Origin of the sequence: Streptococcus cristatus, assembly GCF_003943535.1 — a bacterium.
Lineage (GTDB): Bacteria > Bacillota > Bacilli > Lactobacillales > Streptococcaceae > Streptococcus > Streptococcus cristatus_L.
In genome coordinates this window covers 517,091-574,761 of sequence record NZ_RJPU01000001.1, presented here as the reverse complement: position 1 = coordinate 574,761, position 57,671 = coordinate 517,091, and the positions used below count along the sequence as shown (strand labels likewise).

Genomic DNA, 57,671 nt, shown 5'->3' with positions numbered 1-57,671 from the left:
GATATGAGCGTAAGTTCCAGCTTCCCATTTCGATTTCACCTGATCGTCAATCTGGTCATTAAACAATTTCACATCGTTCAACTGACTGCCAGATGCTTCTACCTTCCGACGCGTATAGTAAAACCATTCTTGAGGAATATCCTGATTGAAAACATAAATATCTAGATTTTTATGATGACAGCAAAGAGATTTTATGGTCGTTTCAATCTGTCTAATATACCCGTAATCTCCCGAAACCACAATGGCTTTTTTCTTTTCCAAAACACTACTCCCACTAAGCTTATTCAATTCTCTAAAAAAATCGCTATTAGGCTTTATTATACCATAAATTCCGCCTTTATTCAAACACCTTCTTGAAAGCTAGACCTAACTTTTCTAGCCTTAAAATAGAGGTGAAAGCTAAGCAGGCAAAAAGAAGAAAGCTTGCTATAAACGCCTCTAATATCTACATCCTTTTAAAATCAGACAGCCACTACCGGCAACGTCTTGAAATACGTGCTGATCTTGCTATCAAATCTTATAAAATTAGGCTATCCCGAAGAATTAGCTGGTATTTTATTGAGAAAAATGAGAGTGGGACAGAAATCGGTAATTCATTATAATTCGATTTCGTTGTCCCACCTCCGCACAGTTGAGTAGGGCTGTAAAAGATGATGAAATCAGCGTAGTAGAGCCCACTCAACCACTGCGTCTTGCTCGACAAGCCAAAGACAATTGAGAGGCTAGGACTTTTGTCCCAGCCTCATCTTACCCTACTTACATCACCTAGTTATTATGCACTCGATTCATGTATTCGGTATAGGATTCCGTTTGCATCAGCTCCTTGGCATTCTTGACCCGGTCAGCAGTCGGTGGCTTCACACCTTCCAGTGAATAAGGAATGCCCAACTCCCGCCACTTGAATTCTCCCATAGTATGGTAAGGAAGGATTTCAAACTTATCAACGTTCTTGAGTGTTTTGACAAATTTACCTAGCTCAATCAAGTCCTCATCACGGTCCGTTAAGCCTGGCACCAGAACGTGACGAATCCACACTGGCTTTCCAATATCTGAGAGATATTTTGCACAGGCCAGGATATTTTTATTGGTCTGAGTAGTCACGATTCTATGCTGCGCTTCATTAATTTCCTTGATATCCAGCAAGACCAAATCCGTCACCGCCATCAGTTTATTAAACTTTTCTAGATAACGAGGCGTATTTCTAAAAGGCAGGGCGCAAGTATCCAGCGTACAATGTATCCCCAGCTCTTTGGCCTTGGTAAAGAAGGCAATCAAAAAGTCAATTTGTAGAAGTGCCTCTCCCCCGCTGACGGTAATGCCACCTTTATTGCCCCAGAAACCTTTGTAACGAAGGGCTTCTTGTAAGATATCATCCACAGTCCGCAGTTGAGACTTGTTAGTCTCCATCTCCCAAGTATCTGGATTGTGGCAATATTGACAACGCATATGACAGCCCTGCAGAAAGACGATGAAGCGGATACCTGGTCCATCCACTGCCCCAAAACTCTCTGTAGAGTGCACCATTCCTGTTACTTTCCCATAATCAATCGCTTCTTCAACCATAATAATCCTCTTGTACCTGAAAACGTTTTACTATAACTACATTATACCACGATTATAGTGAAAATAGATAGATTCTGCCTATTTTTTAGAAAATAAACTGTTTTTCAGTTTCATTTTCATTGTGTTACAACAGATAGAGTTTTTCAGTTTTTCTTGAAATTGCTTTTCTCCGTTTCCAGCTTTCTCCATAAAAAAGCCGCCCTAGAGGGCGACCTTTTCGGAGATTGTTATGAAAAAAAGGTGCGGAACTATAGCTATAACAGCTGCTCATCTGTTAAACTAAAGGATTCCTTCTATCAAATAAAGTTAAGAGGTCTTCATTTGATGCTTCTAGTATACTGCACCATACTTAAAAGAAGCTTAAGCTGGTTTTAATCATTATTTCACTAGAATAGATAACGTTTCATAGGGTTTCAAGGTCATGGTCGCGGCTACTGCTGGCTCCTCGTAATTTGAAATCAGCACCTGGCCATTTTGATAATCTGGCAGGATGTCCACAGTAATCGGATCAGCATAGAAGTTGTTGAGGACTAAAAGTTTTTGTCCTTGCCACTCCCGCTCAAAGGCATAGACCTGAGGACTATCCTCATAGGCTGGCTGATAGCTGCCCTCTGCGATGATAGGTAGTTCCTTACGCAGGGCAATCAATTTCTGATAAAAGGTAAATATCGGGCCCTTGATTTCATTTTCCACATTGATGAGAGGATAGGATTTGCCCGCCTTCAGCCATGGAGTTACTGTTGTAAAACCTGCATTGACTGAATCATCCCACTGCATAGGCGTCCGAGAATTATCACGAGATTTAGCCTTGATAATCCTGAAGCCTGCCTCTGGCGATTGACCTTCAGCAAGCAGACTCTGGTAAGCATTGAGAGACTCGACATCCACATAATCTTCCATGGAGTCGTAGTCAGGGTCCACCATGCCAATCTCCTCACCCATGTAGATATAAGGCGTCCCACGCGACAGATGAATACTGGCTGCCAACATGGTCGCTCCTTCGTTGCGGAAATTCTGTACATCAACAAAGCGGTTGAGAGCTCGCGGCTGATCATGGTTGTTCCAGAAAAGTGCTGACCAGCCATCATGATCGCTCATTTCCTTGCCCCAAGTATGGAAAAGGTGTTTTAACTCTTCAAAATCAAAAGCCTTAAGCGTCCACTTCTGTCCATCTTCATAGTCCACCTTGAGATGATGGAAATTAAAGGCCATAGATAGCTCCTGCCGATCTGGTGCGGTGTAAAGGATGCAATTTTCAATCGTCGTAGCACTCATTTCACCAACCGTCATAACAGAATCGTCCTGCCCAAAGGTCGCTTCGTTCATCATGCGCAGATAGTCATGAACAATTGGCTTATCAGTATAGGCTGGCTTGCCCTCCTGCTCTGGACAGTCCATCAGCACCTCATCTTTTCCGATGACATTGATGACATCAAAGCGGAAGCCCTTGACTCCTTTATCCCGCCAAAAATTCACCACCTTGAAGAGTTCTTGACGAACATTGGGATTGCGCCAGTTAAGATCTACTTGAGTAACATCATAAAGATGCAGATAATATTTGCCCGTATCGCCAAATGGCGCCCAGGCACTGCCACCAAACTTGGATAGCCAGTCCGTCGGCTCATCCCGCAGGATAAAGAAATCCTGATAGTAGGAATCCCCAGCCAGCGCCTTTTGGAACCACTCATGCTCAATAGAGCAATGATTGAGAACCATGTCCAGCATAAAGTCAATACCATGCTGCTGGCCGACCTTGACCATCTCTTCAAAATCTGCCATATCTCCAAAGATAGGATCTACCGCAGTGTAATCAGAAATATCGTAACCGTTGTCCCTCTGTGGACTCGGATAGAAAGGATTGAGCCAGATCATGTCCACTCCCAGCTCTTTCAGATAGGGAAGTTTTTCAATAATCCCGCGAAAATCTCCCAAACCGTTGCCAGTAGTGTCTTTAAAAGATTTTGGATAAATTTGGTAGACAACCTTTGTTTTATCAAGTGTCATATTTTCTCCTTTTTTGATAAAAGGGAGGGGCTCAGAGCCACCATCCCATGAGTTAACTATTCCTAGATGCGTTTTACTGTCATCAATTTATCACCGCGTTTGATATAACCAGGATACTCTCCACTTATATCTGCTACAAAAGCATCCTGGTTGGTGATAATGATAGGTGTTTCTGTCACGAGCCCTGCAGCCTTGATAACATCCATATCAAAACTAATCAGTTTTTGTCCAATAGTCACATGATCGCCTTGCGCAATATGGGCTTCAAAGCCCTTGCCGTCTAGACCGACCGTATCCATACCAATATGCATAAGCATTTCCACACCTTCGTCTGATACGATACCGATGGCATGTTTGGTTGGGAAGAGAACAGTCACCGTACCGTTCACAGGTGACACCAACTCACCTTCACTTGGCTCAATCACTAAACCTTGTCCCATCACACCTGATGAAAATACTGGATCGGTTGCCTGACTGAGTTCTTTTACTTGACCAGCAAGAGGGCTGACGATTTCTACTGGTGCGACAATCTTTGTTTCTTGATGAGCAAATTCCGCTTCTTCTTGGGCTGCAAATTCTGCTTGTAGTTCTGTATCATCTTCCGTTTTTGTGAAAAATCCTGCTTTGCGGAAGAAGAAAGTCAAAGCCATTGGCACAGCGATTGCGACAAGCATCACCCCCGCAAATGGAAGCATATATTTTGCCTGGATAGAAAGAATACCCGGTAAGCCACCAATCCCGATAGCATTGGCTGTGATATTAAAGGTTACAGAGAGCAGACCAGCAATAGATGAACCAATCATCCCTGCAACGAATGGATAGATGTACTTGACATTGACCCCGAAAAGGGCTGGTTCCGTAACACCAAGGTAAGCCGAAATAGTAGCTGGTAAGGAAATTTGTGCTTCCCGTTCATCGTGACGATTCATAAGGTAATAAGCAAAAACAGCTGAGCCTTGAGCGATATTTGACAGAGCAATCATTGGCCAAAGACCAGTACCACCAGCATCCGCTACCAACTGAGTATCAATCGCATTGGTCATATGGTGAAGACCAGTGATAACAAACGGAGCATAAAGGGCACCAAAGACAGCACCAAAGAGCCATTTAACAGGACCAGTCAAACCTGCAAGTACGACTGTTGAAAGCCCCTGACCAATTGCCCAACCGATAGGACCCAAGACTGTGTGAGCCAAGATCAAGGCTGGAATCAATGATAAGAAAGGCACAAAAATCATAGAAACCACTTCTGGAATATGTTTCCGCCAGAAGATTTCTAGATAAGACAAGGAAAGTCCTGCTAGCAAAGCTGGAATGACCTGCGCTTGGTAACCGATACGATTAACAGTGAAGAAACCGAAATCCCAAACCCAGTCCTTAGCAATTTCAGCTGCTGGTGTCGATGCCACTGCGTAAGCATTGAGCAACTGCGGTGACACCAAGCAGATACCTAATACAATACCCAGAATCTGGCTAGTTCCCATCTTACGAGAAACAGACCAAGTGATTCCTACTGGTAAGAATTGGAAAATCGCTTCACCTGGAAGCCACAAGAAATGGTTGATCCCAGCCCAGAATTGAGACACCTCTGTGATGGTTTTCCCATCCAACATAGACCAATGAACACCTTCAAGAACATTCCGAAAGCCGAGGATCAATCCACCGACAATCAAGGCCGGAATGATTGGAGTGAAGATTTCAGCTAGAGTCGTCATGACCCGCTGAATTGGATTTTGATTACTCTTAGCTGCTGACTTGGCTGCTTCTTTGGAAACACCCTCGATACCAGATACAGCTGTGAAATCATTATAAAAAATCGGCACATCATTTCCAATAATCACTTGGAATTGCCCAGCATTAGTAAAAGTTCCTTTTACGACTGGAATGGCTTCAATGGTCTTAACATTAGCTTTCTTTTCGTCACCAAGTACAAAACGCATCCGAGTCGCACAGTGAGTGACCGCTGTAACATTCTCTTTGCCGCCAATTGCCTTCAGCAAATCCTTAGCTTCCTTTTCAAATTTTCCCATTTGACTTGTGGCTGGAAATCATCCAGCACTCTCCTTATATTTTGATCTCGCTAGTTTCTTAACTAGCTTACAAACTCAATTGTAATCGATAACAATCTTGTATGCAACTTGTTTGTTGTGAAAAGGAGGAATTTCTGCTAAAATTTTGATAGTTGTATGGTAAAGATAATACAAGTGAGGGTTTTATGAAGAAATACAAACAATTATTCAAACAACTTGAAAGAGATATTTTAGGCGAAAAATACCAGCTCGGTGACTTTCTTCCTAGTGAACATCAGCTAATGGAAATCTACCAAGTCAGTCGGGATACGGTTCGCAAGGCTTTAGCGCTCTTGCAAGAAGAGGGACTGATTGAGAAAGTGCGGGGGCAGGGCTCCAAAGTCGTCAAACAGGAACAACTAGATTTCCCTGTTTCTAACTTAACCAGTTATCAAGAATTAGTGGCACAGCATCAGCTTCAATCCAAGACCAATGTCATCAGCCTTGATAAGATCACTGTAGATAAAAAGCTCTCAAAAACAACCGGCTTTCCAGAGTACCGCTTGGTTTGGCGCATTGTCCGACAGCGAGTGGTCGACAACATTGCTTCTGTCTTGGATATTGACTATCTAGATAAAAGCTTGGTGCCAGATCTGACCAGAGAAATCGGGGAACATTCTATCTATGCCTACTTGGAAAAAACCTTAAAGCTTAACATTGCCTATGCCAGAAAAGAAATTACAATCGATCATGTTAGTGACCAAGACCAGATCCTTCTGGACATCGGCCGAGACCAGCATGTCGTTTCCGTTAAATCTCAGGTTTATCTAGCTGATGGCCGCCAGTTTCAATACACGGAGAGTCGACACAAACTAGATAAATTTCGCTTTGTGGACTTTGCTACTCGGCAGAAAGAATGAAGTCTTGATTCAGCGAGCATAAAAAATCTCCTCTGTCAGCTAAAATCTAGCGAGCAGAGGAGTTTTCCTGTTCTTTGGTTTGTTTTTTAGTTTTATATTTAGGAGATGATATGAAAAATGTATGAAATTCTTATACGAGAATCTATTTCTTGCTTCTATTGCTAGTACTGGTTAGGCTGCTTCGTTTAACTTGGAGCGAATGAATGATTTCTGATAGGTTACTTTTACTTTATATGTCATTGGACTGCCCTCGTTTCTTATTTGTTGAGACTAGTATAGGACTTTCAGCTTAAGCATTCCTTATAAAAATCTTGCGGAAAACTTAAAACAAAAGAAGCTGAATTTATTTTTCAGCTTCTTCATCTTCTTCAATCATTTCAGATATTTCCACTTTTACCTTAGTGACACGGCCATTTTTAACCTTGTCATTGGTCAAAATCAGTTTTTTATTCTGGCTTTCAACTTCATAGCTGAGCCGTTCTGTTGGATTTGGAATAGTTCCAACACCAGTCAGATAATAACCAGCAATAGTGTCCACATCATCACTATCGATTTCAACTTCAAAATATTCATTAAAGTCATTGAGGGTCATCGTTCCTAAAACAATGTAGGTATTCTCACCGATTTCATGAACCTCGATAGCAACCTTGTCTGTTTCATCTTCGATTTCACCGACGATTTCTTCCAACAAGTCTTCGAGCGTCACGAGACCTGCCATACCACCATACTCATCCAACAGAATCGCCATTTGATTTTGGGTATTCCGGAGAGATTTGAGCAAATCATCTACAAAAATCGTTTCAGGCACAAAAAGTGGCTCTTGCAGAATCTTGCGGAGGTTTAGATTGTCGAATCCATTAGCGAAGGCTTCATTTAGCAAGCGCTTGGTATGAATCAAGCCGATCACATTGTCCTTATCGCCATCATAGACAGGAATTCGTGAGAAATTTTGCTTGAGGATACTTTCGATGATTTCCTTGGTATCATCCTGAATATCAACCATAAAGGCATCTGTCCGTGGCACCATGAGTTCACGCGCCACCATTTCATCCAGCGAGAAAATCCCCTGCAGCATTTCGATTTCATCTGCATCCAGCGTCTCCTCACTATTGGTCAGCATGTACTCAATCTCATCTCGGGTCATTTTTTCATCCGCATCATCAAACTTCATCGGCGTCATCTGACTGAGAAGATTGGTAGAAGCTGAAAGCAACCAGACAAACGGACTGACAATTTTCCCCAGAAAGATAATCACTGGTGCTGTCCGAATAGCCAAACTATCCTTAAGATTCATAGCGATTCTCTTAGGATAAAGCTCCCCTAAAACAATGGAAATATAAGTCAAGAGAGCAAGGGCCAAGAAACTAGCAACTGCATGCGCCGTCTTGGAATCACCCATCCAAGAAGCAAAGATTTTCCCTAGATTATCCGCAAAGCTTGCCCCCGATAGGATATTGATGACGGTGATACAGACCTGAATCGTTGACAGAAAGTTATTGGGACTTTCAAGAACTTTTAATAAACGAACATATTTGGCATCGCCTTCTTCGGCTTTCTGCTCAACGCGAGCTCGATTGAGCGACACCATCGCCATCTCAGAAGCTGAGAAAAAGGCATTTAGTAAGGTTAAAACAAATAGCAGTATTGCTTGCAATAAAATACTCTGACTGCCAGGGTCTTCCATGGATTCTTCTCCTAAAAATTATAATCAACTTTGATTATAACATATTTTTGGGATTCGTGCACAAGGATTTATGGGAAAGCGTTTTGCAGACTAATCCTCTAAGTCCTGCAAGACTTTTTCTAGCCGAGAAATAGCTCCAACAGGCAGGGCTGTCTTGGGATATTTCTGATTAAAGGCCAATAGAAAGTTTAAACGGACCTGCATTCTTTCACGAATGAGCTGTCTGTATTTGTCGTCAAAGTTTGGAACAGCATAACCCTTATAATCCAGATATTCAAAACCTTCCAGAGGACCAAAAGGCTTAAATTGAGCTCTTCCCTCTACAATCTGCTCGATAATGTCTAAAGATACTTCCTTTGAGATACCTTTACCCATATAAAAGCCAGTATTGATAATGTAGCAAGCAACTCCTGACTCAAATAAATGACGGAATTTCCGATAATCTTCCACCAATGGATAGACTCGGAAAGGATTGGCATAAGGCTCAATAACCAAGTCTTCGTGCAAGCCAGTGACATTCTCGGCATTGGAGCGCTTGGTCATCAGAGTGCAGCCCATTGTGGAAGCCATCAGCGGATCATTGATCTTAACCAGAGGCGGCAGAGAATCATCTTTCATAATCCAGAAGATAGCGTTGATGGGCTCATCAATTCTGTCTACTCGATTTGGAGTCGCAAAGCGCGATTTAACAGTCCGTCCATTCCCATTGCGGATGTCCTCCGTTACTAGCTTTTTCCGCCCGTTTTCATCCAGCGTCACTCCACAGTTCTGCACGGTGACAAAGAAATCCTGCTCACTATGGCCTGTAGGATAGTCGTTGGTCTTGTCAAAATAAGACGGTTCGAGGGCAATAGAGGAGCCATCCTTGACTGAGATAATGAAGGCATCATCATGGAGAACCTTGATATCATATTTATGATCATGTTTGGCATGCGTCAATGTGGATTTTCCTGAACCGGATAGACCAAAGAAAGATGCAACATAGTCTTCTTTTTCCGTCTTCTGCTTGAAGATTTTTAGACCTCCGTGGCAGGCAACATAGCCATTTCTGGCAGCTGTTCCCCACGCCAAAGTCAAGGTTGCCTTTTTCAGCTCCCCGAAATAATTTAAGCCCAGAATAACGGCACAATTATGATTGGTATCAAAGTAAACCAAACCTTCTGGATAGTCTGGATGCTTCCATTTAGGGTCAAAAAAGACAAAGATATCGTTTTCTTCGTACTTTTTAGAAGCTCGTAGGCGATTCTTAAATTCCTCGTCCAAAATCTGGAAATTCAAGAGCCAAGAATAGAGATTGTTGATTTCTTCCTGAGGCACCATCAGATGGGCGCAAACCATGAAGTCCTCATCCAGCCCCACGACTGCATCTGCCTTATAAAAGGTCCTCTGATGTGCCTGATAAACAGCACTACGAACCAGGAACAGCAAGTGCTCATCTTCCTGACGATCTCTGCCATAAATTCGTCTAGCCTTAGCAGTTCGGCCGACAACCGCCCCCGAGTTAGTTAATAAAACGCGGGCATAGGAAGGAAGTCCCAGCTCCTTAGTATGAATCACCGGCATGTCCAGCACAACCGTTCCAGCAGCTACCGAGGCCAGTTGATAGGCCTCTTCTACGGTCTTGATTGCCTGCACCTGATTCTCATAAAAGGCTGTCTCTACAATGGTCTTCAAGGGCGAAAAATAAGAAGAATCTTTTCTTATTTCTTGCGGAGAAAATTTACGACGTGTTACCATAACGATACCTCCTTTATGCTATTACTATTATTTTAGCATAAATATCCAATGATGAACCATAAAAAATGTAGTAAAAAAGAGAAAGGCGAGCTTTCTCCTATTTTTTTATAATACCAAATTCTTCATTCTTCTTTTGTTGCTGAGCTTCCTTGTGATTGTCATAAAGGTTGGCAAGGAATTTCACAATTTCCTTGAGGATAGAGTAGGTCGGAATCGCTACAATCATGCCCATAATACCATAAATATTACTAGACAGAAGCAAGAGAACCATAATCGTAATGGGATGCACTTTCATAACACTCCCAACAATACGAGGATAAAGGATATTTCCATCAATTTGCTGGATAATCAACATATAGATTAAGGCTGCCAACATTTTATGAGGATCGGTAAAAAAGTAGGTGATCAGCATGGGAATCAAGCCGATGCTAGGCCCCACATAAGGAATTAAGTTGGCCAAAGCTGAGAAAATTGCAAAGACCAAGGCATACTTGAGTCCAATGACACTGTAACCAATATAAGCTAAGGTCCCAATCAGCAAGGCATCTATCGAAATACCACTGATATAACGGGCAACCGTCGCATTGAGATTGGTCAAGAGACTAGATATATTGAGCTTATCGCGCTTGAGAACTGTCCGCTCCAACATTGGTAGGAGCTTGTGTCCATCCATCAGGAAGTAGACCAAAAAAATCGGGGTCATGATGAGAATCATGAGGGTATTGATGACAGCAGACACTACGCTACCCAGACTATTGGTAACACTATTTAAAATATTTTGCAGAATATCTACATAGGACAGGTTGAGTTGCTGGATAGTAGACTGAATATTTAAACTCTTAAATAAAGGATTTTTGGATAATTGATTGACAAAACTCTGAATTTCCCAATAGAGATTTTGCGTCGAATTAATCAAGCTGGACAGCTGGTTAATCAAAATTGGCAAGAGGTAGATTACTCCGACTGTCACTAGACCAAACAGTAGGAAAAGAGTGATTAAAATCCCAAAAATTCGATTAATTTTCAACTTTTTTTCGAGCAGTGTCACAAGAGGATTTGTAATATAGTAGAGAAATCCTCCCATAACAAAAGGAATTAAAATCGTATTGATAACGCTCACCACTGGCGTAATCATATCTCCCATCTGGCGCCAGATGAAAAAGATAATCGTCAGCAGCAAGACTTCACTGGTCCAAAACATTAACTTACTTTTATGAAACATCTTTACTCTCCTCCAAGTTATTTTACCATAATTTATCATAAAATAAAGGTGATTTCATAAAAGAAAGAATAAAAATGGAAACATTATTAAGTTCGAAGAATTTAGCCAGTCAGAAAAGATCACACAATTTAAAATCTAAATCAGACAAATAAAAAATCACCTGAAAGCAAGAGCTGAAAAGCAAAGTCTTTCAAGTGATTTTTGATATCACTTCCATCAGGAAGCAGATAATCAATTGATAATGCTATAAAAGTTTAAAATCTGAAGCAGATGATTAGCCCTTAATCGGGATTGAAATCTCAATCAAACTATTGGCATAGATCGTCCGAATAGCAGAGGCGTCAATATTCTTTTGGTCAATTTTTCGTTTCAAAAAGAATTCTCTAATTTTTTCAATTTCTTGCTCTCTGATTGCGCGATGCTTATTTGAAATGAGAATTTCGTAATGGCTAGGGGCCTCTGTGAAAATAACATCACTATTGCCCGCAGAATAAACCTCTACAAGGGTTGCATCTGTACTTTCCAACTGATTTTTTACTAATTCTGCATGGGTATTCGTCGTATTTATAAGCTTCATTCATTTGCCTCCTACCTTAAATCGTCGCTATTATTATAACACGTTTTTCAGGAATTGTGAACGATTACCTGTAATCTATATCATTTTACATATAGCAGGTTAGTTATTCTGATATTTGCGCTTCCACTGCTCAATTCCCCATTTATGGCTGCCACGTTTCAATTTTTCTATTGCAAGTTCGACAGGAAACCATGCTAGATTATTAAAGTCTTCCAGTGGCTTTTCTACTTCTTGATACGAAAGTGCTTCGTAAATATAAGCAGGGTTATAAAAATGCGTGTCCCGATGGCGAGAATAAAAATACTCGTCCGCCTGACCAAAGTAATCTCCTACTTGGATGCTAAAGCCAAGCTCTTCCAGCAATTCCCGCTCAAGAGTAGACAGCTGGTCCTCTCCTTCTTCCATTTGTCCTCCAGGAAGAAACCACGCACCGTTAGGTGCCTGTACCAAAATAATATTTTCTTTCTTCTCATCCGGAATTACTGCATAAACTCCATAGCGTGTCACATACTCGACATTTTCCTCATGAACTCCAAAAACTGGATGGGTCATTATCTTTCCTCATTCCTTCTAATCTTTACTACTATCATAAATAACTTATACTAGCCTGTCAAGAGTTTGAACTTATTTTTTCAGCTTTCACAAGGAAGCTTAGCCCCTTAGTTCTCAAGTAAAAAAGCCCGCCTCAGTTGAGACGGGACTTCTTCTACTAGCCATCAGTCAAACCTATTCATGTTAGACTGGATTATTTTTCTTCAAATCCTTCTGCAACTGCATCCGCAAAGTTTTCTTCTACGATGCTTGCACAGTGGTCACAAATAACTGCATGGTAGCTGCGTTCTGCTGTTGTTGGGTCAATACGACGGCAACGGTCACATACTTCACCTGCAGCGCGTTCAACTGTAAAGGCTACATCTTCGAAGCTAACAGCAGCTTCTGGAGCTGGTCCTTCTGCGATGGTCAATTCTGACACAATCAAAAGTTGAGCCACATTGCTATCCACCGCTCCAAGAAGAGTTTTCACAACTTCGTTTGGATAAACTGTCAAGTGTGCTTCAAGCGATTTACCGATTACTTTTGCATTACGAGCTTCTTCCAAGGCTTTTTGAGCTTGTCCGCGGAAGTCCATGAAGGCTGCCCAAGTATCCAAGATTTCTTCTTGATTAGCAAATGTTTCCGCTTCTGGTAATTCTGACAATTGCACAAAGTCTTCAGCTTCAAACTCAAGATATGACCAGATTTCTTCTGCAGTGTGAGGAAGGATCGGTGTCAAGAGTTTGGTGATTTTGACAAGAATGTCATAGAAGACAGTCTGCATTTGACGACGTTCAAGTGATTTGGCACCTTCGATGTAAACAACGTCTTTGGCGAAGTCAAGGTAGAAGGCTGACAAGTCAACGTTGATAAAGTTCACCAAGGCCTTGTAGATTGTTAAGAATTCAAAGTTGGCATAAGCATCACGAATGGTCTTAACAAGCTGGTTAAAGCGAATAGTCATATACTTGTCAACGGAACGAAGCTCATCGTAAGCGACTGCGTCCTGAGCTGGGTTAAAGTCAGATGTATTGGCAATCAAGAAACGGAGCGTGTTACGGATTTTACGGTAAGATTCCGATACTTGGCTAAGGATATCCATTGAGATACGAACGTCATTGCTAGTATCTACACTTGTTACCCAAAGACGAAGAATTTCAGCGCCAAATTGTTTCTCAACATCGCTAGGCAAAATAGTATTTCCAAGAGATTTGGACATCTTTTCACCCTTACCATCAAGCGTAAAACCTTGAGACAAGATTTGTTTGTAAGGTGCTACGCCATGGTTGGCAACAGATGTGATGAGGGAAGAGTTGAACCAACCACGATATTGGTCAGAACCTTCTAAGTAAAGGTCTGCTGGGTAAGTCAATTCTGGACGGTTTACAACAACCCCATTCCATGATGAACCTGAGTCAAACCATACGTCCATGATGTCTGTCTCTTTCTTGAACTCGCCATTTGGTGAACCCGGATGCTTAAATCCTTCTGGCAAGAGGTCTTTAGCATCACGTTCCCACCAGACAATAGAGCCGTGCTCTTCAAAGAGTTGAGCCACATGTTCGATGGTCTCAGCAGTCATGATTGGTGTTCCGTCTTCTGCGTAGAAGATAGGAAGGGGAACTCCCCAAGCACGTTGACGAGAGATCACCCAGTCGCCACGGTCACGAATCATGTTGTAGAGACGTACTTTCCCCCATTCTGAGTGGAACTTCACTTTTTCAATTTCGTCCAAGATTTCTTGGCGGAATTTAGATACAGAGGCAAACCACTGTGGCACAGCACGCCAGATAATTGGTTTTTTCGTACGCCAGTCAAATGGGTAGGAGTGAGAGATTTCTTCTTGAGCAAGAAGAAGATTGCCAAGTTTTTCGATAACAGTTGGAACTACCTTGTCATAGAATTGACCCGCAAAATCAGGACCAGCATTTTCCATCATGATCCCTCGTTCATCAACTGTTACAGCAACTTCAAGACCGTTGGCAACACCGACATTGTAGTCATCCTCACCAAAACCAGGGGCTGTATGGACAATACCTGTACCAGAGTCAGTCATAACGTGGTCACCAAGGATCACCAACTCATCTACAGCTGTATCCCATGGGTGGACTGTCACAATGTTGTTCAATTCTTGACCACGGTAGGTCGCCAAGACTTGCACATCAGCCCAACCAAATTTCTCAGACAAACTGTTCAACAATTCTGAAGCAACCACAAACTTACGAGATTCACCGGCTGGTTGAACGACTACGTAGTCAATATCCGCTCCAACAGTCAAGCCACGAGAAGCTGTGATGGTAAATGGAGTAGTTGTCCAAACAACGATGTAAGTATCTGTATCTAGCACACCTTTTCCGTCTTTGACGCGGTTAGCATAGTAAAGGGAAGTTGAAAGCAAGTCATGGTACTCAATTTCCGCTTCAGCCAGGGCTGACTCAGATGACCATGACCAGTAAACTGGCTTGGCACCACGGTAGATGTAGCCTTTCTTAGCCATTTCACCGAAGACGCGGATTTGAGCCGCTTCATAGTCTGGAGTCAAGGTCACATAAGGATTTTCCCAGTCACCAGAAACACCCAAACGTTTAAAGTCTTCACGTTGTTTATCAACTTGAGAAAGAGCATACTCACGGCAAAGTTTCAAGTACTCAACCAAATCCATTTCTTTGCGTTTAACACCTTGTTTTGCCAATACTTGCTCAATTGGCAAACCATGTGTATCCCAACCTGGGATGTAAGGCGCATAAAATCCTGACATGGATTTTGAACGAACAATAATATCTTTAGAAATCTTGTTCATAGCGTGTCCAACGTGGATATTTCCGTTTGCATATGGAGGTCCATCATGCAAGGTGAAATGCGGTTTTCCTTGGTTCAATTCTTGACGACGTTGGTAAAGTTTAGCTTCTTCCCATTCTTTTTGCCAGATTGGTTCTTTATTTGGCAAGCCAGCACGCATTGGAAATGCAGTTTTCCCAAGATTCAGGGTTTCTTTGAGTTTCATTTAGTCTCCTTATTCCATCATAATTTTCAAAATAAAAAACCACAAATTTCTCCGAAAGGACGAAAATTCGTGGTACCACCTTTGTTTAGACAGGAAAAAGCCTGTCCCTCTTAGCCTGTAACGTAGGCGGACGTCGTTTCTTACTCGTTTCAGAAACAATAAAGCAGAATGATAAGTCAAACAAAAGGGATTACAGGTCTTTCACCACCACCTGCTCGCTGAAAATATTTTATTTGTCTTGTGTTTCTGCACTTATAAAAGATCCACTTGAACTTTAGTATCTTCATCCAAATCTGAAAGTTCTCCAGATTCTAAAATTTCTTTCTGTTGTGCTTGGATCAGCTCTTCATCTATAGTCTGAAGAGTCTGTGTTTCTGCCAAATCTCGATTTGCTTGCTCAATTCGTTCTTGCAATTCAGCTAATTCTTCAGGTGAGAATTGGCGCGTAACATCTACTTCTTCCTCTAGCTCGACTTTTTCTCCAATCGCTTCTTCAACCACTTCTTTAAAGGCTTCATCACTGGTTTGGAGATAGGCAGCAGTTGGGCGAAGGATATCTTCCCAATCTGGAGAGTCAACAATACTTAGTTGACTTTCAATTGTCGATTTGAGACGCTGATGGAAGACACGCGTTTTATTTTTCAATTCTTCTGTCTCAACAGCTACTCTTTTGGCGTTATCTGTAGCCTGACGAAGAATATCATTTGCCTTATACTTGGCCCTATCTAATAAACGTTGCGCATCTTGCTCTGCTTGCTGCACAATATTTCCTGAACGTTCTTGTGCTGCCTGTTTGACCCGCTCTGCTGTATCTTGTGCAATCAAAACAGATTGGCTGAGCGAGTCTTTCATTTCATCAAAATAAATTAGACGTTCTTCAAGATTACGGATTTTTGCTTCTTTCTCACGATTCTCACGGATTAATTCCTCATAATCATTGACAATGATATCAAGAAATTCTTCAACTTCATCGATATCGTACCCTCTAAATCTGGTCGAAAAAGCTTTATCTCTAATATCTAATGATGTTAGTGCCATATTTCCTCCTTATTTGCTAGGTAATAATTCAACTGTTAGTTTATGCTTCCCATTTTTGGAAAAACCATTTTCTGTTAAAATCTTAAATCTTCCATATTTCCTAACGCTAATCAAATCCCCCAGAGAGAGCTGTTGGCTAGGATTATCAATGGTTCTGTAGTTCTGCTTTACCTGCTTCCCCATGATTAGTTCCACAGCTTGACTACGTGATAACTTAAAGACTGTGGCTACCAGCTTATCCAATCTGAGACTAGAGACCAAAACATCTGTTGTTTTAGTCGCCGGTGACTCTTGTAGCTGCTCTCTGAAATCAACTCTTCTTAGCCGAACTGGAACTTTAGCTATTTTAGAAACATTCGTAATGAAATATTCTTCTAATCTTCTATCCACAAATACTTGTGCACGGTCATCCACAACGATAATATCGCCAAACGTCCGCCTCTCAATCCCTAGCTGATGCAAAAGAGTTCCCATAATTTGTGAATGAGTTACCCTGTAGAACTTACTTGCATAGGTAATCTCTAGCAAGATCACATCAAAATCTTCGAGTTCTAATTGATAATAGCTTGGTGCAATCAACACTTTAGCAAACTCACTTGGAAAATAATCTGAACTAGCAAATACTTGCACATCATATTGCTTACTCAAATTTTTGAGAATATTGACCTGATGAGGATTCAAAAAAGCAGTCGTCTCATAGCTATATTGATTTTCTACTCTTTGAAGCAATTCCATGCTTTTATCCAGAAAATCTTGATCATCCTGAGAATAATGCTGATAGATCTTGTTTACCATAGCAATAACAAGGAAGCGAGGAAGTTTAGAAATAAAGTATCAAGCACTCTCAAGGAAAAAAGTGCCACCAGAACAGTAAAGTCTAATCTACCAAACTGCAAAGGCAACCTGCGGAACAAACGCAAAAATGGTTCAACCAGAGAACCGACAAGCCTTCCTAGGGCTGTTTGGTAAGCTCCAGGGAACCAAGACAAGAGTGCATAGATGAAGACGAGAAGGGAGTAAAGATCAATTAGATTAGAAACTAATTTTAAAATAAAGTAAATCATTAATTATCTGCTGCGTTTCATATCAAAATCGTATTCACTCAGATCCACATCGTTTGGAAGGCGAATATCTTCTACATTGACGACAACATTGATTGGAGTGAGTAAGTACATGGTACTAGCAACTTTTCTCAAGTTCCCAGCCAAAACATAGCGTGCCCCATCAAGATAATCCAAGCAACGTCTTGCTTGTACCTCTGTCATATATTGAAAATCAATTAAGATACTCTCATTCGCCACAAGTAAATCAACAACCTCTGTCGCTTCCTCATATTTTTTCGGATAGCGAACATCAATCGTAACCTTCTCACTAGATTTCACTCGATGCTGAGCCAGTTCTTGTTGGCGAGCATGCAATCTAGTAATATTTTCCGTTGCAGGCTTTTGTTGGACTTGTGAAGAAGCTGAACGAGTACGTGCGTTTCCCTTTGCTGATGCAGCCGGAACTGGCTCAACCTCTGCCTGCTTCAAAACAGAATCAGATTCATCTAAAGGCTGTACTGGTAAGTCAGACTTTTCTCCATCTTCTGTAAAGTATTCTATAAATTTATCAAATTTATCTTTAAATGACATAGTTCTTTCCTATTTAAAAAATGCTGTTCCGATTCTGACATAGGTTGAGCCGTTGGCAATCGCTTCTGGATAATCACGGCTCATTCCCATACTCAAATCAGAAAAGGGCATGTTTTTTAACTGTTTACTTTGTAAGTTTAATTGATGCTGATGTGCCTCTGAAAAAATCTGATTCAGCTCTTGATGATCGGCTTCGAATGGAGCCATGGTCATCAGGCCAACAATGCAAATATTTTCTAAGGCTGCAAGCTCTGGTAAAACACTATCTAGTTCTTCAACTAAAAAACCGTGCTTGCTTTCTTCTTTTGAAATATTGACTTGCAAGAAACAATTAATCACATGATCTGCTCGCTTGTTGATTTCTTGAGCCAATTTGACAGAGTCTAAAGCATGGAAATAATCAACATAGTTGATTACATCTTTCACTTTTCTTCTCTGCAAACTACCAATCAAATGCCAGGTAAGGTTTTCTTCCTTTAAAGCATGATATTTTTCAAGAAACTTATCTACTCGATTTTCTCCAATATGTTTGATTCCTGTATCCACGAGTTTTTTCGCTGTTTCACAGTCAACATACTTGGTAACCGCAATAATGTTTACGGAGTCCTTCAATCGATTTTCTTTTTCAACTATTTGAGCAACATTTTGAAAAATTAAATCTTTATTTGCTTGAAAATCCATTTAATTAGCGATTTCTAAAGAATGGCGGTGTTTCAAGTTCGTCATCCTCTTCCTTGATATCGGTAAAGCGCTCTACACGACTAGAAGGCACTGGTTCTGCTTGACGAACGATTGATTCACGACGTAAATCCCAGTCTCCAAAGGCTGAAGCTCTAGAAGTTTCTACAGTTGAGCGATGAGAAGGAGCTGGCATTTCTCTTGTTTCTGCCATATCGAAGTTTCGATCATAATGAGCAGATGTTTGTGCTGAGCGTACTTGCTCAGCTCGGCTTGCAGGTTTAACGCCTTGCAATCCACTTACTTTATCAACCTTATCCTCTTTAACACCTGTTGCAACAACAGTCACACGGATTTCATCCTTCATAGATTCATCAATAGAAGTACCGAGCCAGATGTTGACACCATGACCAGCTGCCTGATTAACGATTTCAGAAGCTTCTTCCGCTTCAATCAAAGTCATATCTAGGCCACCAGTAACGTTGACGATCACGTCTTCTGCACCGTCAATAGTTGTCTCAAGAAGTGGAGAGTAGATAGCTTTGCGAGCTGCTTCGATCACACGTTCTTCACCGCTTCCGATACCGATACCCATCAAAGCATTACCTTTATTTTCCATAACAGTCTTCACGTCTGCAAAGTCAAGGTTAATCAAGCCAGGGCTAGTAATCAAGTCAGTAATACCCTGAACCCCTTGGCGCAATACGTTATCAGCTTCACTCAAGGCTTCGAGAAGCGGAGTTTTCTTGTCAACAATTTCCAAAAGATTGTTGTTTGAAATGATCAAAAGAGTATCTACATGTTCACGCAGTTCGTTGATTCCTTCAACGGCAAAATTACCACGTTTGTTTCCTTCAAATCCAAATGGACGAGTTACAACTGCTACAGTTAGGGCGCCTACTGATTTAGCGATGCGGGCAATAACTGGTGCAGCACCTGTACCAGAGCCACCACCCATACCAGCAGTGATAAAGACCATGTCTGCTCCTTGAAGGGCTTCTGTCAAGACTTCTTCGCTTTCTTCAGCTGCTTTACGACCAACCTCAGGTTGACCTCCTGCACCCAGACCACGAGTCAACTTAGGACCAAGCTGGATAACTGTTTCTGCTTTTGCACTGCTAAGTGCTTGCACATCTGTATTTGCTGCGATAAATTCTACGCCAGCAAGACCTTCATCGATCATACGGTTAATAGCGTTTCCGCCGCCGCCGCCGACACCAATTACTTTAATGACTGCGCCTTGTGCAGCAGCCGCATCAAATGAAAATGTCATAATCTATTTATTCTCCTTACTCAAACATATTACCAATTAAATTGCGCATCTTATCTGTAAGACTAGCTTTTGGTTCCTCTTGTGGTACTTCATTTCTAAGAGGTGCAATTTCTGGTTCCACCTCTTGAACTGGTTGAGCCGGTTCAACCGGCTGATGATCAAAGCGAGGTACTCTATGACTTGGACGTTCAAAGCTGGTTGCTTGATGACGCAACTGCTCGTCTCCACGGACAGCAGCTTGTGCAATTCGATCCACTTCGGTCAGATTGCCAGCATACTCTGAAAGACTAATCACGTGGGCAAAAGCTGGATTACGGATACCGATTTGATTTGGTACATATAATTTAGCGTGAACGCCAAATACTTCCTGAGCTAATTCTACAACGCCAGGCAAGATCGCTCCACCACCAACGATGACGATACCACCAGGAAGATCTAACACGTGTCTTCTATCTAAATCTTGCTTGATTTGTTCAAAAACATGTTTGATACGAGCAGAGATGATTTCAGCTAGATAGGTTTCTGTTATTTCAACTGGATTAACTTCCCCGATGACTTCAACTGGGAAAGATTCTGTGCCTGCAAATGGTACATAAGCTACACCATAGTTAAATTTCAAGCTTTCTGCCAATTTCTGAGAAGTTTTCAAGACTTTTGAAATGTCTTTTGTGACATAGTCGCCGCCTTCTTGATAGATATTGGTAAATTGTAATTCTTGATTTTTTACAGAAGCAACTGTAGTTTGTCCGCCACCCATATCAATGACTGTCGCACCAAACTCCCGTTCTCCTTCGTTCAGGATAGATTTTGTCATCGCTAAAGGAGAAATGATAATATTTTCCAATTTCACTCCTGCACGCTCTACTGTTTTACGGAGGTTATGCAGGATTGTACGAGGACCAGTGTAGAGTAGGCCGCGCATTTCTAGGCGAATCCCCATCATACCACGAGGATCACGGATCCCTTGGAAGCCATCAACAACAAACTCTTCTGGGATGAAGGTAATTACTTCACGGTCAGGAGTCATGCTCTTGGTCAAGGCAGATCTTACAACGCTCTCGACATCTTCATCGGTAATTTCTTTGGAGTCACTAGTCACAGGAATCATTCCTTGAGTTGGCTCAATTTGCAGTAGATTTGCAGGCAAGCCAACATTCACTAGTCCAATTGAAATCCCCGCTTTTTCCTCTGCTTGAGAAATTGCTGACTTAATAGCCGCTGCTGCTGCTTCAATATCGACAATAATCCCATCTTTAACGCCAGCACTCTTTGCATTGCTGACTCCAATAACATTCATTTCACCATTGATGTGCTCTGCCACCAATACTTTAATTGTGCTACTTCCTATATCTAATCCAGTAAAAAAGCCATCTCTAGCCATTACATCAGTCCTCTCTGTCTTCCACGTTTCCATTCTAATACAAATAACTCTAGAAAATAGGGTTATCCAAACTTTATTATATCATAAAAATACGAAATTGGCGCAGTTTTTTATCTATAATAATTAGTTATTTTCAGAAATCTCTGGCTTTTCTGCCTGAGATTGAGCAGAATGCTCGGTAGATTGCTCTGCATGTTGAGCCGAAGATTCTGTATCTTGCGCATCGTTACTAGCTTCATGGATAACTTCATTTTCTGTGCCTTGCGCATAGCTAAAAATACCAGCCTCCATATCGACCACGCTTGGCACTTCCAACTGAGGATGAATTCCTTCATAATAGGGAAGTTTCTTAGCAATATGAGAAATTGGAACTAAAATTTGGTGTTCATCAGACATGGTAATGGTCACTAAATCCTCTGTCACCTTGCTAGGAGTTAAATCAACTTTTCTAATGCTCTTTTTGACTGAATCAGGAACATTCTTCAGTTGTTGAACAAACTCCTTGATCAAGCCTGCATCCGAGAAGGTCACATCCATCCGCTCTTCCGGCAAAGCATCAGCCGCAACCTCAGTTTTTACGTATTCTCCACTGGTCAAAATAGGATAATACTTAGAAGCTTTCTGTAAATAACCCAAAATATTGTATTCCTGAACATCGACTTTGAAAGTCAGTGGGAATTGATAGGTCATTTCTACATTTTCAATCCAGGGGCTAGAAGCTTTCAGATTTTGCTCATAATGATGGCGATTTTTGTAAACAGTGATAGTATAATCGCGCTGATCGATTTTGCTACTGCTTCTTAGTTCTTCCTGACTCACAACCTTGTTTCCAGTAAATTCAATGGTCTTCATAGTTGCAAGTGGCGTGAGGAAATAAAGAGAAGCTAAAAAGATTAGAGAACTTGTCACTAAAACTGGCAAAGCTCGATACCAGTGAATTTTCTCAATTGGAACTTTTGGTAGCTCAAGCTGCTCTACTTCTTCTTCATCTTTCTCTTGGTCCTGAGCTTCAGCTTCATCTTGCTCCTCAACTTCAGACTCACTTTCAGAATCTTGAACTTCATCTTCTTCCTCACTTGTAGGAGAATCTGTGTCAATTTCTTCGGAGACTGCATCTTCTTCGTTAGAAGGCTCCTGATTTTCCAGTCCCGCTTTCATTTCTTCTTTTTTCTGCTCTAGTTCAGCTCTCTTTTTCTCTAACTCAGCTTGCTTTTTTGCCTTTTCTTGAGCTTTTTTCTCAAGATACTCTTTGTTTCTGACTTGCCATTCAGAAAGAGAAAGTTGAGCCGTTTCTTGCTTGTCTTCCTTGCTTTTTTTCATTTTTTCCCTTTGTTAATATCTTGCTTCAAAATTTCATAAAAATCATCTACTGATGTTAATTCAGGCGCTTTTTCCATTCGTTGATAATAAGCATCCTTTTCTCTTAATAAATCATCCACTGCTACTTGGAGATTGACCCGATTCAAGTTTTCTTCATTGATTTTAAGCGCATAGCCTTTTTCCAAGAAGTAGTTGGCATTTTCAATCTGATCTCCTCGACTTGCCCCCAGCCCCAAAGGTACAATTACTTGCAACTTCTTCATCGCCAGTAATTCAAAAATAGTATTGGAACCACCTCGTGTCACGACGACATCTGCCATAGCCATCAACGGCTGATACAGATCTGTCACATAGGACACTCGGTAGATACGGTGGGAAAGCTCATCCAAGCTAGCATCGCCCGTCAGATTGATAATATTATATTTTTCAATCAAGCGATCCTTGTTTTTGGTAATAAAATCATTGAAAACTTTAGCGCCTCCTGAGCCACCAACAAAGAGCAAGGTAGGTTTTCCTTCTGTGAAATGAGCCTTGATTTTCTCAATCTCAGCTGGTTCTGTTTGAGAGGGGGCAGCAATCTTGGTCACCGCTCCAACATGTTCAGCCTTGCTCAGTCCTTCAGCTTGCTCAAAAGTCGTGAACATCTTTGTCGCGCATTTATAACCGATTTTATTGGCCAAACCAAGCGACAAATCAGACTCATGAATGAAAACTGGAACGCCGGTCACCTTCGCCGCAATCACTGGCGGAACAGACACAAAGCCTCCTTTTGAAAATAGGGCTTTGGGACGGACTTTTAACATGATGCCCAGCGACTGGAGAATGCCACCTGCCACTTTAAAAACATCCAAAAGATTCTGCCAAGAAAAATAGCGACGGAGCTTGCCAGTTGCAATCGAATGGAAAACAACAGGTAGACCTGATTTTTGAATTTCCTTGTACTCAATCCCATGACGGTCACCGATATAATGGACTTCCCAGCTCTCTTCGATAAATTTAGGCATCAGCAAAAGATTGAGGGTCACATGGCCAACTGTCCCTCCACCTGTAAATACTATTTTTTTCATTTTATCCCTTTAATTCTTTAAATACTGCAAGGAATTCATCGCCCCGCACTTCAAAATTCTTATACATATCCCAGCTGGCATTGGCTGGACTGAGAAGGACAACATCCCCAGGCTCCGCCACAGAAAAGGCTTTGCGAGTAGCATCTCTGACATCTGAAGCGTCCAGATAGCTTACTTCTGCCTGATCCGCAGCCCGCTTAACACGCGCAGCCGATTCTCCCAAAATTACCATCTTTTTCAGACCCTTGATATCTGGCACCAATTCATCAAATTCATTGCCACGATCCAAACCACCAGCAATCAGAATGACCTTGCTATTGTCAAAACCTGATAAAGCTTTTTGTGTCGCTAAAATATTAGTTGATTTACTGTCATTGTAAAATTTGACTTGATTGATTTCGCCCACATACTGGAGACGATGCTTGACACCACCAAAATGAGCCAGGGTTTCTCTAATAACTTGATTGTCAATCCCACGAAGTTTGGCTACTGCAATGGTTGCTAGAGCATTTTCTACATTATGGCTACCAGGCACGCCTAGTTCAGAAGCTTTCATAATGGCTTCCCCACGGAAAGTCAGCACATCGCCGTCCAAGTAAGCTCCATCGACCTTTTCTTTAGTTGAAAAAGGAAGCACTTTGGCAGCCGTCTTCTTAGCCAATTCTTTCGCCAAGTCTTGATTAAAATTCAACACGACATAGTCAGAAGCTGTCATATTTTTTTGGATATTCCACTTGGCCGCCACATATTCCTCAAAAGAGCCGTGATAGTCCAGATGCGTCGGCATCAGATTTGTAATGACCGCTATTTCTGGATGGAAGGCTTCGATTCCCATTAGTTGGAAAGAAGAAAGTTCCATGACCAATGTGTCTGTTTCACCCGCATATTGGGCAACTTGACTAGCTGGAAATCCGATATTTCCTGACAAGAGGCCATTTTGTCCGCCTGCTGTTAGCACCTCCGCAATCATGGTCGTGGTGGTCGTTTTTCCATTGGAGCCAGTAATCCCGATAATCGGTGCATCCGAAATCAGATAAGCCAGCTCTACTTCAGTAATAACAGGGATCTTCTTTTCCAAAGCCCTCATGACCATAGGATTATTGTAAGGAATGCCTGGATTTTTCACCATCCATTCAAAATCTTCATCCAACAATTCTAATGGATGACCACCAGTTATGACCTTAATTCCTTCTTCCAGCAAAGATTGGGCAGCTGGATTTTCCTCGAAAGGCTTGCCGTCATTGACCGTCACAATCGCTCCCAGTTTATCCAAAAGACGGGCAGCTGACTCCCCTGATTTTGCTAAGCCCAACACCAAGACTTTCTTATTGGCAAATTTTGAAATAGTCTTCATCATGTACCTCTTCATTCATACTACCTTCTATTTTACCTTTTTTTGCGAAAATAAAAAAGTCATATCAGGCTTTTATTTTAACTGTTATCAGCTTTTAATAAATAAGAAGAAATATTATTCTATTTGAAACCTTTGAAAAACCTATTTATACAAGCAGTGACTATCCAAAACATTTAATTGCCAGTGACTTATCAAACCTGACCTACTCACTGATGGTCAACAGCATTCAAAAGAATCGGGCCTTCTTTAAATGAAAAACATCGGTAACTGTATTATATTTCTACTCAGCCAAAACCACCATCGAGGAATATCGCTTTAGATAAACAAAAGGAATTAGGATTTTAAAAGTCTACACGACCTTTGAAATCCTAATCCCTTCCTTATAGTTTATGAGTTTAAAGTTCTTTTGATTTCTGAGATGGCACTAGACGCTCAATATCCATCAAGGCCCACACTGTTATAATAATCAAAAAGATACTCACAAATAATTCTCCAGGTAATTTAAAAATTTGAAAAATTGCTAAAGCAAGCAAAATGATCAAGGCAACCAGCAAGAGTACGAATGTCAAGACATTCAACGTCCCCTTAATACTAGTTGGAATGGCAAATACATAGAAAAGCAGGATTAATATTCCAATAATCAGGTAAATCATGCTGCTCCTTTCTACCATCAGTCAACTCAATGATTTATTCTGCTGCTTGTTTTTTCTTATTTTTATTAGCTTTTTCGCGTTCTTGCTTGTTCAAGATTTGTTTACGCAAACGGATAGACTCTGGCGTTACTTCCATGTACTCATCGTCGTTCAAGAATTCAAGTGACTCTTCAAGGGTCAAGATACGAGGTGTCTTGATAACAGCTGTTTGGTCCTTAGTAGCTGAACGAACATTGGTCATTTGTTTGGCCTTGGTGATGTTCACTGTTAAGTCGTTTTCACGAGAGTTTTCACCAATGATCATCCCTTCGTAAACCTCAGTACCTGGGTTGACAAAGATGGTACCGCGCTCTTCGATCGACATGATTGAGTAAGTTGTAGCCTTACCAGCATCAATAGAAACAAGGGCACCACGGTGACGTCCACCAATTTCCCCTGGAATCAATGGCAAGTATTGGTCGAAGGTATGGTTCATGATACCGTAACCACGCGTCATTGACAAGAACTCAGTTGAGTATCCGATCAAACCACGCGCTGGAACAAGGAAGACCAAACGAGTTTGACCATTTCCAGTTGAAATCATATCCAACATTTCACCCTTACGTTCAGAAAGGCTTTGGATTACAGATCCTTGGTATTCTTCTGGTGTGTCGATTTGGACGCGCTCAAAGGGCTCGCATTTAACACCATCGATTTCTTTTACGATAACTTCTGGACGAGATACTTGAAGTTCATAGCCCTCACGACGCATGGTTTCGATTAGGATTGATAAGTGCAATTCACCACGTCCTGAAACAGTCCATTTATCTGGTGAATCCGTCGGGTCGACTCGTAGGGATACGTCTGTCTGCAATTCTGCTTGCAAGCGTTCTTCCACCTTACGAGACGTTACCCATTTCCCTTCGCGACCTGCAAATGGTGAGTTGTTAACCAAGAAGGTCATTTGGAGCGTTGGCTCATCAATGTGAAGGATTGGAAGTGGTTCAATGGCATCTGTTGGTGTAATGGTTTCACCAACAAAGATATCTTCCATACCGGAAACGGCAATCAAATCACCCGCTTTAGCTTCTTGGATTTCACGACGTTCCAAACCAAAGAAACCGAAGAGTTTTGTAACGCGGAAGTTCTTCGTTGTGCCGTCTAGTTTAGAAAGAGTAACTTGGTCCCCAACTTTCACACTACCACGGAAGACACGTCCGATACCGATACGACCTACGAAGTCATTGTAGTCCAAAAGTGACACTTGGAACTGCAAAGGCTCATCTGAATTGTCGACTGGAGCTGGGATATGGTCGATGATGGTATCAAAGATTGGTGCCATTGTTTTTTCTTGATCAGCAGGATCGTCAGAAAGTGAAGAAGTTCCGTTGATAGCTGAAGCATACACCACTGGGAAGTCAAGCTGGTCATCATCTGCACCAAGCTCGATAAAGAGTTCCAATACTTCGTCCACTACTTCTGCTGGACGAGCTGATGGTTTGTCGATTTTGTTGACAACCACGATTGGGACAAGGTCTTGTTCCAAGGCTTTTTTCAATACGAAACGAGTTTGTGGCATAGTTCCTTCGTAAGCATCTACGACCAAAACAACCCCGTCAACCATTTTCATGATACGCTCAACTTCTCCACCGAAGTCCGCGTGTCCTGGTGTGTCCATGATGTTGATACGAGTTCCGTTGTAAGCAACAGCTGTATTCTTAGCCAGGATGGTAATTCCACGCTCTTTTTCGATATCGTTTGAGTCCATAGCACGCTCTGCCAACTCTGTACGTGCATCAAGAGTTTCAGATTGTTTCAATAATTCGTCAACGAGGGTTGTTTTTCCGTGGTCAACGTGAGCGATAATGGCGATATTGCGAATATCTTCTCTAAATTTTGTCATTTTTTCCTCTAAATCTTATTATTTATTTCCAACTAAAAATTATAACACAGTTTTTTCCAAAAAACACGGGCTAACCAAGTGTAAATGTTTTCATAGGTAAATCGTAAACTGTAGCCATTTTTGCAATTTTACTTCCGAAAGTGTATGATAAAAAGAAAAAAAGAATCGATCCAAACCTTTGAAAGGAAAACTCATGCGCCTTGATAAATTCTTAGCCCTAGCTAAGATTAGCCGAAAAGAGATGAAACAAAAACTGCGACTAAGGCAGATTGTAATTGACGGTCAAGCTGCTCGCTCCCTCAGTCAAAATGTCGATAGTGGTCTCCAGTCCATTAGCCTAGCTGGTAAACCTTTAAACCACCTAGTCCACCATTATTTTCTGATGAACAAGCCCGCCGGTGCTGTCACTGCCAGTTCTGACGCAGACAAGATGACTGTCCTAGATCTAATTGCCCCAGAAGATTTTAACGACCAGCTTTACGCCATCGGCCGTTTGGATCGTGATACACGGGGTCTACTTCTGATTACAGATAATGGACCACTGGGATTTCAACTCCTCCATCCACAATACCATATCGCAAAGACCTACTATGTCGAAGTCAACGGTCCTCTTGACCAAGAAGCCACAATCGCTTTTCAACAAGGAATTGTTTTTCTGGACGGAACTCAATGCAAACCCGCTCAACTTCAGATTCATTCGACTAGCTTCGAGCACTCCACCGCCTCAGTTACCATTTCTGAAGGGAAATTTCATCAGGTCAAGAAAATGTTTCTAGCAGTTGGTGTCAAAGTCACCTATCTCAAACGCACTCATTTCGGTGATTTTCAGCTGGATCCCAATCTAACAGAAGGCAGTTATCGACCGCTGAATCCTTCCGAACTCGAGATTATTAGAGGCTATTTGGAACAAACCTGGTAAAACAAAAAGGCTTATTCAAGCCTTTTTATTATTCATTACATAAATCCATTCAATCTCAGAATAATACCTGCAATCCAGTTGATGACAGAAATGACAATGCCGACGATATTAAGAATTCTTTCTGTTTTATAATCTAATTGAGTTTCTTTTTAATGAGAATTGCTCAAAACCAGACCAATTAAATTATAAGTAGTTAACTTTGTATATATTCTACAAAGAATCAGCTTGTCTTTACCTTACCGCTCCAAGAATCAAGACCGTAAGACAGGATATAAATATCGTTAAAACCTTGCTTCTTCAAGTAGATTGCCGCATTGGTCACACGTTGCCCACGGCTATTTTCATAAAGAAGAACTGGTTTGTCTTTGCGAAGCGCATTGATACTAGACTTGAGCTGTTGAGACGGAATATTGCGCGCCCCCAAGATATGCTTGCGATGGAAATCCGATGGATCACGCAAGTCAATCAATTGCCCTTGACGAATCAAAGCTTCAAACTCACTATTATCTACTACTTTAGCTGCACGGCGAATACGGAAATAATTGAAGCCCATCCAAGCCAACATTCCCAGCAAGATTGCCCATAAAGTCCAAATTCCCATTCTAGTTTCTCCCTCTATCTTCTAAATACTTCAACTCTACTTGATGTTCTCTGCGAAGAACCGCCTCAGCCTCCAGATAATCAAGCTTATCCATCAGGCCAGCATCGTAAATCCGCTCCAACTCAATTTTCATCATCTCAATATCATAAAGACGCTTGCCCATATAGATAATGATCCCGAAATTTTTAAGAAATTGCTGCACATCATAGAGTGTTTTCATGAGCTATATTTTATCAGATTTTAGCAAAGTTTTCAAGATGACAAAACAGAAAAGACAGCCACAGAGGCTGCCTTTTCGGGAGATTATTATGAAAAAGAAAAGTTTAGGAGTTCTATCAAACAAAGTTAGGAGGTCTTCATTTGATAATCTTAGTATAAAGGAAGAAGCTTAAACAATCCTTAAGAAAAAACAGAGAGTGGGACAGAAATCGGTAATTCGTTAGAATTTGATTTCGTCGTCCCACCTCCGCACAGTTGAGTAGGGCTGTAAAAGCTGATGAAATCAGCGTAGTAGAGCCCACTCAACCACTGCGTCTTGCTCGACAATCCAAAGACAATTGAGAGGCTAGGACTTTTGTCCCAGCCTCTTTAAACATCATTTTACAAACCTGGTGCTTGGCCAAGCTCAGCTGTCAACATCCAGATCGTCTTTTCAAGGTCTGCCTTAGCACCAACAAAGATATCATTGGTTACATCGTCGCCTTCTTCATCTGTCACATCCATAGCTTCTTGGTAAAGATCTGTCAGATAACGGAAGATTTCAATCACGCGCTCCAAGCTTTCTTCAACATTCTTGCTGAATTCGCCAGCTTTTTCTTCAATTTTGCTGTGTTGAATAAACTCTGTCAGAGTTGAATAAGGCTTGCCACCTAGAGTAATCAAGCGTTCGCTGACTTCATCCAAGGTTTCATCAATTGTATCCATGTATTCATCCATTTTTGGATGCCATACCATGAAGCCTGCACCACGCATATACCAGTGAACTTGGTGAAGAGCGATACGAGCTGTATAAAGATCTGAAACCACTTGGTTAAGAACTGCTTTTGTTTTTGGTAAAGAATTTTGGTTAGTGAAAGTTGCTACATCTGCTGCAGCGCCATGTTTTACTTGAGTCATAATGATACCTCTCTTTTTATTTGTAATCATTCTAATCTTTATTGATTATGTTTTAATTATAATGCTTCTAATTAAGAAAGTCAAGTATTAAAACTCAAAATTTTACTTTATTAGAAAAGTTGTAAAATTTCAGATTTTTCTACTCAAAATCACGAATAAACAAGTATGATTCATCTATACTTTTTTCTAGTCGGAACGGTTCTGGCCTCATTTCTAGGCTTAGTTATTGACCGCTTCCCAGAACAATCCATCATCTCACCAAGCAGCCACTGTGACAACTGCAAGCAGATACTCAAAGCACGGGATTTGATTCCTATCCTGTCTCAACTTCTTAGTCGCTTCCGCTGCCGTTTCTGCAAGATTCGTCTTCCTGTCTGGTATGCTGCTTTTGAGTTAGTGCTGGGCTGGCTTTTTCTAAGCTGGAGTTTAGGTTATCTTTCGCTAGCCCAGCTCTTACTGCTAACGATGGGCTTGACCCTAGCCATCTACGATCAGCGTGAGCAAGAATACCCTCTTCTAATCTGGCTGATTTTTCAGTTCTTGCTGATGGCGACAGCAGGTATCAATCCGCTCATGATTTTCTTTTTGATCCTAGGACTTCTAGCCTTCTTTTTTAATATTCGCATCGGAGCTGGAGATTTTCTCTTTCTTGCTTCCTGCTCGGCCATTTTCAGCCTGACAGAAATTCTCATTCTCATCCAAATCGCTAGCTTCTCTGGCCTCGCCTGTTTCTGCTTTAAAAAGAAAAAAGACAGGCTAGCATTTGTACCTTGTCTTTTGTTTGGTGTGGTGGTTCTTATTTCTTATAAGCCGCTGCTTCTTGGATAAAGGATGCTATGCTGGCGTCCTTTTCATGAAGAGCTTTGACAATCTTAGATCCGACAATGACGCCATCTGAGACTTGATTGAAGCGGTCAACATCCTCTAAAGTCGAAACACCAAAGCCCGTCAGTACTGGAATCTCTGCAATATCATGGAGTTTGCTCAAATGCTGGTCCAAATCATTGCGGTAGCTTCCGCTCTTACCCGTCACACCGTTGATGGCTACAGCGTAGATAAAACCTTCAGCTTCCTTGATCAGCTCCTGTTGACGTTCTAGTCCAGTCGTTAGACTCACTAAAGGAACTAGAGCGATATCTGAATCTTCCAGCAGAGGCAGGATAAAGTCTCTATGCTCGTAGGGCAGATCCGGAATAATCAATCCTTTAACCGGCGTCGTAGCTAGGTCCTTGACGAAATCTTTGAGGCCATACTGGAAAATGGGATTGAAGTAGGTCATGATGATGAGAGGCAGCTGAGTGTCCAACTTCTGCAAGCTTGCGATTAAAGACTTGGCGGAAGTATGGTGACCCAGACTTCTCAGACCGGCTTCTTCAATAACTGGCCCATCTGCAACAGGGTCTGAAAATGGCAGGCCGATTTCAATGGCTGACACACCCAAGTTTTCCAAAAATGCTATAGTTTCTGCTAATCCGGCTAAACCTTTCTCGTGATCACCAGCCATGATATAAGGAAGGAAAATTCCCTTGTCTGCTTTTTTGATGGCTTCTAAATGCTGAGTGAGTGTTTTAGTCATGGGCACCTCCTTTTTGAGCCGCTTCTCTTTCCAAGCGTTCCTTTACCTGAACGACATCCTTGTCACCACGGCCGGATAGGCAGACGATCATTGATTTATCTGGTCCCAACTCCTTAGCCAGCTTAACCGCGTAAGCAATAGCGTGACTAGACTCTAGAGCAGGGATAATCCCTTCGATACGAGACAGGAGCTGGAAGGCTTCCAAGGCTTCTTCGTCTGTGACTGGCACATAAGTGGCACGTTTGATAGCATTAAAATGAGAATGTTCAGGACCGATGCCCGGATAGTCTAGCCCGGCAGAGATAGAGAAAGCTTCCAGAATCTGCCCTTGCTCATCCTGCAGGACATCCATCAAGGCACCGTGCAAAACACCTGGCCGGCCCTTGGTTAAGGTCGCAGCGTGTTCATCTGTATCGATGCCTCGCCCAGCCGCTTCTGTTCCATACATGGCAACTGTGCTATCGTCTACAAAGGGATAAAAGAGTCCAATAGCATTGGAGCCACCGCCAACACAGGCCACTAAAGCATCTGGCAAGGCACCTGCATTTTGCTCAGCAAACTGGCGCTTGGCCTCACGCCCAATCACGCTCTGATAGTCGCGGACAATCTCTGGGAATGGATGGGGTCCCAAGGCTGAGCCCATAATATAGTGAGTATCATCAACCTGAGCCACCCAAGCTCGCAAGGCGGCATTGACTGCATCTTTGAGGACTCGAGAGCCATCGGTCACAGACTCTACCTTGGCTCCTAAAAGTTCCATCCGAAAGACATTAAGGGCTTGGCGCTTAACATCTTCTTCACCCATGTAGATAGTACAGTCCATGTTGAAAAGGGCTGCAGCCGTGGCTGTGGCTACTCCGTGCTGACCCGCACCAGTCTCTGCAATGATTTTCTTCTTGCCCATCCGCTTGGCTAATAGGACCTGGCCTATAGCATTATTGATTTTATGGGCCCCAGTATGGTTGAGGTCTTCCCGCTTCAGATAAATCTTAGCACCGCCAGCATAGGCTGTCAGATTTTTAGCAAAATAGAGAGGATTCTCCCGACCTACATATTGCTTCAGCAACTCGTCCAGCTCAGCCTGAAAGGCTAGGTCTTTTTTACTCTCACGGTAGGCTTTATCCAGCTCCAAAACTGCTGTCATCAGCGTTTCGGGAACAAAGCGTCCGCCAAACTCACCGTAAAATCCTTCTTGATTGGGTTGATTATATACCATCTTTCACTCTTTCTATAAATTCTTTTATCTTCTCTAAGTCCTTCTGGCCGTCAGTCTCGACCCCGCTTGAGACATCAACTGCGTAAGGGGCGAAGTGCTGAATCGCTTCTCGGACATTTCCTGCATTCAAACCACCAGCGATAAAGAAGGGCTGGTGGATTTGACTCTTATCAAAAGCTTGCCAGTCAAAGGTCTGACCACTACCGGCAAGAGGGGCATCAAAGAGCAGGTAGTCCGCTTGTTGGCTGACTCCTTTTAACGCTCCCTTGACCTGATAAGCTCGAATAACCGGCCGGCCGATCTCAGTCAGAAGCTCTTCATTAAAATCGCCATGAATCTGCACCAAATCCAGGTTTGCCACTGAAATAGCTTCCTGTAGCTCTGCCAAGCTCGGAGAGACGAAAACTCCTACCTTTCGAACAGTAGATGGCACCAAGGCAGCTAGCTTCTGAGCTTGCTCCAAACTGACCCTCCGACGGCTCTCAGCAAAGACAAAGCCAATGTAATCTGCACCAGCCTGGCATGCCGTTTCCACAGCGCTGGCCGTTGATAAGCCGCAAATCTTAACCTTTGTCAATTTTCAGCTCCTTAATCTTTTCTGCCACATCCTCAGCCTGCATCAGGGCTGTTCCGACTAAAACCGCATGGAAATAAGGAGCTACTAGCTCAGCATCTTCCTTGCTGAAAATAGCGGACTCAGATACGTAAACCCTGTCATCTTTGAAATGGGCAGATAGCTGAAGACTTGTATTGATATCTGTCTCAAAAGTAACTAGATTGCGGTTATTAACACCGATAATCCGAGCTTCTATTCTATGGGCAATTTCCAGCTCCGCCAGATTATGGGTTTCGACCAAAATTTCCAAACCTAAACCTGTAGCAAAATCATAGAGTTCTTGCAGCCGCTTTTCAGACAAGGCAGCCACAATCAGAAGAATAACTGTCGCTCCAGCATTGCGGGCGCGAACAATCTGCTTTTCATCAATAATAAAGTCCTTATTGAGGGTTGGAATGGTCACTTGACTTGAAATCTCTCTCAGGTAATCCAGATGACCTTTAAAGAAAATCTCATCTGTCAGAACCGAAATCATGGTTGCACCGCATCGTTCATAGGTGCGAGCCTGCTCCACAATATCCACACCGAGATTAATATCTCCCAGACTGGGGCTGGCTTTTTTAACCTCAGCAATCAGCTGCAGCTCTTGAGGATGGCTTTTGAGATACTCATAGAGAGAATAGGTCGAGCGCAGTGGTTGCAGCTCTTCATAGGACATAGCTGCGACTTCCTGCTCTTTTTGCTTTAGAATGGTCGGGAGAAATTCTTTGCTCATTTCTGATACTCCTGTAGTTGCTTGAGTTTTTCATAGGCTGCGCCGCTGGCAATCACTTGGCGAGCCAAAGCTATTCCATCTTCTATGCTTTCTGTTTTCCCATTAGCAAAGAAGCCTAGACCTGCGTTCAGAACTGTCATTTCCAGATAAGGGCTGGCTTGATTTTGCAGGACAGATACCAGAATATCTGCATTTTCTTTGGCATTACCTCCACGAATTGCTTCAAGAGGGATTTCTTCCATGCCAATGTCTGACGGTAGAAAGCTATGCAGGCTGATCTCCCCATCTGCTAGCAAAGCGTACTGGGTACGACCATGAAGACCGGCTTCGTCCAGACCATCTGGACCCGACACGACCACTGCACGCTTGCGGCCCATATTTTTCAAAACTTCCGCCGTGCTCTCCAGCATATCTGGCCGACTGGTGCCCAAAAGCTGGGTTTCTAAAACCATAGGATGGATGAGCGGCCCTGTCAGGTTCATGATAGTGGGAACACCTAGACTGAGACGAGCTGGCATGATATATTTCATAGCTGGATGAAGGTTTTTAGCAAAGAGAAAGACTATCCCCGTCTGATCAAAGACCTTACCCAAGCTGGCTGTATCCATGTTTAGGTTAATCCCCAAAGCTTCTAAAACATCAGCTGAGCCTGATTTAGAGGTAATGGAGCGATTGCCGTGCTTAGCCATCTTGATCCCACCACCAGCTAATACGAAAGCCGCTGTGGTCGAAACATTGAAACTAAATGATCTGTCACCACCAGTTCCACAATTGTCCATGGCTGTGCGAATTTTTGTAGGGATCTGCGGAGTATGGCCTCGCATAGCCTGAGCCAAAGCCGTCCGTTCCTCTACCGTTTCCCCTTTCATCTTGAGAGCCAGCAAAAAGGCTGCAATTTGTGTTTCTGTTACTCTTCTAGTAACGATGCGCTCTAGCACATCTGACACTTCAGAGCTACTCAAATCCTTAAAATCTGCTAGTTTTGCAATAATTTCTTTCATAATTCTTCCCCTATTTGACTAAGTCGATGAAATTTTTGATGGACGACAAGCCATCCGGCGTGCCAATACTTTCTGGATGATACTGAAAACCATAAATGGGCAAGCTCTTATGCTGGATAGCCATGATCGAGTTGTCATCAACTGCCCGAGCCGTCACTTCAAAGTCCTTTGGCATCTCCTCAATCAAAATCGAATGATAGCGCATAACTGGCTGCCCATCCTCTATCCCTTGATAAATAGAAGATTTTCTCTCAAAGCGCAGAATACTTTGCTTTCCGTGCATGACTTTGGGAGCCAAGCCTAGCTTTCCGCCAAATACTTCTGCAATGGCTTGGTGCCCCAAGCAAATTCCCAAAATCGGCTTCTTACCAGCAAAATCGCGGATAAGCTCTTCCATCCGTCCTGCATCTGCTGGCCAGCCTGGACCTGGAGACAGCACCAAAGCATCAGCTTCTTCTGCCGCTTGATAAAGGCCTGCATCATCATTTCGCAAAACCTTAACTTCTGCGAAATTGCCGATATATTGGGCTAGATTGTAAGTAAAAGAATCATAATTATCAATCAATAAAATCATTGCATCTCTCCTATCTTGGTCATTGATTTGGCTTTGTTGATGGTTTCTTGGTATTCATTAGTAGGGATCGAGTCATAAACAATACCCGCTCCAGCTTGAACATAAGCTCTGCCATTTTTCAAAATCATAGTGCGTATAGCAATGGCAAAATCCATATCCCCTGTCGCAGACAGATAGCCGATAGCCCCTGCATAAACGCCACGCTTTTCCTGCTCCAGCTCATAAATCCGTTTCATGGCTCGAATCTTAGGCGCGCCCGAGACGGTACCGGCCGGCAGGGTGGACTTGAGCGCATCCATGGCTGTCAGTTGGGGCAGAAGCTGACCACGGACCACGCTGGTCAGATGCATGACATAGCGGAAATACTCCACTTCCATGTACTTAGTGACTTCCACGCTGTTATTCTGGGCAATTTTACCAATATCATTACGCCCCAAATCAACTAACATGCGGTGTTCCGCCACTTCCTTCTCGTCAGCCAGTAACTCATCTGCCAAGGCTTTATCCTCTCTCTCATCCTTCCCACGCGGTCTGGTCCCAGCAATAGGATTGGTCGTAACCTGCCCCTGCTTGACTGACACCAGACTTTCCGGGCTGGCTCCGATAATCTGATAATCTCCAAAATCATAAAAGTAGAGATAGTTGGAAGGATTGGTCACGCGCAGATTGCGATAGTAATCCAGTGTCCTACCAGAATATTCTGCTGAAAACCGCTGACTGAGCACACATTGGAACATATCTCCCTGCCGAATCAAGCTACGCGCTTCTTCCACCATTTTTTCAAAAGTTGTCTGCTCGATATGACTCTGGAAGTTCAAACTGGACAGTTCCAGCGGTGAAAATTCATCTGCCGCCGGCTGCGCCAGCTCAGCCATGATACGCTCCAGACTGGTAGCCAAATCAGCTTCGCTTCTATCACTGTAAAGGGCCTCCTCAAGGATATAGACCTTGTCTTTTTTATGGTCAAAAACCATGTAACTCTCATAGACGAAAAAGTGCATATCCGGCGTTCCAATCACATCTGCTGGAATCTGGCCAATCTCCTCATAGAGGGAAATCATATCATAGCCAACAAAACCGATGGCTCCACCGCCAAAAGGCAGGTCTGAATGATGATCTTTTTTTACTGCCAACTCGTGCAGATAGTCCAATGGATCTGCCTCAATTACTTGCCCGTTCTTTGTTAACTGGCCATTTTCATAGCGAACTTCAAAGACTGGATTATAAGCTAGGATAGAAAAGCGGGCTGTCTCGCTATCTCTCGGAATACTTTCCAAAATCACCTTGTGGTCGCCCTGAATCCGCATATAAGCCAGAATCGGCGATAAAATATCAGCTGGTAAAATCTTTTGCATAATTTTTCTTTCTATTTAATCAGAAGCGTTTAAGGAGGAACAATTTGCTAGCTATGATCGTATTTCACAAGAACAGATAGCACCTGTCCACTGTCATAACCTGCTCCAAAACTACAGAAAAAAGCCCACACAGTTCATCCTGTGAGGGCGTGTCATCGCGGTGCCACCTCAGTTATGGAGTTTTCAGGCTCCACATCTCATTTGTTATTGTAGTCATTTAAGTTGCTTTTGGTACAAGGAAGCATACCGGCTCATGGAAAAGTATGCTAACAAAACTATAAAAGATCAACTAAAGGACAAAATATTGTCTCCAACAGCCCATTTCATAACTTCTCCTGCCTGTTTACAGCAACCACAGACTCTCTGAAAGGAGAGATGTTACTACTCTTCTGCTGGGTATTTTATTTTCGTTTTTCTAGATAGTCGGCAATGGCTGCCACATCCTTGTCTCCACGACCAGATACATTGATAATGATGATTTGGTCAGATGACAATTGCGGAGCTCGCTTGATGGCTTCAGCAATGGCGTGAGAGCTTTCAATCGCTGGCAAAATTCCTTCCTTTTGTGTCAAGAGAAGCAAGGCATCCACAGCTTCATCATCTGTCGCTGCTACGTATTCTACTCGTCCGGAATCTTTAAAGAAAGCATGTTCAGGACCAACTCCAGGATAGTCCAAGCCTGCCGAAATGGAGTAAACCGGTGCCACCTGACCATCTTCTGCAAAGACAGCGTAAGTCTTCATACCGTCCACTACTCCGACGCTTCCCTTGGTCATGGTCGCCGCATGCTGGTCTGTATCAAGGCCCCGTCCAGCCGCTTCAACACCAACCAGCTTGACTTCTTCATCCGCCACATACTGAGAGAAAGCACCGATAGCATTGGAACCACCACCTACACAGGCAATAACATAGTCCGGCAAGCGACCTTCCTTGTCCAAAATCTGACGGCGAGATTCTTCACTGATCACCTTTTGGAACTCATGGACAATCGTCGGATAAGGGTGAGGTCCGACAGCCGAACCCAAAACATAGAAGGCTTCCAAATCACTCATCCAAGCTCCAAAGGCCGCATCTACAGCATCCTTGAGGGTTTTAGTCCCTGTTTCCACAGCGTGAACAGTCGCGCCCATCATTTCCATGCGGAAAACATTGAGGCGCTGGCGTTCTACATCCTCTGCACCCATGTAAACATCGCACTTCATACCAAACTTAGCTGCTGCTGCCGCAGTTGCCACACCATGCTGGCTAGCTCCAGTTTCAGCGATGACTCGGGTCTTGCCCATCCGCTTAGCTAGAAGAATCTGCCCCAAAACATTATTAAGCTTATGGGAGCCCAGATGATTGAGGTCTTCCCGCTTCAGATAAATCTTAGCTCCGCCCAGATGCTGAGTCAGACTTTCTGCGTAATAGAGCGGAGTCTCCCGGCCTGAATAATCCGCCAAATAATGTCGGTATTCATTTAAAAATTCTGGATCATCCTTATACTTCTCAAAAGTCGCTTCCAATTCATCCAGCAAGGCTTGGATAGGCTCCGGTACAAAGGAGCCGCCGAATTGTCCAAAATATCCTTTAGTTTCTGCCATCTTGATTTCCTCTTTTCTTTATTTTCAAGCAAAACAAAAGCCCTCACACAGAAAAAATCTGTGTGAGGGCGTAAAATCGCGGTGCCACCTCAATTATGGAGCAAAGTATAGACTGCCTCCATATCTCTGTCTTGTCTAACAACAAGCTGCACTGTAAGGTGTGCTCACCGAATTTTTATTGCTTCAAATTCATTTTTTGCATCAGCCCACTTCATAATCCTCCACTACCTGTTTCCACCAACCACAGGCTCCCTGAAAGTAGAAAAAATTATTACTTTTCTGATGATTTATTTTATTATAGGCCTTTCTCTTTTTCTTGTCAAGAAAAAATTTAATTTTTTCTTCTAAATCCGAACTTTTTCTTCACTCATCAGCCTTGAAAACGTCGTCTTGACGATTTTTCCAGATTTTCTGACCAAGCTGAAATGCCCGCCAAGCCAGATAACCACCCAAAGTATTGGTCCAGAGATCATCAATCTCAAAGACTCGATTGGCATTGATAAGAAGGTCCAGCAGAATCTGAGTCACTTCGATAGACAGACTCATCCCAAAGCTCAGCCAGACAACCTTCTTGGTCTTCCGCAATTTTGGAAAGAGGCAAAGCAATTGAAAGATTAAGGGCGATAGCAGAAAGATATTGGCTAGATTTTGGATAAAGACCTTGACCAGCTGGATCCAAGAAGTAATCTCACCAATATTGACAAAGGAATTAAACGGGACTAGCAAAACTACTATTCGGCCAAAATACTGGACTCCCGGCGTCTCCATTCCCGGCTCTGGAACTTGAGGAATAAAGCACAGGATGCAAAGCATCAAGAAATAGAGTCCGCATCCTCCTACTAGCAATTTCCGGCCCCGAGCCGTCAGCTCACCATCTGAAGTCAAATAATTCTTAAGGCTGAACATTTTCAACAAGTGCTTTCTCACGATCTCGCTTCATAGTATTAGAACGCAACTGGCCGCAGGCTGCATCAATATCTGTACCATGTTCCTGACGAACCACACAGTTGACTCCGTTTTTCTTGAGGGTATCGTAGAAGGCCATCACACGCTCTTTGGGACTGCGGCTGTATTGGTCGTGCTCGCTTACTGGGTTGTAAGGAATGAGATTGACATAAGATAGCTTCTTGATGTTTTTCAGCAATTCTGCCAATTCCTTGGCCTGCTCTACCCCGTCATTGACTTCATTGAGCATAATGTACTCAAAGGTCACCCGACGGTTGGTGGTCTCGATATAGTATTCAATGGCCGCAAAGAGCTTCTCAATCGGAAAGGCACGGTTGATTTTCATGATACTAGAACGCAGTTCATTGTTGGGTGCGTGCAGTGAAACAGCCAGATTGACCTGCACGCCTTCATTGGCAAAGTCACGGATCTTATGAGCCAGCCCTGAAGTTGAAACCGTGATATGGCGGGCACCGATGGCCAGACCTTTATCATCATTAACCGTCCGTACAAACTTCAAGACATTCTTATAATTATCGAAAGGCTCGCCGATTCCCATAACCACGATGTGGCTGACCCGCTCATCCTGACCACGCTCGTCAAAATACTTCTGAACCAGCATAATCTGAGCTACAATCTCACCATTATTAAGGTCACGTTGCTTTTTAATCAAACCAGAGGCACAGAAGGTACAGCCGATATTGCAGCCGACCTGGGTGGTCACACAGACAGAAAGTCCGTAGTGCTGGCGCATGAGCACCGTCTCAATCAGCATGCCATCTGGCAGCTCAAAAAGGTACTTGACCGTACCATCAGCAGACTCTTGGACGATACGCTGTTTAAGCGGATTGACAACAAACTGTTCATTTAGTTTGGCAATCAAATCTTTAGATAGATTAGTCATCTCTTCAAAAGACTGAACCCGTTTGCGATAGAGCCACTCCCAAATCTGGCTAGCACGGAATTTCTTTTCTCCCTGAGCTTCCGCCCATTCAATCATTTCTTCTCGTGTTAAGCTATAAATCGATGGTTTCATGTTTCTCCTTTATTTCTGACGAATGACAAAATGGCGCTGCGATTGGCCAGATGCCGCTTGCTTTGCCTGTTTGCCTTGTTTCTGTTGTTTGTTCTTGTTTGTCTTTGGATGATGTTTTTTCTGCTCATCCTTCGTTTTTTTAGAGCCACGTTCCCTAGAAATTTCTGGATGTTTTTTACTGTCCGATTTTCTCTTATGGTGGGATTTTTTGTCAAAGGCGGCCCGTCTTGGCTGAGCATTTTCCAAAACAAAATAGGCACAGCCGTAATTACAATACTCTAGCAGATAGTCTTGCAAACGGCTGATTTTCTCCGCATTTTCCTTGGCTTTCTCATCCCGATAAAAACCGCGCAATCGCAACTGTTCATTGCCCCAGTCTCCGACAATATAGTCAAATTTGTTCAGAATTTCTGAAAAGCGCTGGTGAAAGGCCGTCAAATCAAAGGCCTCTTTATAATTCTCCACCAATTCAAACTCGAATTTTTCTGCAATTATCTTGCTGCCCAATTGCTTAAATTCTGGGCCGGGGAATTTATTGTAATTATACAACTCAGGTGAAATCTCTTTACGCATACCTATCCTTTGTCATTCATCTATCTTACTTCATATTATTTTATCACAAAACAAGGGGAATTTATATTTTTTCAGAAGAAAAAGATCTTTCTGTAAAAAGTCAGACGATTTAATAAAAAATACCTTTCGTTCGTCTCTAAAAGACAAAAATCTTAGCCGAAACTAAGATTTTTTGGTTTTTTCTAAATAATCAATCGCGTCCTGAAGAGTCTTAACCGGTACGATTTTCATATCCGTTTTAATTTCCTTGGCTGCTTCAAGCGCCGTTTCATAGTTGGTCTTGGCTTTGGGATTAGCCTTTTTTTCTTCCTCGCTGACAGGATTATCCGGAGCAAAGAAGATTGTCGCTCCGATCTTGGCAGCAGAGACGACTTTTTTGTCAATCCCACCAATATCTCCAACCTTGCCTTCTCTGTCAATGCTGCCCGTTCCCGCAATCACGCGGCCGTCTCGTAGGTCTGGATTAGCCAGCTGAGTATAAATGGCTAGGCTAAACATGAGACCAGCACTGGGACCACCGATGCCTTCGGTCGAAAATTCAATCGGAACACTGCTGTTGACTTCCGTGCGGTCAATCAAACTAATGCCAATTCCATTTTTGCCATTTTCCAGCTTGATGATTTTTCCCGTCGCCGTCTTGGTTTTTCCATCTTCTTCGTAGGTCACTTTGACACTATCGCCCAAGGCCTGAGAATTGACATATTTGACCAAATCTTCCGAGCTTTCAAAGGTCTTGTCATTGACTCCCGTCACCGTATCCGCAATATTCAAAATTCCTTTAAAGGTCGAATTTGGAGCTACTTTTAGAACATAGACACCCAGATAGTTCATCTTGATGTCTTTTCCTGCAGCTTTGAGACCTTGGTATTTGGCCATATTCTGCGACGTTTCCATATAAAATTGGTTAATGCGCATATACTCAGCATCACTCGAGCCACCCGTCATATCCTGAGCTGAATAAATATCCGTAAAAGGCGTCAGCCAAGCGTAGACCAGGTGAGCAAAGGTCGCATGCTGGATCCCAACAGTCACAAAATTGTAGGAACCTGCTGCCTGGTCCTCTTTTCCATCCACAGTCAGAACCTTTCGAATGTCTTCTGCACCTCCAGGCACCTCAATATAGTAAGGCAATGGAACAATGAAAGAGAATAGGAAGAGCACAAGCACGATAATAGAGGCCACTCCAGCACAACCAACTACTGTTAAACCACGTTTATTTTCCTTTGTCATCTTTTTCGGATTTATCATGTCATTATTCATCTTTTTTCTCTAACTCCTCAATCACACTTGCTGGCACATAGGCAGAGAGATCCTGCTGAAAAGCGATCAATTCCCGCATCGCTGAAGAACTGATATATCGGTAAGCCGGCTGACTCAGCAGAAATATGGTCTCCAAATCAGGTGCCAATTCCTTATTAAAAAAATGCAGGCCAGCTTCATAGTCTAAGTCCCGACCGTTGCGTAGACCTCGGACAAGAGCAGTCACACCCAGCCTTTTTGCCACATCAACCGCCAATTCATCATGGGAAGTGATGACTTCCACATTTTCCAAATGCGCCAAAGCCGCTAGAACCATCCTTTTTTTCGCATGGATGCTAAAAAATCCTGCTTTGTGAGGATTGTAGAAGATTCCCACATACAAGCGATCAAACAACCGACTGGCACGCTCAATCAAGTCCACATGTCCATTAGTAATGGGATCAAATGACCCAGTAAAGAGCCCGATTTTATCTGACATAGACCGTCACCTTTGAAATTCCATATATTTTTTGCTTCCAGATACCCAAGTCTGCGATTTCTTCTGGCAGATCAACCGACTTATCCGTCTCGCAAACAACCATAATATCCTCGCTCAAGAGCTTGCGTTCCGCCATTTTCTCAATATCCGCAATAATCTGCTCCTTGGCATAGGGCGGATCCAGCAAAACTAGATCAAACGGACCAGTCAACTGCTCCAGCGCCCGACTTGACTCCATCTTGAGCAGCTCAAAGCGTGCTACTTCCTTGGTCATGGCAATATTTTCTGCCACAACGGCTTGCGCCCGCCGATCTTTTTCAACCAAAACAGCCGACTCCATGCCGCGAGACACCGCCTCAATTCCCAGACTACCACTGCCTGCATACAGATCCAGCACCCGACCGCCATCAAAATAAGGCCCAATCATATTAAAAATCGCGCCCTTGACCTTGTCTGTCGTAGGTCGCGTTGTCTTGCCATCTAATGTCTTGAGGGGTCTGCCCCCGTACTTCCCTGAAACAACTCTCATAAGAAACATTATAACAAAAATATTGAAAAGCTGATAGTAATTGCTAAGGCTGGACTTTATTCTCTAGCAAAAAAAAACGGAAACAAGGCTATTTCCGTTCAACGTCTGTTTTAGAGTCATTTCGCCGAAGACTAAAATGATCCGGCACTGGATCGTCCCCTTCCTCGGACCAAGGATGGCAGCGACCAATTCTTGCCAAGCCCATCAGCACCCCCTTGGCTCCGTGTTTTTCAATGGCTTCAATCATGTAATTGGAACAAGTTGGCCGAAAACGGCAAGAAGGCGGAAAGGCAGGGGAAATAAAGCGCTGGTAAAAACGAACCGGCGCTATCAATAGTTTCTTAATCATTTTTTCTTAGTTTTGGTCACAGCCAAGTTATGCAACTGGCTGACTTCTTTTTTAATCAATCGGCGTGCCTCACCCGGCTTGAGTCCCGTCAAGTCCAGATGTCCAAACTGAGTCCGTGAAAGCTTGTCCACTGGCAGCCCCACCGCTTCAAACATCTTCTTGACCTGATGGTTACGTCCTTCGTGGATGGTCAACTGAACAACCGAGCGATTCTTCACGGGATCGACCTTAAGAATCTCATAAACCGCTGGCTTGGTTTTCTTGCTCTCAATGACCAGACCGCGAGTCAACGGACGCAGAACTTCCTTATTGGCTACACCCTTGACACGCGCCACATAGACCTTGTCAATTTCATTTCGCGGGTGAATCATTTCATCCGTGAAATCACCATCATTGGTCAAAATCAAAGCGCCAGAAGTATCCCAGTCCAGTCGGCCAACGGGATAAATCCGCTCCTTGACCTGCGGCAGCAAATCAACGACTGTCTTACGCCCTTTGTCATCGGTCACACTAGAAATCACCCCGCGCGGTTTATTGAGCAGGTAGTAGACCTTTTCTTCATTGTAAATAGGCTGGCCTTCCACTTCTACTCGGTCACCAGACTTAATGGTGGTCGCTAGCTCACGCACCACCTGACCATTTACGGTCACCAGCCCCTGCTTGATCAATTCCTCAGCCTTTCTCCGGCTGGCAATTCCAGCATGGGCAATGTATTTATTGATTCTCATCGATATTGTCCTTTCACAAGATACAAAGACCATTTTCACAACTTTAACAGCTGGAAAAATGGCAAATAGGGAAAGCAAAGCCTCCCTCAAAGCTTGGAATCGTTCAAAAAACGGTCCCTTATAGGGTGAACTTGTCACTCTCCGAAAAGCTGACTTTCCTCAGCAATGAGCTCCTCTTCATCAACAATAGGTAATTCGTCCAAATGATTGATGCCCATATAGTCCAAAAAATAATCCGTCGTCACATAGAGATTGGGACGGCCGATGACTTCCTTCTTGCCATCTTCCCGAATCAGCTCAAAGGCTAATAACTTCGAAATCGCTCCGCTGGAATTGACCCCACGAATATCATCGATTTCCACCCTTGTTATGGGTTGCTTGTAAGCAATGATCGACAAGGTTTCCAGTGCAGCACGGGATAAGCTCTGGTTAATCGGTGCCCGCGAATACTCTCGTAAAATCTCAGCAAATTCAGGCTTGGTGACCAACTTAAAGGTCTTTGACGTTTCCAGCAAGGTCAAGCTGGAGTCAGGATTTGCCTGATAGTTCTCCGCCAATTTTTCCAAACTCTGGATGACACCAGTCGGCGGCAAGGAAAGGATTTCTGATAGCTGATGAACTTTCAGACCGTCTTCCCCCGCCACAAAAAGCAGGGCTTCAATCTCTGCTAATTTACTCATTCTTTCTTCCTACTAAATAAATATTTCCAAAGTTTTCCTCCTGAATGACCTGCACTTCCTGCACTTTGACTAACTCCAAGGTTGCCAAAAAGAGCGTAATCACTTCATTCATGTCTTTGGTTTCTGCGAAAATATCCTGCAGGGCAAGACGTTTTTGAGCCTGACAGCGTTGGCGCACCACATCCATCATGTCCTCGATCTTGTACTCATCTCGCACAATGGTCGTATGACTCTTGGAAAATTCCTCCTGCTTCTTGGTCATCACCTTGGAAAAAGCTAAATAGAGATCAACAGCTGTCTTGTCGTGCAAAAGTTCAGCGTCTTCATAGACCAGTTCCATCTTGGGTTTGGAGTAGTAAAGAGCCCGGTCCTCATGCTGAAGGGACATTTTCTGCCCCAGCAGCTTAAACTTCCGATATTCCTCAATCTGACTCAGCAAATCCTGCTCCAGATCGTCCTCCAAATCCACCTGATCCACCACCTTGGGGAGGAGCTTACGACTCTTGATCAGCATGAGCTGGCTGGCCATGACCATGTATTCTCCCGTTACTTCCAGCCGCATAGCCTGCAAGGTGGCCACATAAGCCAGATATTGCTCGATGACCTCGGTAATGGGCACATCGTAAATATCCACCTGATACTTGGATACGAGGTGGAGCAACAGATCCAGCGGCCCCTCAAAATCTTTTAACTTGATATCCATTTTTATCTGTATTTTTCTAATGTAATGACTGTCTTCAAGCCCAGATCACGAGCAATATCATAGATGCCGACACCCTTTTCCCGCTGACGCAGGATAAATTGCTCTCGCAGGCTTTGGGCTGACAAGCTAGCCTGCCCCTGCTCAATCAAGAAAGCTTCTAGCTGGCGAAAGCCCCATTGGCGTGAATAGGACTTGCCATTCTTTTCAAATAAATACGTCCCTGTCAAATAAGCGCCCAACTCACTCGTCAGACTTTCAGGGATTTTAATAATCCGCTTCTGCCCGGCCTTCTCAATCCGCAAAACCTGAAAATCAAGATTGACATCTTCAACCTTGACCTGCAGGATTTCACTTGGCAAGAGACCCATTTCCAAAATCAAGAGCGCTATCAGCCGGCCTTGTGGTACCGTAGAAGCTTCCCAAAAGGCTGACAAGTCCATCAGCTCGCTTCCCAGTTCCTTGGAAATAGTGACTTTTGGCAGGGTCAAGCGGTGAAATTCCCCAATCATCTTATTCTCATAGAGATAGTAGAGAAATTGATTGACCGCTGAGAGCTTCCGCTTCTGGACAGCTGCCTTGAAATCCTTGATAGAGGCTTGATAAATCCGCAAATTGGTTTCCGTCACCTTGCTGTGGATTTCATTGACAAATTGCTCCAGATCATAGGAATAGGCTAATTTTGAATTTTCAGAGATATTTTTTTGTTCTAAAAAAGAAGTGATATGTTCTTTCATTTTTTGGAAATCTCATACTGACTCGTGAAGGTATGCATCAACGAGTTAACAGCTTTTAAAATCGACTTTCTAGTAATGATACCATAAAAATGTTGTTCTTTATCCACAACAGGCAGGAAAGACTCATCCACCAGCTTGTGCAAAACGTCCGCAATCTTGTAATCTGGCTCGACAGTCAGACCGTCCTTTCGTGTCATGTGGACAATATCCATAGACATAAACTCTTCTTCTGGCAGCTCATGTTGCATCCGATAAGCCATGATGTCCGTCAGAGAAATGGTGCCAACGAACTTTTTCTCCGCAGTCACCACTGGAATGCGCGAATAAGTCATCTGGCTAAGCAAAAGAATAGCATGATCCACATTGTGCGTGTCAATCATGACCGCTAGATTCTCCCCAGGTGTCAAAAAAGTGTCTTCATGCTGCAGCAGATAATCTTCAAATTCCTTAGCAATCATCGGGAAAACTCCTTGGACAAGCTTGGATAGAGTTCATGATTTCGCGTATAGAAATCAATTTTAAAGCGATCATCGTCAATCTCTACCTTAGCGTAGAGGCGTTCGTTGATTGAGCCACGAGGTTGGCTAATGGATCCCGGATTGAGAAAGAGAGTCTTCCCTTGCATCCAAGCATCTGGAACATGCAAATGGCCATAGAGACAAATATCTGCCCCTACTTCTTGAGCCCAGAGATCCAGCTTTTGGAAGCTAAAGTTGATATTGAAAAGGTGCCCGTGGGTCTGGGCAATAATGGTCCCATCCAAATCTGTCACCAGCCGCTCTGGATAACCAGGATAAAAGTCCATATTACCCGCTACGACATGAATCCCTTCCCAGACTTCATCCTCAAAAGGTAATTCTGAGTCTCCATTATGGAAAATAGCATCGACTTTTCCTAGATAATGATCTTTTATTTCTTCGACAATGGCACGGTCCCCATGGGAATCGCTCATTACGATGATTGTTTGCTTTGCCATGCTGGAAATACCTCCATTAATTTTTGCACCGCTTGCGCACGATGGGACTGGGCATTTTTCTCTTCGATTGTCAGCTCAGCTGACGTTTTTCCTGTCTCTCCGACTAAGAACAAAGGATCATAGCCAAAGCCATTTTCGCCTTTTGGCTCATGGGCAATGTAGCCCGACCAATCCGCTTCGACCACCAAGGATTCCTTATCTGGACTTGCGACCACTAGAGTCGTGTGGAAATGAGCAGAGCGGTCTTTAATATCAAAGACCATGGCCAATTCGTGCAGAAGCTTGATATTATTTTCAGCATCCGTCGCACCAACACCAGCAAAGCGAGCGGACCAGACACCTGGTAAGCCGCCCAAGACATCCACTTGCAGGCCTGAATCATCTGCCAAAACCATTTTGCCAGTCAACTGGCTGATCGTTTCAGCCTTGAGGCGGGCATTTTCTTCAAAGGTCATGCCTGTTTCAGCCACTTCTGGCAAATCAGGATAGTCATTCAGATTTTCCACCTCATAGCCCAACTTTCCGAAAAGCTTACGAAACTCTGCTGTCTTGCCCTCGTTTCGAGTCGCAATCAAGAGGGTATCCTTGACATCTTTTGCTCCCAGAAAGGCTTGTAAATCCACACCAGTTTGTGGCAGATGGACATAGAGCAATTTGCGCCCTTCAACCAAAAGAAGGGCTCCCTGTCGCTGCAACAATTCCAACTTTCGGTCCATTTCCTGATTTAAAATATCCAGCAAGAAGGTCAAAAAGCGAAAGGCTGAGCCGTAGCGAATGACCGTGATATTTAAGGGCAGGCCTAGCTCTTCTGCCGCCAAAATACTCTCTAGGCGGTCTAAAATATCAGAAGCTTCAGCTGATACCTGCTCAAATTCACTGTAAGAGGCACTTTGTCCCCATTCAGCTACATACCAGTCAGAGGTATCTTTGTATTCATAAATGTTCTTTGTCATAAGGTCACATGCTCCACATTGACTTTCAGATTCAGCCAGTTTTCTGCGATTTCCGCAAATCTCTTAGCATTGGCTGTAGTATAAAAACGATGGTTCAGTTCGTGCTTCTCGCGGCTACGATTGATTTCGAAATAATTGAGCAGGACAGAAATATCCCGTACACACTCGGCCCCGCTGTCAATCAGCTTAACGCTTGGTCCCATCATATTTTGAATAATCGGCCGGAGCAAAGGGTAGTGGGTACAGCCCAAGACAAGGGTGTCCACCTTGCCCGCCAAAGGATGGAGGGTCTCATAGACCACCTTTTTAGTCAAGCTAGACTGGAGCTCATTTGACTCCACCAGCGGGACAAACTTAGGGCAAGCCAGACTCTGCACTTCCATATCAGGAGAGAGAGCCTCAATCTTTTTTCGATAAATATCGGACTGAACCGTCATAGGAGTCCCGATGACCCCAATCTTGCCACCAGTCGTAGATTTGATGGCAGCGCTAGCTCCGGGCAAAATCACACCGAGGACAGGAATGTCCAACTTAGCCTTGACTTCCTCCCAGACAACAGCTGTAGCAGTATTGCAGGCAATAACAATCATCTTGACATCTTTGGTTAGGAGAAAATTGACCAACTGCCAAGTATAGTCTCGAATCTGCTCCGCTGGCCTAGGACCATATGGAGCCCGAGCCGAATCACCTATATAAACCACTTCCTCGTGGGGGAGTTGCCGCATTAATTCACGGACAACAGTCAGACCGCCCACCCCAGAGTCTAAAAATCCAATCGGTCGGTTATCCATACAGTCTTCTTTCTAAAACAAGGGATTGGAAGCCTAGCCCAAATCCCCATTTTTTATATAGAAATCTCCGTCTGCCACCAAAGGGTAGCTGAGAGAAGCTTATTTTTTGTCTTTATTTTTAGCAACTGCTGCTTTTTGTTGGTTGATGATTTGACGGTAAACTTGTTGAACGCGTGCTTCACTTGGTTTTTGACCATTGGCACTGAGCAACATCCGCACTGCTTCTACATTAAGACGTGGATTTTCCGCAAATTCCTTTTCGACCTGACGGCGAAGCAAGTACATACCAAGCAAAATCCCACCAAAGAAAGCCAGCATAATCAATAAAATTGCTAACAATGTATTCATAATAATCCGAACTCCTGTTTCATTTTTTACATTACTCTTAATTATACCAAATTATCTCTATTTTTCAAAATCAAAGCCATAGAGAGTCGCGAAATAATCTTCTGGCCTTTCTGCCCGACGAATCATGCGAGCCTGACCATTTTCCTCCAGGAGAATCTCGCTAGAGCGCAATTTGGCATTGTATTGGTAGCCCATGGAGAAGCCGTGGGCACCGGTATCGTGAATAACCAGCGTATCGCCAATCTGACTGACAGGTAGCTCCCGCTGGATGGCAAATTTGTCGTTGTTTTCGCAGAGGCTGCCGACCACATCGACAATCTCCGTCGGTCCTTCTGGCCGATCCATATTGGTAATATGATGATAGGCTCCATACATAGCCGGACGCAGGAGATTGACCGCAGAAGCATCCACCCCCAGATAGGTCCGATAGGTTTGCTTTTTGTGAGTCACCTTGGTCACCAAGAGACCGAAAGGAGCCAGCATAAAACGCCCCAGCTCAGTGAAAATCTTGACCTGCCCCAGACCAGCTGGTGTCAGGATGTCCTCATAGGCTTGACGAACTCCTTGACCGATGACTGCAATGTCATTTTCCTCGCCATCAGGCTGATAATTGACCCCGACACCGCCAGACAGATTGATAAAGTCTAGCTTAATTCCCGTTACTTCTAATACCTCAACCGCCAGCTCAAAAAGCTGCCGAGCCAGCGCTGGATAGTAGTCATTGCTGACAGTATTGGAGGCCAAGAGGGCATGGATGCCGAATGTCTCTGCTCCCAGCTCCTTGAGGTCTTTGAAGGCCTGAATCAGCTGCACCTTGGTCATACCAAACTTGGCTTCCTCTGGATGATCCATGATACTGGTCCCCAGCTCAAAGACACCACCGGGATTGTAGCGGCAGGAGATCACCTTGGGAATCCCAGCCACTTCCTTCAAGAAAGCCACATCTTCGTAAGCATCTAGATTGATGGTCGCTCCCAGCTCCCGCGCAAGACGAAACTCCTCGGCTGGCGTATTATTGGACGAAAACATGATCTCATCCCCAGCAAAGCCCAGCTTTTGGCTCATGAGCAGCTCCACATAGCTAGCACAGTCCACCCCGCAGCCCTCTTCCTTGAGGATTTTTAAAATAGCAGGATTTGGTGTCGCCTTGACGGCAAAATATTCCTTAAAACCAGCATTCCAAGCAAAAGCCTCATGCAAAGCCCGTGCTCTCGCCCGAATCCCCTTCTCATCATACAGATGGAAAGGCGTTGGAAATTGCTCGGTCAGCTCCGCCAAGCGCTCACGACTGATAAATGGAGTTTTCATATACGCTCCTACTTTCTCTTTTACTGACAATATTATACCACAAGTGTCGGCTAGGGAGGGGAAAAAATAGGCTCCAGAATTTCTATAATGGTTTTATCCATCGCAGAAACCCGAGAGCCTTTAAATCTTAAAATTATAAAATATTTATATGGAATAAATTGGGAGTTATTACCTTATATTCATTTACATGCGTGCTCTGAACTCGTTGGTCGTTTCGAATCCCAACTCAATTGCCTCAATAACTGAGAAGAAGGCTACAATGTTGTACTTCTCAGCTCGGTTCGAACTTACAGAATTTGTCATGTAGTAACCTGCTTTCTGAAATATATTGTAATGGAAACTCTATATTAAATTGTATTAAAAACAACAATAATTCATAGGAATTAACAATCTTATAACAAGTATAATTAACAAGCTTAGTAATAATATGTTATACATGTTACGATACAATGGTTCCTTGATGAATTTGTTAAAGTCTTCCTCAGAAATAAACATTTGATTCACATAAAGATCTTTTAAACATTGATATTGTTTTCTAATATTTCTAATATCTAAATTAAACATTATCATGATGATTAACAAAGCCATAATCAAAAGTAATAACAATACATTAGTTTTTTCTGAAGTTGAACAAACAATTCTTCCAAATAGATTTTGACCATCACTCTCTTTTATAAAATCAAAAATAATCAAAGAAAAAGCCGTCAACCAACCAAATAATTTCGTATTTAAACTTGAATTAGATTCACTAGTCATAGTCGAAATTTTTATAAAGTCATCTTTTAAATTATTTTGAAGTTCAAAATAATGGTCTGTTTTTCCACTAACAATTCTATTAAAAATAGATTCTGCTTGATTTTTAACTAAGTCTAATTCATCGAGTTTTTTGCGTTTAATAATCAAACTTCGAATAATCTGTAACTTTACCTTATAAGCCTCACTGTATTCTTGTTCATTAACAATCCATTCATAAATTTCTAATAATCCATCGGTAAAATTTCCTTTTCCAAATTCAGTTTCAAAGATAAAAGAATCTAAATCTCCTTCAAAAGTAAATTCAAGTTTATTTTGTTGTCTCCTTGTTCGATTAGCTAAAAGAAGTAAAACATATATGTTTATAAGATGGCGTACTCTATCACTTTTAGAACTATATTTTCCTCCGGACAAAAGTTCTAACGAAATTTTTAATTTTTCATATCCTACACCACGAATAATATTCAAACTAATAATTTTCAAGTAGTCTTCAGCATCAGATTCAGTAACTACATTAAATGTATTAGTTGTCGAATCAAAATATTGTATATTATCATAATTTTTAATGCATAATTTATCAAAAATTTGTTGTAAGTTATGACTAGGTGTATCTATAAACTCTTCTTCAAAAACCCAAATATTGGCTTGATTAACGATATAGTACCCACCATGCTTTATTTCACCAATCTGTTTTGATTCAAAAATTTGTCGTAAAGGAGAATTTAAATCTATAATCGCAGCAGTATTTTGCCATTTTTTTACTATATTAGTCATTCATCTATACCAAGATTTTGTAAAACTTGAGAGCGATACCTATCCTGAATATCCAACTCTAACTTACCTGTATCTCTATTATATTCTACTTCTTGCCTATCTTTCATCTCAATAATATTATCCGTATAAATACTCGTTATATCAGATATTGGTAAAGATTTTTTAAAATGTTTAACAATCATTTTCTTAGATATATCAAATTCTGAATCTAAATCCAATGATCTTTCAGAAAAAATCTCACTTTCATCATTTGTATCCAACAAATTATTTTGAACTAATTTATTAGTTAGCTCAACCTTGTCAAAAGAAATACTTTCAAAAATATATTCTAATGATAAATCTTTAACTTCTTCATAGTTTTCTCTATTTATAACTTCTTCAGAAAATAATAAGTTATTATTAATAAATTTAATCAATGTGTCAGTATTAGTATCACTATCCCTAAAAAGTTTTAAATCCAAAAATTTATTATACCAAAATTTAGCCGCAGTATTACTTTTATCAACAATGGTTACATTATCAAAATTATCCTCAAAAATACAAATCTTGTAGTAACTATTATCTAATCCTAAATCTTGTCTAATAGCAAATGTTTCAGGATCGATTGCATTCGTCGATTCTAGCTTTATCAACTTAATACGACTACCAATTTGCTCAATAAACAGAATACCTGTTCTAATAGTTTTATTTCTTTTCCCATCCTCATTCGTTTCTGCTGACAATAATTTATCAGCGAATTTTTTAAAATTGAAATTATCTTTAGGACTATAATTTTTAAATTCAAACAATACTGAAGTGTTTGTTTGTTTTTCAGGAGGTAAAATACACTTTACGGACAGATGAGATCTTTGATCACCTATCAAAAAATTAAACAACTTTCGGATGTTTTTTACCTTTTCTTGATCGAGTGTCCGCTCTTCAACAACTTCATCAATGGAGTATACTTTTATAGTCATACTAAAACCTCATTATTAGTGATGTTTTAATTATACCAAAAACCCCAGCAAATTGCCGAGGTTTATAGCCTATTTCACGAGTTTCTTCATCTCATCAATACGTGCAATGGTCGCATCATATTTCGCTTGGTAGTCGGCTTGTTTGTCGCGTTCTTTTTGGACGACTTCTGGTTTGGCATTGGCTACGAAGCGTTCGTTAGAGAGTTTCTTGCCAACCATATCCAGTTCTTTTTGCCATTTAGCCAGTTCCTTGTCGAGACGAGCCAGTTCTTCTTCGACATTGAGAAGGTCTGCGAGGGGCAAGTAGATTTCTGCTCCTGTGATGACGCTTGACATAGCCAGTTCAGGTGCAGGAATGGTTGATGCGATTTCCAAGTGTTCTGGATTTGTGAAGCGTTTGATATAGTTGACATTGCTGTTAAAGAAGGCTTCCAAGTCGCTATCGCTTGTCTTGACAAGGATGGTGATAGGCTTGCTTGGTGCTACGTTTACTTCCGCACGCGCATTACGAACGGCACGAATCAAGTCTTTGAGGCTTTCGACACCAGTGTGAGCAGCAAGATCTTCAAAGGCTGGGTTGACAGTTGGGTATTCTGCTGTAACGATAGAGCCTTCTGAGATTTGTCCAAAGATTTCCTCTGTCACGAATGGCATGATTGGGTGAAGAAGACGAAGGATCTTGTCCAAGGTGTAAAGGAGAACAGAACGTGTGATGACTTTCTCTTCTTCGTTATCGCTATAAAGGACTTCCTTGGTCAACTCAACGTACCAGTCCGCAAACTCGTCCCAGATGAAGTTGTAGAGGATGTGGCCAGCAACACCAAATTCAAACTTGTCAAAGTTTTCAGTGACTTTACCGATAGTTTCATTGAGGTTGTGAAGAATCCAGCGGTCTGTGACGTTTCCAGCTTCCTTGTTAACAACTTTTTCCACATTAGCAGTTGCTTGCTCAAGAGTCAATCCTTCATTGTTCATGAGGATGTAGCGAGAGATGTTCCAAATCTTGTTAATGAAGTTCCATGAAGCATCCATTTTCTCATAAGAGAAGCGTACGTCTTGACCTGGTGCAGAACCATTTGAAAGGAACCAACGAAGGCTATCTGTTCCGTACTTATCAATAACATCCATTGGGTCAATCCCGTTACCGAGAGATTTCGACATCTTGCGTCCTTGCTCATCACGAATGAGACCATGAATCAAGGCATTTTTGAATGGCGACTTGCCAGTAAATTCCAAACCTTGGAAAATCATTCGAGATACCCAGAACGGGATAATATCATAACCAGTCACCAAAGTTGATGTTGGATAATAACGTTTGAAGTCTTCTGAGTCAACATCAGGCCAGCCCATGGTTGAGAATGGCCAAAGGGCAGAACTGAACCAAGTATCCAAGACATCTTCGTCCTGAGTCCAACCGTCACCTTCAGGAGCTTCTTCGCCGACATATATTTCACCCTCAGCATTGTACCAAGCAGGGATTTGGTGACCCCACCAGAGCTGACGAGAGATTACCCAGTCGTGGACATTTTCCATCCATTGGAGGAAGGTATCGTTGAAACGAGGTGGGTAGAATTCGACCTTGTCCTCTGTGTCTTGGTTGGCAATAGCATTTTTGGCCAATTGGTCCATCTTAACGAACCATTGCGTAGACAAACGTGGCTCAACTACGACACCAGTACGCTCTGAGTGACCAACACTGTGAATACGTTTTTCGATTTTAACGAGGGCACCGATTTCTTCCAACTTGGCAACGACTGCCTTACGAGCTTCAAAACGGTCCATGCCTGCAAATTCAAAGGCCAAGTCATTCATGGTTCCGTCGTCGTTCATGACGTTGACTTGTGGCAAGTTATGACGTTGACCAACCAAGAAGTCGTTTGGATCGTGGGCAGGTGTGATTTTCACGACACCTGTACCAAACTCAGGATCTGCATGCTCGTCCCCAACGATTGGAATCAATTTATTGGCAATTGGAAGGATAACATGTTTGCCAATCAAATCCTTGTAGCGTGGGTCTTCTGGATTGACCGCAACGGCAACGTCCCCAAACATTGTCTCAGGACGAGTGGTCGCAACTTCAAGGGCACATGATCCATCTTCCAGCATATAGTTCATGTGGTAGAAGGCACCTTCGACATCTTTGTGGATCACCTCAATATCAGAAAGGGCTGTGCGAGCTGCTGGGTCCCAGTTGATGATAAACTCACCACGGTAGATCCAGCCTTTCTTGTAAAGCTCGACAAAAACCTTGCGAACGGCTTTTGACAAACCTTCGTCAAGAGTGAAACGCTCACGAGAATAGTCCACAGAGAGGCCCATCTTGCCCCATTGTTCCTTGATGGTCGTCGCATATTCGTCTTTCCATTCCCAGACTTTATCTAGGAATTTCTCACGACCGAGGTCATAGCGGGAAATGCCCTCACCACGCAAGCGCTCCTCAACCTTAGCCTGAGTTGCAATCCCCGCGTGGTCCATACCAGGAAGCCAAAGGGTATCAAAGCCTTGCATGCGTTTTTGACGGATGATGATATCCTGCAAAGTCGTATCCCAAGCGTGACCAAGGTGGAGTTTACCTGTAACGTTTGGTGGCGGAATCACGATCGAATAAGGCTTAGCCTTTTGATCGCCTGAAGGCTTGAAAACATCGGCATCAAGCCATTTTTGGTAACGACCAGCCTCAACCTCGGCTGGATTATATTTAGGTGAAAGTTCTTTAGACATGTGTTTGCTCCTTAATATATTCTTGAATAATGTATTTGTTCTAAAAAATTTTTTTCTTTTTCTTCATTTTCTGACAAAACAGTGATATCAATATTTTTATGATAATGATTATACAAATAATCTGTAATATTTCTTTTTAACATTAAGAGTTCTCTTTGATTGTTTTTTTCACTATTGTTATAGATTAACAATAAATCAATATCGTTGAAAAATTTATTCTCTAAAGAAGATCCAAAATGATAAAGTTCAAACCGAATCTTCACGTTTAATATTCTTTTTAATTCTATATCATCAATCAAACTTATAACCACGTTCCCCGTAAAGCCTCTTACCATCTTTTTCATCAATTCCAGTATAATATTGAGATGGATCTAGAAAGTTTAATGCGCCCATAAATTCACGAAATGTAAATAACCCAAATTGATTTTCTAGAGCATATTTTTTTGCTTCGGATGTATAGCTATTCCACATGCTAATAGTTACTAAAGCATCAAAACCTTCATCAATTTTTTCAACAACATCATTAATTGATACAGTATACTTATTAGTTAGCCATACTAGATATATATTACCATTTCCAAGAACTAACTTGTAAACAAAATCTTCCATTTTTTCATAATAGACAATATTAGAATGTCCACTTAAACTTTGTTCAAAATAAAGAACCGACTCTGGTCTTGGTACGTCACTATAATTTGACATATTATTTTACTCCTTGATTACTAACAATTTTTTCCAACATCTCAGGAAATTCTTCTGGAAATGGTTCGTAAGCATTTGAATCTAATCGCTCTTCATTATTTTGTTCAAATGATGTTACATTTAATTCAAACTTATGAAATAATGACTTTTCTTTTCGACTAAAAAGAAACTTATACTTTTGATATATATTTAAGATTTTCTTATTATTGTCAATAATTTTCATCTTGGATTCACACCATATTTTAAATGAAGCTTCGCTCATTGGACTATTTAAAGCAACGTCTGACTTTGGACCATACTTATAAAATATTTGGCTATTTCCATCTAAAATTTCAAGTATCATTTCTGATATTTTAATTTTTGAAGTACTATTATTTACTTTATTTTCTTTAGTTAGATAGCTTCTAATAATATTAAGGATTTTATCCTGAGCTTTTGGGTTTAAATCTTGATACTTTTTTATTAAATCTTCTGTCAAAAGAATATTTTTCTTAGAATTAAAAGTTAATTGTGAAGCACAGTTGTACTCACCATTTTTAACATTACAATTCTGTTTGCCTATAAAAAC

General features: G+C 42.3%; 60 protein-coding genes, 1 pseudogene and 2 other annotated features (2 of these 63 running past the window's edge). Of the genes and pseudogenes, 4 read left to right on the top strand and 57 right to left on the bottom strand.

Annotation, left to right across the window (positions count from 1 at the left end; translation table 11 throughout):
* On the bottom strand, positions 1-261 hold the 5' portion of the coding sequence (locus tag D8790_RS03135) for a glycosyltransferase (protein WP_125387577.1). Its footprint begins 963 nt before the window's first position; only the first 261 of its 1,224 coding nucleotides appear in the window; it begins with the start codon at positions 259-261; the stop codon falls past the left edge of the window.
* A 131-nt stretch (positions 262-392) separates the two neighbouring features.
* Here D8790_RS03135 and D8790_RS10735 point away from each other — a divergent pair, with 131 nt between their 5' ends.
* Entirely contained in the window at positions 393-602 is a 210-nt protein-coding gene (locus tag D8790_RS10735) for a hypothetical protein (protein WP_221765896.1), read from the top strand.
* Between the two features lie 163 nt (positions 603-765).
* Here the strand turns inward: D8790_RS10735 and pflA are convergent, their stop codons facing one another.
* From pflA to treP, 3 genes are all read right to left on the bottom strand, one after another.
* Entirely contained in the window at positions 766-1,563 is a 798-nt protein-coding gene (gene pflA / locus D8790_RS03130; protein ID WP_005590787.1) for a pyruvate formate-lyase-activating protein, read from the bottom strand.
* A gap of 378 nt (positions 1,564-1,941) precedes the next feature.
* A complete protein-coding gene (gene treC, locus D8790_RS03125; RefSeq protein WP_125387541.1) occupies positions 1,942-3,567 on the bottom strand; it encodes an alpha,alpha-phosphotrehalase in 1,626 nt (541 codons plus the stop codon).
* Between the two features lie 62 nt (positions 3,568-3,629).
* The gene (gene treP / locus D8790_RS03120; protein ID WP_125387540.1) at positions 3,630-5,597 is read right to left on the bottom strand and encodes a PTS system trehalose-specific EIIBC component; all 1,968 of its coding nucleotides are present in this window, start codon (positions 5,595-5,597) and stop codon (positions 3,630-3,632) included.
* Between the two features lie 185 nt (positions 5,598-5,782).
* Between treP and treR the strand changes: the two genes are divergently transcribed.
* Complete coding sequence (gene treR, locus D8790_RS03115; protein WP_125387539.1) at positions 5,783-6,496, top strand: trehalose operon repressor; 714 nt, start codon at positions 5,783-5,785, stop codon at positions 6,494-6,496.
* A gap of 343 nt (positions 6,497-6,839) precedes the next feature.
* Here the strand turns inward: treR and D8790_RS03110 are convergent, their stop codons facing one another.
* From D8790_RS03110 to typA, 18 genes are all read right to left on the bottom strand, one after another.
* Positions 6,840-8,180, bottom strand: a complete 1,341-nt coding sequence (locus D8790_RS03110; RefSeq protein ID WP_125387538.1) for a hemolysin family protein — start codon at positions 8,178-8,180, stop codon at positions 6,840-6,842.
* A gap of 90 nt (positions 8,181-8,270) precedes the next feature.
* Positions 8,271-9,917: a phosphoenolpyruvate carboxykinase (ATP) gene (locus tag D8790_RS03105; RefSeq protein WP_125387537.1), complete on the bottom strand. Its 1,647-nt coding sequence runs from the start codon at positions 9,915-9,917 to the stop codon at positions 8,271-8,273.
* A gap of 97 nt (positions 9,918-10,014) precedes the next feature.
* Positions 10,015-11,139, bottom strand: coding sequence for an AI-2E family transporter (locus D8790_RS03100; RefSeq protein ID WP_062004497.1), 1,125 nt, complete (start codon positions 11,137-11,139; stop codon positions 10,015-10,017).
* A 274-nt stretch (positions 11,140-11,413) separates the two neighbouring features.
* Complete coding sequence (locus D8790_RS03095; RefSeq protein ID WP_005590795.1) at positions 11,414-11,716, bottom strand: DUF1827 family protein; 303 nt, start codon at positions 11,714-11,716, stop codon at positions 11,414-11,416.
* A 99-nt stretch (positions 11,717-11,815) separates the two neighbouring features.
* Positions 11,816-12,268, bottom strand: coding sequence for an NUDIX domain-containing protein (locus D8790_RS03090; RefSeq protein ID WP_125387536.1), 453 nt, complete (start codon positions 12,266-12,268; stop codon positions 11,816-11,818).
* A gap of 193 nt (positions 12,269-12,461) precedes the next feature.
* A complete protein-coding gene (ileS, locus tag D8790_RS03085; RefSeq protein ID WP_125387535.1) occupies positions 12,462-15,254 on the bottom strand; it encodes an isoleucine--tRNA ligase in 2,793 nt (930 codons plus the stop codon).
* 52 nt (positions 15,255-15,306) lie between these two features.
* Positions 15,307-15,510 (bottom strand) — a binding site (T-box leader).
* On the bottom strand, positions 15,507-16,292 hold the full coding sequence (locus D8790_RS03080; protein WP_125387534.1) for a DivIVA domain-containing protein: 786 nt from the start codon (positions 16,290-16,292) through the stop codon (positions 15,507-15,509). Its footprint overlaps the feature before it by 4 nt.
* 9 nt (positions 16,293-16,301) lie before the next feature.
* The gene (locus D8790_RS03075; protein ID WP_125387533.1) at positions 16,302-17,087 is read right to left on the bottom strand and encodes a YlmH family RNA-binding protein; all 786 of its coding nucleotides are present in this window, start codon (positions 17,085-17,087) and stop codon (positions 16,302-16,304) included.
* A complete protein-coding gene (locus tag D8790_RS03070) occupies positions 17,081-17,356 on the bottom strand; it encodes a YggT family protein (RefSeq protein ID WP_125387532.1) in 276 nt (91 codons plus the stop codon). Before D8790_RS03070 ends, D8790_RS03075 begins: the two co-directional genes overlap by 7 nt.
* A gap of 3 nt (positions 17,357-17,359) precedes the next feature.
* The gene (locus tag D8790_RS03065) at positions 17,360-17,926 is read right to left on the bottom strand and encodes a cell division protein SepF (protein WP_125387531.1); all 567 of its coding nucleotides are present in this window, start codon (positions 17,924-17,926) and stop codon (positions 17,360-17,362) included.
* 9 nt (positions 17,927-17,935) lie between these two features.
* Complete coding sequence (locus tag D8790_RS03060) at positions 17,936-18,607, bottom strand: YggS family pyridoxal phosphate-dependent enzyme (protein ID WP_125387530.1); 672 nt, start codon at positions 18,605-18,607, stop codon at positions 17,936-17,938.
* 4 nt (positions 18,608-18,611) lie between these two features.
* Positions 18,612-19,877, bottom strand: coding sequence for a cell division protein FtsZ (ftsZ, locus tag D8790_RS03055; RefSeq protein WP_125387529.1), 1,266 nt, complete (start codon positions 19,875-19,877; stop codon positions 18,612-18,614).
* Between the two features lie 16 nt (positions 19,878-19,893).
* On the bottom strand, positions 19,894-21,258 hold the full coding sequence (gene ftsA, locus D8790_RS03050) for a cell division protein FtsA (RefSeq protein ID WP_125387528.1): 1,365 nt from the start codon (positions 21,256-21,258) through the stop codon (positions 19,894-19,896).
* A 123-nt stretch (positions 21,259-21,381) separates the two neighbouring features.
* A complete protein-coding gene (locus D8790_RS03045; RefSeq protein ID WP_125387527.1) occupies positions 21,382-22,578 on the bottom strand; it encodes a cell division protein FtsQ/DivIB in 1,197 nt (398 codons plus the stop codon).
* Complete coding sequence (locus D8790_RS03040) at positions 22,575-23,645, bottom strand: UDP-N-acetylglucosamine--N-acetylmuramyl-(pentapeptide) pyrophosphoryl-undecaprenol N-acetylglucosamine transferase (protein ID WP_125387526.1); 1,071 nt, start codon at positions 23,643-23,645, stop codon at positions 22,575-22,577. Before D8790_RS03040 ends, D8790_RS03045 begins: the two co-directional genes overlap by 4 nt.
* Before the next feature lies 1 nt (position 23,646).
* Positions 23,647-24,999: a UDP-N-acetylmuramoyl-L-alanine--D-glutamate ligase gene (murD, locus tag D8790_RS03035; protein ID WP_125387576.1), complete on the bottom strand. Its 1,353-nt coding sequence runs from the start codon at positions 24,997-24,999 to the stop codon at positions 23,647-23,649.
* 395 nt (positions 25,000-25,394) lie between these two features.
* A complete protein-coding gene (locus D8790_RS03030; RefSeq protein ID WP_005590808.1) occupies positions 25,395-25,652 on the bottom strand; it encodes a DUF3165 family protein in 258 nt (85 codons plus the stop codon).
* Between the two features lie 34 nt (positions 25,653-25,686).
* The gene (typA, locus tag D8790_RS03025; RefSeq protein WP_125387525.1) at positions 25,687-27,534 is read right to left on the bottom strand and encodes a translational GTPase TypA; all 1,848 of its coding nucleotides are present in this window, start codon (positions 27,532-27,534) and stop codon (positions 25,687-25,689) included.
* Between the two features lie 193 nt (positions 27,535-27,727).
* Between typA and D8790_RS03020 the strand changes: the two genes are divergently transcribed.
* Positions 27,728-28,453, top strand: a complete 726-nt coding sequence (locus D8790_RS03020; protein ID WP_125387524.1) for a 16S rRNA pseudouridine(516) synthase — start codon at positions 27,728-27,730, stop codon at positions 28,451-28,453.
* A gap of 35 nt (positions 28,454-28,488) precedes the next feature.
* On the opposite strand, the pseudogene D8790_RS03015 reads toward D8790_RS03020, so the two are convergent.
* The 4 genes and pseudogenes from D8790_RS03015 to D8790_RS02995 all read right to left on the bottom strand — a co-directional run.
* Positions 28,489-28,635, bottom strand: a pseudogene (locus D8790_RS03015) (DUF4190 domain-containing protein); the annotation flags it as partial.
* Between the two features lie 38 nt (positions 28,636-28,673).
* Positions 28,674-29,054: a rhodanese-like domain-containing protein gene (locus tag D8790_RS03010; protein ID WP_045499072.1), complete on the bottom strand. Its 381-nt coding sequence runs from the start codon at positions 29,052-29,054 to the stop codon at positions 28,674-28,676.
* A 1-nt stretch (position 29,055) separates the two neighbouring features.
* Positions 29,056-29,274 carry a YqgQ family protein gene (locus D8790_RS03005; protein WP_125387523.1) on the bottom strand — a complete coding sequence of 73 codons (219 nt, stop codon included), beginning with the start codon at positions 29,272-29,274 and terminating at the stop codon, positions 29,056-29,058.
* A 380-nt stretch (positions 29,275-29,654) separates the two neighbouring features.
* Entirely contained in the window at positions 29,655-30,170 is a 516-nt protein-coding gene (locus tag D8790_RS02995; RefSeq protein WP_015605512.1) for a Dps family protein, read from the bottom strand.
* Between the two features lie 165 nt (positions 30,171-30,335).
* Between D8790_RS02995 and D8790_RS02990 the strand changes: the two genes are divergently transcribed.
* Positions 30,336-30,998 carry a prepilin peptidase gene (locus D8790_RS02990; RefSeq protein WP_125387522.1) on the top strand — a complete coding sequence of 221 codons (663 nt, stop codon included), beginning with the start codon at positions 30,336-30,338 and terminating at the stop codon, positions 30,996-30,998.
* Here the strand turns inward: D8790_RS02990 and trpA are convergent.
* From trpA to D8790_RS02835, 31 genes are all read right to left on the bottom strand, one after another.
* Positions 30,967-31,746: a tryptophan synthase subunit alpha gene (trpA, locus tag D8790_RS02985; protein WP_125387521.1), complete on the bottom strand. Its 780-nt coding sequence runs from the start codon at positions 31,744-31,746 to the stop codon at positions 30,967-30,969. The two genes, D8790_RS02990 and trpA, sit on opposite strands and share 32 nt — an antisense overlap.
* Positions 31,739-32,962: a tryptophan synthase subunit beta gene (trpB, locus tag D8790_RS02980; protein WP_125387520.1), complete on the bottom strand. Its 1,224-nt coding sequence runs from the start codon at positions 32,960-32,962 to the stop codon at positions 31,739-31,741. Before trpB (D8790_RS02980) ends, trpA begins: the two co-directional genes overlap by 8 nt.
* Positions 32,952-33,539 carry a phosphoribosylanthranilate isomerase gene (locus D8790_RS02975; RefSeq protein ID WP_125387519.1) on the bottom strand — a complete coding sequence of 196 codons (588 nt, stop codon included), beginning with the start codon at positions 33,537-33,539 and terminating at the stop codon, positions 32,952-32,954. The genes trpB (D8790_RS02980) and D8790_RS02975 overlap by 11 nt, the downstream gene beginning before the upstream one ends.
* Positions 33,526-34,293, bottom strand: a complete 768-nt coding sequence (gene trpC / locus D8790_RS02970) for an indole-3-glycerol phosphate synthase TrpC (protein ID WP_125387518.1) — start codon at positions 34,291-34,293, stop codon at positions 33,526-33,528. Before trpC ends, D8790_RS02975 begins: the two co-directional genes overlap by 14 nt.
* On the bottom strand, positions 34,290-35,294 hold the full coding sequence (trpD, locus tag D8790_RS02965) for an anthranilate phosphoribosyltransferase (RefSeq protein WP_048791973.1): 1,005 nt from the start codon (positions 35,292-35,294) through the stop codon (positions 34,290-34,292). The genes trpC and trpD overlap by 4 nt, the downstream gene beginning before the upstream one ends.
* A gap of 10 nt (positions 35,295-35,304) precedes the next feature.
* Positions 35,305-35,868 (bottom strand): aminodeoxychorismate/anthranilate synthase component II, encoded by a 564-nt coding sequence (locus tag D8790_RS02960; RefSeq protein WP_125387517.1) that lies wholly within the window; start codon positions 35,866-35,868, stop codon positions 35,305-35,307.
* The gene (gene trpE, locus D8790_RS02955) at positions 35,865-37,223 is read right to left on the bottom strand and encodes an anthranilate synthase component I (protein WP_125387516.1); all 1,359 of its coding nucleotides are present in this window, start codon (positions 37,221-37,223) and stop codon (positions 35,865-35,867) included. Before trpE ends, D8790_RS02960 begins: the two co-directional genes overlap by 4 nt.
* 401 nt (positions 37,224-37,624) lie before the next feature.
* On the bottom strand, positions 37,625-38,806 hold the full coding sequence (trpB, locus tag D8790_RS02950) for a tryptophan synthase subunit beta (protein WP_125387515.1): 1,182 nt from the start codon (positions 38,804-38,806) through the stop codon (positions 37,625-37,627).
* A gap of 61 nt (positions 38,807-38,867) precedes the next feature.
* Positions 38,868-39,097 (bottom strand) — a binding site (T-box leader).
* A 72-nt stretch (positions 39,098-39,169) separates the two neighbouring features.
* Positions 39,170-39,712 (bottom strand): VanZ family protein, encoded by a 543-nt coding sequence (locus D8790_RS02945; RefSeq protein ID WP_125387514.1) that lies wholly within the window; start codon positions 39,710-39,712, stop codon positions 39,170-39,172.
* On the bottom strand, positions 39,699-40,787 hold the full coding sequence (rlmN, locus tag D8790_RS02940; protein WP_125387513.1) for a dual-specificity RNA methyltransferase RlmN: 1,089 nt from the start codon (positions 40,785-40,787) through the stop codon (positions 39,699-39,701). Before rlmN ends, D8790_RS02945 begins: the two co-directional genes overlap by 14 nt.
* A gap of 9 nt (positions 40,788-40,796) precedes the next feature.
* Positions 40,797-41,360: a YutD family protein gene (locus tag D8790_RS02935; RefSeq protein WP_125387512.1), complete on the bottom strand. Its 564-nt coding sequence runs from the start codon at positions 41,358-41,360 to the stop codon at positions 40,797-40,799.
* A 162-nt stretch (positions 41,361-41,522) separates the two neighbouring features.
* The gene (locus D8790_RS02930; RefSeq protein WP_037586341.1) at positions 41,523-42,590 is read right to left on the bottom strand and encodes a SepM family pheromone-processing serine protease; all 1,068 of its coding nucleotides are present in this window, start codon (positions 42,588-42,590) and stop codon (positions 41,523-41,525) included.
* 22 nt (positions 42,591-42,612) lie between these two features.
* Entirely contained in the window at positions 42,613-43,098 is a 486-nt protein-coding gene (coaD, locus tag D8790_RS02925; protein ID WP_125387511.1) for a pantetheine-phosphate adenylyltransferase, read from the bottom strand.
* The gene (gene rsmD, locus D8790_RS02920; RefSeq protein ID WP_125387510.1) at positions 43,088-43,627 is read right to left on the bottom strand and encodes a 16S rRNA (guanine(966)-N(2))-methyltransferase RsmD; all 540 of its coding nucleotides are present in this window, start codon (positions 43,625-43,627) and stop codon (positions 43,088-43,090) included. Before rsmD ends, coaD begins: the two co-directional genes overlap by 11 nt.
* 88 nt (positions 43,628-43,715) lie before the next feature.
* A complete protein-coding gene (gene yidD / locus D8790_RS02915; RefSeq protein ID WP_185761896.1) occupies positions 43,716-43,976 on the bottom strand; it encodes a membrane protein insertion efficiency factor YidD in 261 nt (86 codons plus the stop codon).
* Positions 43,973-44,704 (bottom strand): pseudouridine synthase, encoded by a 732-nt coding sequence (locus D8790_RS02910; protein WP_125387509.1) that lies wholly within the window; start codon positions 44,702-44,704, stop codon positions 43,973-43,975. The genes yidD and D8790_RS02910 overlap by 4 nt, the downstream gene beginning before the upstream one ends.
* Before the next feature lie 134 nt (positions 44,705-44,838).
* On the bottom strand, positions 44,839-45,384 hold the full coding sequence (gene scpB, locus D8790_RS02905) for an SMC-Scp complex subunit ScpB (protein ID WP_125387508.1): 546 nt from the start codon (positions 45,382-45,384) through the stop codon (positions 44,839-44,841).
* Entirely contained in the window at positions 45,377-46,087 is a 711-nt protein-coding gene (locus D8790_RS02900; RefSeq protein WP_125387507.1) for a segregation/condensation protein A, read from the bottom strand. The genes scpB and D8790_RS02900 overlap by 8 nt, the downstream gene beginning before the upstream one ends.
* 2 nt (positions 46,088-46,089) lie before the next feature.
* Entirely contained in the window at positions 46,090-46,821 is a 732-nt protein-coding gene (gene xerD, locus D8790_RS02895; protein WP_125387506.1) for a site-specific tyrosine recombinase XerD, read from the bottom strand.
* Positions 46,818-47,279, bottom strand: coding sequence for a cyclic-di-AMP-binding protein CbpB (gene cbpB, locus D8790_RS02890; RefSeq protein ID WP_125387505.1), 462 nt, complete (start codon positions 47,277-47,279; stop codon positions 46,818-46,820). Before cbpB ends, xerD begins: the two co-directional genes overlap by 4 nt.
* A complete protein-coding gene (locus tag D8790_RS02885; protein WP_125387504.1) occupies positions 47,276-47,797 on the bottom strand; it encodes a metallophosphoesterase in 522 nt (173 codons plus the stop codon). The genes cbpB and D8790_RS02885 overlap by 4 nt, the downstream gene beginning before the upstream one ends.
* Positions 47,773-48,750, bottom strand: a complete 978-nt coding sequence (locus D8790_RS02880; RefSeq protein WP_125387503.1) for a nucleoside-triphosphate diphosphatase — start codon at positions 48,748-48,750, stop codon at positions 47,773-47,775. Before D8790_RS02880 ends, D8790_RS02885 begins: the two co-directional genes overlap by 25 nt.
* The gene (gene racE, locus D8790_RS02875; RefSeq protein ID WP_125387502.1) at positions 48,747-49,541 is read right to left on the bottom strand and encodes a glutamate racemase; all 795 of its coding nucleotides are present in this window, start codon (positions 49,539-49,541) and stop codon (positions 48,747-48,749) included. Before racE ends, D8790_RS02880 begins: the two co-directional genes overlap by 4 nt.
* Before the next feature lie 99 nt (positions 49,542-49,640).
* Complete coding sequence (locus D8790_RS02870) at positions 49,641-49,889, bottom strand: YneF family protein (protein ID WP_125387501.1); 249 nt, start codon at positions 49,887-49,889, stop codon at positions 49,641-49,643.
* Positions 49,890-49,946: 57 nt separating this feature from the next.
* Positions 49,947-51,197 (bottom strand): diaminopimelate decarboxylase, encoded by a 1,251-nt coding sequence (locus D8790_RS02865; RefSeq protein WP_125387500.1) that lies wholly within the window; start codon positions 51,195-51,197, stop codon positions 49,947-49,949.
* A gap of 357 nt (positions 51,198-51,554) precedes the next feature.
* Positions 51,555-52,724, bottom strand: coding sequence for a hypothetical protein (locus D8790_RS02860; RefSeq protein ID WP_125387499.1), 1,170 nt, complete (start codon positions 52,722-52,724; stop codon positions 51,555-51,557).
* The gene (locus D8790_RS02855) at positions 52,721-53,680 is read right to left on the bottom strand and encodes a hypothetical protein (protein WP_125387498.1); all 960 of its coding nucleotides are present in this window, start codon (positions 53,678-53,680) and stop codon (positions 52,721-52,723) included. The genes D8790_RS02860 and D8790_RS02855 overlap by 4 nt, the downstream gene beginning before the upstream one ends.
* 69 nt (positions 53,681-53,749) lie before the next feature.
* Positions 53,750-56,401 (bottom strand): valine--tRNA ligase, encoded by a 2,652-nt coding sequence (locus D8790_RS02850; RefSeq protein ID WP_125387497.1) that lies wholly within the window; start codon positions 56,399-56,401, stop codon positions 53,750-53,752.
* An 11-nt stretch (positions 56,402-56,412) separates the two neighbouring features.
* Positions 56,413-56,664 (bottom strand): nucleotidyltransferase, encoded by a 252-nt coding sequence (locus D8790_RS02845; protein WP_260470261.1) that lies wholly within the window; start codon positions 56,662-56,664, stop codon positions 56,413-56,415.
* Between the two features lie 28 nt (positions 56,665-56,692).
* Entirely contained in the window at positions 56,693-57,103 is a 411-nt protein-coding gene (locus tag D8790_RS02840; protein ID WP_125387496.1) for a hypothetical protein, read from the bottom strand.
* A gap of 1 nt (position 57,104) precedes the next feature.
* Positions 57,105-57,671 carry the 3' portion of an SMEK domain-containing protein gene (locus D8790_RS02835; RefSeq protein ID WP_125387495.1) on the bottom strand. 324 nt of this gene lie beyond the right edge of the window, so 567 of the gene's 891 nt are visible here — the last part of the coding sequence; the start codon falls outside the window, past its right edge; the stop codon is at positions 57,105-57,107.

Bases quoted from the DNA above. Each gene is read 5' to 3' on its own strand.
- D8790_RS02910 (WP_125387509.1), bottom strand. From the start codon at position 44,704: ATGAGAATCAATAAATACATTGCCCATGCTGGAATTGCCAGCCGGAGA.
- typA (WP_125387525.1), bottom strand. From the start codon at position 27,534: ATGACAAAATTTAGAGAAGATATTCGCAATATCGCCATTATCGCTCAC.
- trpD (WP_048791973.1), bottom strand. From the start codon at position 35,294: ATGAAAGAAATTATTGCAAAACTAGCAGATTTTAAGGATTTGAGTAGC.
- D8790_RS03010 (WP_045499072.1), bottom strand. From the start codon at position 29,054: ATGGGAATTTGGACTTTATGGGCAATCTTGCTGGGAATGTTGGCTTGG.
- D8790_RS02855 (WP_125387498.1), bottom strand. From the start codon at position 53,680: ATGACTATAAAAGTATACTCCATTGATGAAGTTGTTGAAGAGCGGACA.
- treC (WP_125387541.1), bottom strand. From the start codon at position 3,567: ATGACACTTGATAAAACAAAGGTTGTCTACCAAATTTATCCAAAATCT.
- D8790_RS03045 (WP_125387527.1), bottom strand. From the start codon at position 22,578: ATGAAAAAAAGCAAGGAAGACAAGCAAGAAACGGCTCAACTTTCTCTT.
- racE (WP_125387502.1), bottom strand. From the start codon at position 49,541: ATGGATAACCGACCGATTGGATTTTTAGACTCTGGGGTGGGCGGTCTG.
- D8790_RS02885 (WP_125387504.1), bottom strand. From the start codon at position 47,797: ATGGCAAAGCAAACAATCATCGTAATGAGCGATTCCCATGGGGACCGT.
- coaD (WP_125387511.1), bottom strand. From the start codon at position 43,098: ATGTCAGATAAAATCGGGCTCTTTACTGGGTCATTTGATCCCATTACT.
- murD (WP_125387576.1), bottom strand. From the start codon at position 24,999: ATGAAGACTATTTCAAAATTTGCCAATAAGAAAGTCTTGGTGTTGGGC.
- D8790_RS03040 (WP_125387526.1), bottom strand. From the start codon at position 23,645: ATGAAAAAAATAGTATTTACAGGTGGAGGGACAGTTGGCCATGTGACC.
- rsmD (WP_125387510.1), bottom strand. From the start codon at position 43,627: ATGAGAGTTGTTTCAGGGAAGTACGGGGGCAGACCCCTCAAGACATTA.
- D8790_RS03075 (WP_125387533.1), bottom strand. From the start codon at position 17,087: ATGGTAAACAAGATCTATCAGCATTATTCTCAGGATGATCAAGATTTT.
- D8790_RS03030 (WP_005590808.1), bottom strand. From the start codon at position 25,652: ATGATTTACCTGATTATTGGAATATTAATCCTGCTTTTCTATGTATTT.
- trpC (WP_125387518.1), bottom strand. From the start codon at position 34,293: ATGAGCAAAGAATTTCTCCCGACCATTCTAAAGCAAAAAGAGCAGGAA.
- D8790_RS03065 (WP_125387531.1), bottom strand. From the start codon at position 17,926: ATGTCATTTAAAGATAAATTTGATAAATTTATAGAATACTTTACAGAA.
- D8790_RS02870 (WP_125387501.1), bottom strand. From the start codon at position 49,889: ATGAATACATTGTTAGCAATTTTATTGATTATGCTGGCTTTCTTTGGT.
- D8790_RS02850 (WP_125387497.1), bottom strand. From the start codon at position 56,401: ATGTCTAAAGAACTTTCACCTAAATATAATCCAGCCGAGGTTGAGGCT.
- D8790_RS03020 (WP_125387524.1), top strand. From the start codon at position 27,728: ATGCGCCTTGATAAATTCTTAGCCCTAGCTAAGATTAGCCGAAAAGAG.
- D8790_RS03105 (WP_125387537.1), bottom strand. From the start codon at position 9,917: ATGGTAACACGTCGTAAATTTTCTCCGCAAGAAATAAGAAAAGATTCT.
- xerD (WP_125387506.1), bottom strand. From the start codon at position 46,821: ATGAAAGAACATATCACTTCTTTTTTAGAACAAAAAAATATCTCTGAA.
- D8790_RS03005 (WP_125387523.1), bottom strand. From the start codon at position 29,274: ATGAAAACACTCTATGATGTGCAGCAATTTCTTAAAAATTTCGGGATC.
- ileS (WP_125387535.1), bottom strand. From the start codon at position 15,254: ATGAAACTCAAAGAAACCCTGAATCTTGGGAAAACTGCATTTCCAATG.
- D8790_RS03110 (WP_125387538.1), bottom strand. From the start codon at position 8,180: ATGGAAGACCCTGGCAGTCAGAGTATTTTATTGCAAGCAATACTGCTA.
- treR (WP_125387539.1), top strand. From the start codon at position 5,783: ATGAAGAAATACAAACAATTATTCAAACAACTTGAAAGAGATATTTTA.
- D8790_RS02935 (WP_125387512.1), bottom strand. From the start codon at position 41,360: ATGCGTAAAGAGATTTCACCTGAGTTGTATAATTACAATAAATTCCCC.
- trpB (WP_125387520.1), bottom strand. From the start codon at position 32,962: ATGGTATATAATCAACCCAATCAAGAAGGATTTTACGGTGAGTTTGGC.
- D8790_RS03100 (WP_062004497.1), bottom strand. From the start codon at position 11,139: ATGTTTCATAAAAGTAAGTTAATGTTTTGGACCAGTGAAGTCTTGCTG.
- D8790_RS03095 (WP_005590795.1), bottom strand. From the start codon at position 11,716: ATGAAGCTTATAAATACGACGAATACCCATGCAGAATTAGTAAAAAAT.
- D8790_RS03060 (WP_125387530.1), bottom strand. From the start codon at position 18,607: ATGGATTTTCAAGCAAATAAAGATTTAATTTTTCAAAATGTTGCTCAA.
- D8790_RS02860 (WP_125387499.1), bottom strand. From the start codon at position 52,724: ATGACTAATATAGTAAAAAAATGGCAAAATACTGCTGCGATTATAGAT.
- rlmN (WP_125387513.1), bottom strand. From the start codon at position 40,787: ATGAAACCATCGATTTATAGCTTAACACGAGAAGAAATGATTGAATGG.
- pflA (WP_005590787.1), bottom strand. From the start codon at position 1,563: ATGGTTGAAGAAGCGATTGATTATGGGAAAGTAACAGGAATGGTGCAC.
- ftsA (WP_125387528.1), bottom strand. From the start codon at position 21,258: ATGGCTAGAGATGGCTTTTTTACTGGATTAGATATAGGAAGTAGCACA.
- yidD (WP_185761896.1), bottom strand. From the start codon at position 43,976: ATGATTAAGAAACTATTGATAGCGCCGGTTCGTTTTTACCAGCGCTTT.
- D8790_RS02945 (WP_125387514.1), bottom strand. From the start codon at position 39,712: ATGTTCAGCCTTAAGAATTATTTGACTTCAGATGGTGAGCTGACGGCT.
- D8790_RS03090 (WP_125387536.1), bottom strand. From the start codon at position 12,268: ATGACCCATCCAGTTTTTGGAGTTCATGAGGAAAATGTCGAGTATGTG.
- D8790_RS02840 (WP_125387496.1), bottom strand. From the start codon at position 57,103: ATGTCAAATTATAGTGACGTACCAAGACCAGAGTCGGTTCTTTATTTT.
- scpB (WP_125387508.1), bottom strand. From the start codon at position 45,384: ATGAGTAAATTAGCAGAGATTGAAGCCCTGCTTTTTGTGGCGGGGGAA.
- trpE (WP_125387516.1), bottom strand. From the start codon at position 37,223: ATGCAAAAGATTTTACCAGCTGATATTTTATCGCCGATTCTGGCTTAT.
- D8790_RS02930 (WP_037586341.1), bottom strand. From the start codon at position 42,590: ATGACAAAGGAAAATAAACGTGGTTTAACAGTAGTTGGTTGTGCTGGA.
- D8790_RS03070 (WP_125387532.1), bottom strand. From the start codon at position 17,356: ATGATTTACTTTATTTTAAAATTAGTTTCTAATCTAATTGATCTTTAC.
- trpA (WP_125387521.1), bottom strand. From the start codon at position 31,746: ATGACTAAAACACTCACTCAGCATTTAGAAGCCATCAAAAAAGCAGAC.
- D8790_RS02990 (WP_125387522.1), top strand. From the start codon at position 30,336: ATGATTCATCTATACTTTTTTCTAGTCGGAACGGTTCTGGCCTCATTT.
- D8790_RS02865 (WP_125387500.1), bottom strand. From the start codon at position 51,197: ATGAAAACTCCATTTATCAGTCGTGAGCGCTTGGCGGAGCTGACCGAG.
- D8790_RS02995 (WP_015605512.1), bottom strand. From the start codon at position 30,170: ATGACTCAAGTAAAACATGGCGCTGCAGCAGATGTAGCAACTTTCACT.
- ftsZ (WP_125387529.1), bottom strand. From the start codon at position 19,877: ATGACATTTTCATTTGATGCGGCTGCTGCACAAGGCGCAGTCATTAAA.
- D8790_RS03080 (WP_125387534.1), bottom strand. From the start codon at position 16,292: ATGGCACTAACATCATTAGATATTAGAGATAAAGCTTTTTCGACCAGA.
- D8790_RS02960 (WP_125387517.1), bottom strand. From the start codon at position 35,868: ATGATTTTATTGATTGATAATTATGATTCTTTTACTTACAATCTAGCC.
- treP (WP_125387540.1), bottom strand. From the start codon at position 5,597: ATGGGAAAATTTGAAAAGGAAGCTAAGGATTTGCTGAAGGCAATTGGC.
- D8790_RS02880 (WP_125387503.1), bottom strand. From the start codon at position 48,750: ATGACAAAGAACATTTATGAATACAAAGATACCTCTGACTGGTATGTA.
- cbpB (WP_125387505.1), bottom strand. From the start codon at position 47,279: ATGATTGCTAAGGAATTTGAAGATTATCTGCTGCAGCATGAAGACACT.
- D8790_RS02900 (WP_125387507.1), bottom strand. From the start codon at position 46,087: ATGGATATCAAGTTAAAAGATTTTGAGGGGCCGCTGGATCTGTTGCTC.
- trpB (WP_125387515.1), bottom strand. From the start codon at position 38,806: ATGGCAGAAACTAAAGGATATTTTGGACAATTCGGCGGCTCCTTTGTA.